Source organism: Burkholderia sp. LFS061, from assembly GCF_047978125.1.
Lineage (GTDB): Bacteria > Pseudomonadota > Gammaproteobacteria > Burkholderiales > Burkholderiaceae > Burkholderia > Burkholderia pyrrocinia_C.
Genome location: NZ_JBFPFS010000022.1, coordinates 1 through 55,915 on the forward strand (window position 1 = coordinate 1; position 55,915 = coordinate 55,915).

Annotated in this window: 55 protein-coding genes and 3 pseudogenes (1 of these 58 cut by a window edge); 20 read left to right on the top strand and 38 right to left on the bottom strand. The window is 64.3% G+C overall.

What is annotated here, in order from left to right:
* Positions 1-87 precede the first annotated feature (87 nt).
* From ACNQQL_RS19850 to ACNQQL_RS19880, 7 genes are all read right to left on the bottom strand, one after another.
* Positions 88-1,311, bottom strand: a complete 1,224-nt coding sequence (locus ACNQQL_RS19850) for an AAA family ATPase (RefSeq protein WP_347065184.1) — start codon at positions 1,309-1,311, stop codon at positions 88-90.
* A 22-nt stretch (positions 1,312-1,333) separates the two neighbouring features.
* Complete coding sequence (locus ACNQQL_RS19855) at positions 1,334-1,717, bottom strand: CpaD family pilus assembly lipoprotein (RefSeq protein ID WP_347065185.1); 384 nt, start codon at positions 1,715-1,717, stop codon at positions 1,334-1,336.
* A gap of 15 nt (positions 1,718-1,732) precedes the next feature.
* Positions 1,733-3,112 (bottom strand): type II and III secretion system protein family protein, encoded by a 1,380-nt coding sequence (locus ACNQQL_RS19860; RefSeq protein ID WP_347065186.1) that lies wholly within the window; start codon positions 3,110-3,112, stop codon positions 1,733-1,735.
* A gap of 62 nt (positions 3,113-3,174) precedes the next feature.
* A complete protein-coding gene (gene cpaB / locus ACNQQL_RS19865; protein WP_347065187.1) occupies positions 3,175-4,194 on the bottom strand; it encodes a Flp pilus assembly protein CpaB in 1,020 nt (339 codons plus the stop codon).
* 19 nt (positions 4,195-4,213) lie between these two features.
* Positions 4,214-4,693, bottom strand: coding sequence for a prepilin peptidase (locus ACNQQL_RS19870; protein ID WP_347065188.1), 480 nt, complete (start codon positions 4,691-4,693; stop codon positions 4,214-4,216).
* A gap of 90 nt (positions 4,694-4,783) precedes the next feature.
* Positions 4,784-4,966 (bottom strand): Flp family type IVb pilin, encoded by a 183-nt coding sequence (locus ACNQQL_RS19875; protein WP_072436472.1) that lies wholly within the window; start codon positions 4,964-4,966, stop codon positions 4,784-4,786.
* Positions 4,967-5,391: 425 nt separating this feature from the next.
* Positions 5,392-5,868: a hypothetical protein gene (locus tag ACNQQL_RS19880; protein WP_347065189.1), complete on the bottom strand. Its 477-nt coding sequence runs from the start codon at positions 5,866-5,868 to the stop codon at positions 5,392-5,394.
* Positions 5,869-5,883: 15 nt separating this feature from the next.
* On the opposite strand from ACNQQL_RS19880, the gene ACNQQL_RS19885 reads away from it, so the two are divergent.
* The 6 genes from ACNQQL_RS19885 to ACNQQL_RS19910 all read left to right on the top strand — a co-directional run bounded on the left by ACNQQL_RS19885 (position 5,884) and on the right by ACNQQL_RS19910 (position 11,786).
* Positions 5,884-6,966 carry an ABC transporter substrate-binding protein gene (locus tag ACNQQL_RS19885; RefSeq protein WP_072436471.1) on the top strand — a complete coding sequence of 361 codons (1,083 nt, stop codon included), beginning with the start codon at positions 5,884-5,886 and terminating at the stop codon, positions 6,964-6,966.
* Between the two features lie 15 nt (positions 6,967-6,981).
* Complete coding sequence (locus ACNQQL_RS19890; RefSeq protein WP_347065190.1) at positions 6,982-7,824, top strand: ABC transporter permease; 843 nt, start codon at positions 6,982-6,984, stop codon at positions 7,822-7,824.
* A 36-nt stretch (positions 7,825-7,860) separates the two neighbouring features.
* On the top strand, positions 7,861-8,691 hold the full coding sequence (locus ACNQQL_RS19895) for an ABC transporter permease (protein ID WP_347065191.1): 831 nt from the start codon (positions 7,861-7,863) through the stop codon (positions 8,689-8,691).
* A 40-nt stretch (positions 8,692-8,731) separates the two neighbouring features.
* Positions 8,732-9,577 carry an ABC transporter ATP-binding protein gene (locus ACNQQL_RS19900; RefSeq protein ID WP_347065192.1) on the top strand — a complete coding sequence of 282 codons (846 nt, stop codon included), beginning with the start codon at positions 8,732-8,734 and terminating at the stop codon, positions 9,575-9,577.
* A 148-nt stretch (positions 9,578-9,725) separates the two neighbouring features.
* Positions 9,726-10,679: a TauD/TfdA family dioxygenase gene (locus ACNQQL_RS19905; protein WP_347065193.1), complete on the top strand. Its 954-nt coding sequence runs from the start codon at positions 9,726-9,728 to the stop codon at positions 10,677-10,679.
* Positions 10,680-10,838: 159 nt separating this feature from the next.
* Positions 10,839-11,786 carry a TauD/TfdA dioxygenase family protein gene (locus ACNQQL_RS19910; RefSeq protein ID WP_072436466.1) on the top strand — a complete coding sequence of 316 codons (948 nt, stop codon included), beginning with the start codon at positions 10,839-10,841 and terminating at the stop codon, positions 11,784-11,786.
* Between the two features lie 55 nt (positions 11,787-11,841).
* Here the strand turns inward: ACNQQL_RS19910 and ACNQQL_RS19915 are convergent, their stop codons facing one another.
* Entirely contained in the window at positions 11,842-13,503 is a 1,662-nt protein-coding gene (locus ACNQQL_RS19915; protein ID WP_347065194.1) for an ABC transporter substrate-binding protein, read from the bottom strand.
* 298 nt (positions 13,504-13,801) lie between these two features.
* On the opposite strand from ACNQQL_RS19915, the gene ACNQQL_RS19920 reads away from it, so the two are divergent.
* Both ACNQQL_RS19920 and ACNQQL_RS19925 read left to right on the top strand, forming a co-directional pair.
* Positions 13,802-14,209 carry a DUF427 domain-containing protein gene (locus ACNQQL_RS19920; RefSeq protein ID WP_347065195.1) on the top strand — a complete coding sequence of 136 codons (408 nt, stop codon included), beginning with the start codon at positions 13,802-13,804 and terminating at the stop codon, positions 14,207-14,209.
* Between the two features lie 174 nt (positions 14,210-14,383).
* Positions 14,384-15,376, top strand: a complete 993-nt coding sequence (locus ACNQQL_RS19925; protein WP_347065196.1) for a sulfonate ABC transporter substrate-binding protein — start codon at positions 14,384-14,386, stop codon at positions 15,374-15,376.
* Positions 15,377-15,408: 32 nt separating this feature from the next.
* On the opposite strand, the gene ACNQQL_RS19930 is transcribed toward ACNQQL_RS19925, so the two are convergent.
* The 4 genes from ACNQQL_RS19930 to ACNQQL_RS19945 form a co-directional block, all read right to left on the bottom strand.
* Positions 15,409-15,993, bottom strand: coding sequence for a putative glycolipid-binding domain-containing protein (locus ACNQQL_RS19930; RefSeq protein WP_347065197.1), 585 nt, complete (start codon positions 15,991-15,993; stop codon positions 15,409-15,411).
* 106 nt (positions 15,994-16,099) lie between these two features.
* Positions 16,100-17,485, bottom strand: coding sequence for a putrescine-ornithine antiporter (potE, locus tag ACNQQL_RS19935; RefSeq protein WP_347065198.1), 1,386 nt, complete (start codon positions 17,483-17,485; stop codon positions 16,100-16,102).
* A 62-nt stretch (positions 17,486-17,547) separates the two neighbouring features.
* A complete protein-coding gene (locus ACNQQL_RS19940) occupies positions 17,548-19,848 on the bottom strand; it encodes an Orn/Lys/Arg decarboxylase N-terminal domain-containing protein (protein ID WP_347065199.1) in 2,301 nt (766 codons plus the stop codon).
* Positions 19,849-20,049: 201 nt separating this feature from the next.
* A complete protein-coding gene (locus ACNQQL_RS19945; protein ID WP_347065200.1) occupies positions 20,050-20,253 on the bottom strand; it encodes a hypothetical protein in 204 nt (67 codons plus the stop codon).
* 93 nt (positions 20,254-20,346) lie between these two features.
* Between ACNQQL_RS19945 and ACNQQL_RS19950 the strand changes: the two genes are divergently transcribed.
* The gene (locus ACNQQL_RS19950; RefSeq protein WP_347065201.1) at positions 20,347-22,527 is read left to right on the top strand and encodes an ornithine decarboxylase; all 2,181 of its coding nucleotides are present in this window, start codon (positions 20,347-20,349) and stop codon (positions 22,525-22,527) included.
* Between the two features lie 21 nt (positions 22,528-22,548).
* Here ACNQQL_RS19950 and ACNQQL_RS19955 read toward each other — a convergent pair whose 3' ends face one another.
* The 3 genes from ACNQQL_RS19955 to ACNQQL_RS19965 form a co-directional block, all read right to left on the bottom strand.
* The gene (locus ACNQQL_RS19955; protein WP_347065202.1) at positions 22,549-23,706 is read right to left on the bottom strand and encodes an iron-containing alcohol dehydrogenase; all 1,158 of its coding nucleotides are present in this window, start codon (positions 23,704-23,706) and stop codon (positions 22,549-22,551) included.
* Positions 23,703-24,038 carry a putative quinol monooxygenase gene (locus ACNQQL_RS19960; protein WP_072436456.1) on the bottom strand — a complete coding sequence of 112 codons (336 nt, stop codon included), beginning with the start codon at positions 24,036-24,038 and terminating at the stop codon, positions 23,703-23,705. The genes ACNQQL_RS19955 and ACNQQL_RS19960 overlap by 4 nt, the downstream gene beginning before the upstream one ends.
* 234 nt (positions 24,039-24,272) lie before the next feature.
* The gene (locus tag ACNQQL_RS19965) at positions 24,273-24,989 is read right to left on the bottom strand and encodes an SDR family oxidoreductase (RefSeq protein ID WP_347065203.1); all 717 of its coding nucleotides are present in this window, start codon (positions 24,987-24,989) and stop codon (positions 24,273-24,275) included.
* 133 nt (positions 24,990-25,122) lie between these two features.
* On the opposite strand from ACNQQL_RS19965, the gene ACNQQL_RS19970 reads away from it, so the two are divergent.
* From ACNQQL_RS19970 to ACNQQL_RS19985, 4 genes are all read left to right on the top strand, one after another.
* Complete coding sequence (locus ACNQQL_RS19970; RefSeq protein WP_347065255.1) at positions 25,123-26,100, top strand: LysR substrate-binding domain-containing protein; 978 nt, start codon at positions 25,123-25,125, stop codon at positions 26,098-26,100.
* A 91-nt stretch (positions 26,101-26,191) separates the two neighbouring features.
* Positions 26,192-27,580 carry a nucleobase:cation symporter-2 family protein gene (locus ACNQQL_RS19975; protein ID WP_347065204.1) on the top strand — a complete coding sequence of 463 codons (1,389 nt, stop codon included), beginning with the start codon at positions 26,192-26,194 and terminating at the stop codon, positions 27,578-27,580.
* A 464-nt stretch (positions 27,581-28,044) separates the two neighbouring features.
* Positions 28,045-28,401: a hypothetical protein gene (locus tag ACNQQL_RS19980; RefSeq protein WP_371287030.1), complete on the top strand. Its 357-nt coding sequence runs from the start codon at positions 28,045-28,047 to the stop codon at positions 28,399-28,401.
* Positions 28,402-28,641: 240 nt separating this feature from the next.
* The gene (locus ACNQQL_RS19985; protein WP_347065205.1) at positions 28,642-28,959 is read left to right on the top strand and encodes a hypothetical protein; all 318 of its coding nucleotides are present in this window, start codon (positions 28,642-28,644) and stop codon (positions 28,957-28,959) included.
* Positions 28,960-29,439: 480 nt separating this feature from the next.
* On the opposite strand, the gene ACNQQL_RS19990 is transcribed toward ACNQQL_RS19985, so the two are convergent.
* Positions 29,440-29,679, bottom strand: coding sequence for a hypothetical protein (locus ACNQQL_RS19990; RefSeq protein WP_204422641.1), 240 nt, complete (start codon positions 29,677-29,679; stop codon positions 29,440-29,442).
* Positions 29,680-29,996: 317 nt separating this feature from the next.
* Between ACNQQL_RS19990 and ACNQQL_RS19995 the strand changes: the two genes are divergently transcribed.
* On the top strand, positions 29,997-30,401 hold the full coding sequence (locus ACNQQL_RS19995; RefSeq protein WP_072436451.1) for an NUDIX hydrolase: 405 nt from the start codon (positions 29,997-29,999) through the stop codon (positions 30,399-30,401).
* 104 nt (positions 30,402-30,505) lie between these two features.
* On the opposite strand, the gene ACNQQL_RS20000 is transcribed toward ACNQQL_RS19995, so the two are convergent.
* Entirely contained in the window at positions 30,506-30,718 is a 213-nt protein-coding gene (locus tag ACNQQL_RS20000) for a hypothetical protein (protein ID WP_347065206.1), read from the bottom strand.
* 628 nt (positions 30,719-31,346) lie between these two features.
* Here ACNQQL_RS20000 and ACNQQL_RS20005 point away from each other — a divergent pair.
* Together ACNQQL_RS20005 and ACNQQL_RS20010 are read left to right on the top strand one after the other, a co-directional pair.
* Complete coding sequence (locus tag ACNQQL_RS20005) at positions 31,347-31,643, top strand: H-NS histone family protein (protein WP_347065207.1); 297 nt, start codon at positions 31,347-31,349, stop codon at positions 31,641-31,643.
* Between the two features lie 386 nt (positions 31,644-32,029).
* Positions 32,030-32,304, top strand: a pseudogene (locus tag ACNQQL_RS20010) (kinase); the annotation flags it as partial.
* A 129-nt stretch (positions 32,305-32,433) separates the two neighbouring features.
* Here the strand turns inward: ACNQQL_RS20010 and ACNQQL_RS20015 are convergent.
* Entirely contained in the window at positions 32,434-34,281 is a 1,848-nt protein-coding gene (locus tag ACNQQL_RS20015; protein WP_347065208.1) for a PAS domain S-box protein, read from the bottom strand.
* Positions 34,282-34,291: 10 nt separating this feature from the next.
* Positions 34,292-34,504 carry a hypothetical protein gene (locus ACNQQL_RS20020; RefSeq protein ID WP_347065209.1) on the bottom strand — a complete coding sequence of 71 codons (213 nt, stop codon included), beginning with the start codon at positions 34,502-34,504 and terminating at the stop codon, positions 34,292-34,294.
* A 428-nt stretch (positions 34,505-34,932) separates the two neighbouring features.
* Between ACNQQL_RS20020 and ACNQQL_RS20025 the strand changes: the two genes are divergently transcribed.
* Positions 34,933-35,574 carry a response regulator transcription factor gene (locus ACNQQL_RS20025; RefSeq protein ID WP_347065210.1) on the top strand — a complete coding sequence of 214 codons (642 nt, stop codon included), beginning with the start codon at positions 34,933-34,935 and terminating at the stop codon, positions 35,572-35,574.
* An 80-nt stretch (positions 35,575-35,654) separates the two neighbouring features.
* On the opposite strand, the gene ACNQQL_RS20030 is transcribed toward ACNQQL_RS20025, so the two are convergent.
* From ACNQQL_RS20030 to ACNQQL_RS20070, 9 genes and pseudogenes are all read right to left on the bottom strand, one after another.
* The gene (locus ACNQQL_RS20030; RefSeq protein ID WP_347065211.1) at positions 35,655-36,263 is read right to left on the bottom strand and encodes a recombinase family protein; all 609 of its coding nucleotides are present in this window, start codon (positions 36,261-36,263) and stop codon (positions 35,655-35,657) included.
* Positions 36,264-36,734: 471 nt separating this feature from the next.
* Positions 36,735-37,241, bottom strand: coding sequence for a hypothetical protein (locus ACNQQL_RS20035; RefSeq protein WP_347065212.1), 507 nt, complete (start codon positions 37,239-37,241; stop codon positions 36,735-36,737).
* A 158-nt stretch (positions 37,242-37,399) separates the two neighbouring features.
* On the bottom strand, positions 37,400-38,218 hold the full coding sequence (locus tag ACNQQL_RS20040) for an FkbM family methyltransferase (RefSeq protein ID WP_347065213.1): 819 nt from the start codon (positions 38,216-38,218) through the stop codon (positions 37,400-37,402).
* Between the two features lie 445 nt (positions 38,219-38,663).
* A complete protein-coding gene (locus ACNQQL_RS20045; protein WP_072444825.1) occupies positions 38,664-39,071 on the bottom strand; it encodes a hypothetical protein in 408 nt (135 codons plus the stop codon).
* Complete coding sequence (locus ACNQQL_RS20050; RefSeq protein ID WP_347065214.1) at positions 39,068-40,804, bottom strand: tetratricopeptide repeat protein; 1,737 nt, start codon at positions 40,802-40,804, stop codon at positions 39,068-39,070. Before ACNQQL_RS20050 ends, ACNQQL_RS20045 begins: the two co-directional genes overlap by 4 nt.
* Positions 40,788-41,066 carry a hypothetical protein gene (locus tag ACNQQL_RS20055; RefSeq protein ID WP_347065215.1) on the bottom strand — a complete coding sequence of 93 codons (279 nt, stop codon included), beginning with the start codon at positions 41,064-41,066 and terminating at the stop codon, positions 40,788-40,790. Before ACNQQL_RS20055 ends, ACNQQL_RS20050 begins: the two co-directional genes overlap by 17 nt.
* Positions 41,067-41,268: 202 nt before the next feature.
* Positions 41,269-41,427: pseudogene (locus ACNQQL_RS20060) on the bottom strand (DUF2827 family protein); the annotation flags it as partial.
* A gap of 76 nt (positions 41,428-41,503) precedes the next feature.
* Complete coding sequence (locus tag ACNQQL_RS20065) at positions 41,504-42,400, bottom strand: DUF2827 family protein (protein WP_347065216.1); 897 nt, start codon at positions 42,398-42,400, stop codon at positions 41,504-41,506.
* A 71-nt stretch (positions 42,401-42,471) separates the two neighbouring features.
* Complete coding sequence (locus tag ACNQQL_RS20070) at positions 42,472-43,101, bottom strand: YadA family autotransporter adhesin (protein ID WP_143156754.1); 630 nt, start codon at positions 43,099-43,101, stop codon at positions 42,472-42,474.
* Between the two features lie 28 nt (positions 43,102-43,129).
* Here ACNQQL_RS20070 and ACNQQL_RS20075 point away from each other — a divergent pair, with 28 nt between their 5' ends.
* Complete coding sequence (locus tag ACNQQL_RS20075) at positions 43,130-43,753, top strand: hypothetical protein (protein ID WP_347065258.1); 624 nt, start codon at positions 43,130-43,132, stop codon at positions 43,751-43,753.
* A 5-nt stretch (positions 43,754-43,758) separates the two neighbouring features.
* Here ACNQQL_RS20075 and ACNQQL_RS20080 read toward each other — a convergent pair.
* Positions 43,759-45,951: pseudogene (locus ACNQQL_RS20080) on the bottom strand (YadA family autotransporter adhesin); the annotation flags it as partial.
* On the opposite strand from ACNQQL_RS20080, the gene ACNQQL_RS20085 reads away from it, so the two are divergent.
* On the top strand, positions 45,884-46,270 hold the full coding sequence (locus ACNQQL_RS20085) for a hypothetical protein (RefSeq protein WP_347065259.1): 387 nt from the start codon (positions 45,884-45,886) through the stop codon (positions 46,268-46,270). The pseudogene ACNQQL_RS20080 and the gene ACNQQL_RS20085 overlap by 68 nt on opposite strands.
* A 379-nt stretch (positions 46,271-46,649) precedes the next feature.
* Here ACNQQL_RS20085 and ACNQQL_RS20090 read toward each other — a convergent pair whose 3' ends face one another.
* The 3 genes from ACNQQL_RS20090 to ACNQQL_RS20100 all read right to left on the bottom strand — a co-directional run bounded on the left by ACNQQL_RS20090 (position 46,650) and on the right by ACNQQL_RS20100 (position 50,237).
* Positions 46,650-47,774, bottom strand: coding sequence for a hypothetical protein (locus ACNQQL_RS20090; RefSeq protein ID WP_347065217.1), 1,125 nt, complete (start codon positions 47,772-47,774; stop codon positions 46,650-46,652).
* A gap of 80 nt (positions 47,775-47,854) precedes the next feature.
* Positions 47,855-48,997: a polysaccharide biosynthesis/export family protein gene (locus ACNQQL_RS20095; RefSeq protein WP_347065218.1), complete on the bottom strand. Its 1,143-nt coding sequence runs from the start codon at positions 48,995-48,997 to the stop codon at positions 47,855-47,857.
* A 16-nt stretch (positions 48,998-49,013) separates the two neighbouring features.
* The gene (locus tag ACNQQL_RS20100; protein WP_347065219.1) at positions 49,014-50,237 is read right to left on the bottom strand and encodes a DUF937 domain-containing protein; all 1,224 of its coding nucleotides are present in this window, start codon (positions 50,235-50,237) and stop codon (positions 49,014-49,016) included.
* A gap of 336 nt (positions 50,238-50,573) precedes the next feature.
* On the opposite strand from ACNQQL_RS20100, the gene ACNQQL_RS20105 reads away from it, so the two are divergent.
* Complete coding sequence (locus ACNQQL_RS20105; protein WP_347065220.1) at positions 50,574-50,939, top strand: hypothetical protein; 366 nt, start codon at positions 50,574-50,576, stop codon at positions 50,937-50,939.
* 98 nt (positions 50,940-51,037) lie between these two features.
* Here ACNQQL_RS20105 and ACNQQL_RS20110 read toward each other — a convergent pair whose 3' ends face one another.
* The 6 genes from ACNQQL_RS20110 to ACNQQL_RS20135 all read right to left on the bottom strand — a co-directional run.
* On the bottom strand, positions 51,038-51,187 hold the full coding sequence (locus tag ACNQQL_RS20110; RefSeq protein ID WP_347065221.1) for an IS1096 element passenger TnpR family protein: 150 nt from the start codon (positions 51,185-51,187) through the stop codon (positions 51,038-51,040).
* 159 nt (positions 51,188-51,346) lie between these two features.
* Positions 51,347-52,549, bottom strand: coding sequence for an OmpA family protein (locus ACNQQL_RS20115; RefSeq protein ID WP_347065222.1), 1,203 nt, complete (start codon positions 52,547-52,549; stop codon positions 51,347-51,349).
* A 640-nt stretch (positions 52,550-53,189) separates the two neighbouring features.
* Positions 53,190-53,909 carry a response regulator transcription factor gene (locus ACNQQL_RS20120; protein ID WP_347065223.1) on the bottom strand — a complete coding sequence of 240 codons (720 nt, stop codon included), beginning with the start codon at positions 53,907-53,909 and terminating at the stop codon, positions 53,190-53,192.
* A 148-nt stretch (positions 53,910-54,057) separates the two neighbouring features.
* The gene (locus tag ACNQQL_RS20125; RefSeq protein ID WP_416392672.1) at positions 54,058-54,390 is read right to left on the bottom strand and encodes an H-NS family nucleoid-associated regulatory protein; all 333 of its coding nucleotides are present in this window, start codon (positions 54,388-54,390) and stop codon (positions 54,058-54,060) included.
* A 147-nt stretch (positions 54,391-54,537) separates the two neighbouring features.
* Positions 54,538-55,242: a DUF2968 domain-containing protein gene (locus ACNQQL_RS20130; protein ID WP_347065224.1), complete on the bottom strand. Its 705-nt coding sequence runs from the start codon at positions 55,240-55,242 to the stop codon at positions 54,538-54,540.
* Positions 55,243-55,723: 481 nt separating this feature from the next.
* Positions 55,724-55,915: the 3' portion of a hypothetical protein gene (locus ACNQQL_RS20135; protein ID WP_347065225.1), read on the bottom strand. 135 nt of this gene lie beyond the right edge of the window; only the last 192 of its 327 coding nucleotides appear in the window; its start codon lies off the right edge, out of view — the gene reads right to left on this strand; the stop codon is at positions 55,724-55,726.

Here is a 55,915-nt window from a genome sequence, read left to right on the forward strand (position 1 = left end):
GCGCCGGCGCGCGCGGCACCGCGGGCGAGGCGGCCGGTGCGGGGTCCGGCGCGGGGTCCGGCGGCGGCCGGTTGCGGTTACCGAACGTCACGATCCTTTCCTCCATTTGACGAAGCGCGCGTACCACGGCTCGGCGACGGCCATCGGTTCGCCGGTGATGCCGTTCGCAAGCAGCCGGATCCCGTCCAGGAAGCCGTGGCGCTTCGCAACTTCGATCGGCTCGCCGAGGTTCTCGGCAACCGCCAGCGTCTGCGGCTCGTGCGGCAACTCGCGCAGCGACGCGCCGCCGAATGCCTCCGCGAAATCGGCCGGCTCGACGCGGCCCGCGACCGGCGCGAGCGGGTTGTTCAGCGCAATCGACAGCAGCCGCTCGCCCGGCAGCTCCTGCACGAAGCGCGCGAGCCGCGCGGATTCGTACGCGGCGTGCACCGAGCGGTCGGCGACGATGTAGACGAGATCGGACGCCTCGAGCGCATCCTCGAACAGCTTGCCGGCGCCGCTGCCGACGTCGAACAGCACGTAGTGGAAGCGGTCCTTCAGCATGTCGACCAGGCGCGCGACCACCCCGTCGCTCAGCGGCACGTCGGCGCCGTACGCAAGCTCGGCCGACAGCACGTGCAGGCGGTCGCCCTTCGTGACGAACATGCGGTCGAACAGCGCGTCGTCGGGACGCTGCTCCATGTTCAGCAATTCGACCAGCCCGTTGTTGCTGGACAGCCCGAGCATCGAGTTCGCGCCGCCGCCATGCAGGTTCAGGTCGATATACGCGACGCGGCGGCGCTTCTCTCCCGCCAGGCAGCGCGCGAGGCTCACCGCGATGGTCGTCGTGCCGACGCCGCCGCGTGCGCCGACGAAGCTGACGATCTTGCCGGTGCGCACCTGCACGACCGATTCCGTCGCCGTCAGCGCGCGCCGCATCAACTCGACGGTCAGCGGCTTGACGATGTAGTCCTGCACGCCGATGCCGAGCAGGTTGCGAAACAGCCCGACGTCGTTCTGCGTGCCGATCGCGACGACCCGCACCGACGGATCGCACACGTCGGCGAGCCGCATCAGGTCCGACACCGGCAGCACCGAATCCGACACGTCGATGACCAGCTGGCGCGGCGAACGCTCGTGCTGCTGCAGCAGCCGGATCGCGTCGTCGCAGGTGCCCGTCTGCAGGTGTGCACGCGTGATCGACAAATCGTGCGCGACGCGCCGGATCACGTCCTCGCTGCCCGGATCGGACACGACCGCGACGAGATCCGTCGCTCCGGCTGACGCGGCGCGCTTGGCGTTCTGGCGATCGAGGACGTTCATGGGCGACATCGCGATGGCCTCGGGAATCGGTTCAATGGCCGGGCGAGCCGGTCGTCGTCTGCGTCCTGCCGGGCGTCGGCTGCTTCACGCGATCCTCGACGTAGCGGCGCACCGCACCGGCCGCGACTTCCGCGTCGGCGCCGCCGTACGGCATGGGCGCGACGAGATCCTGCGGTCGCGCGAGCATGGCCGCGAGGTTCGTGTAGGTCGCGCAGCCAAACGGCACGCCCGGCCGCCCGAAGCCCGCATCGACGAGATGCGACGGCTGCATCAGCTTCGCGCAGTCGGGCGCCACCGCCTGCACGCCGTCGAAGCCGATCGACCGCGCGTCGGGCAGGTTCAGCGGCGGCGGCGCCGACATGCAGCCCGCCAGCGCCAGCGGCAGCAGTGCGGAGACGGTGGTTCGAGTTCGCATGGGCGCTCCTCCGGTTCAGTACACGAAGCCCGCGGCGCCGACGAGGCGCGGCGTGTCGCCCGACAGCAGGTCGAGCCCGAGGTTGCGCTGCACCGCGAACTCCAGATCGCTGCTCGGCCGCGCGACGGTGTCGATCGCCTGCTCGAGCTGGCCGGGCCCGGTCGGCTGCACGATGTACGGCGTAACGATCACGACCACCTCGGTCTTGTTGTCCTGGAAATTCTTCGACGAAAACAGCCGGCCGATGATCGGCAGCCGGCCGAGCCCCGGGATCTGCGACACGGTGTCGGCCGTCTGGCTCTGCAGCAGCCCGCCGATCGCGAAGCTCTGCCCGCTCGACAGCTCGACCGTCGTCTCGACGCGTCGCACGGTGAGCGCCGGCACCCTGATGCTGCCCGTCGTCACGCTGTTGCTCGCGTCGACCTCGCTCACTTCCGGCCGCACCTTCAGGCTGATGCGGTTGTCGGAGAGCACGGTCGGCGTGAAGTCGAGCGATACGCCGAACGGCTTGTACTCGACCGTGATCACCCCCGTGTTGCCGCTCTGCGCAACCGGGATCGGAATCTCGCCGCCCGCGAGGAAGCTCGCCGTCTCGCCCGACATCGCGGTCAGATTCGGCTCCGCGAGCATCGTGATCAGCCCTTCCTGATCGAGCGCGTCGAGCACGACGTCGATCGACCAGCGCCCCGCGCGGAAACCGCCGAGCACCGAGAATGCGCCGGTCGGCGACAGGTTGAACAGGCCGTTCGTCGGGTCGAACAGCGTGCGCCCGTTGAACAGCCCGCCGACGAAGTTGCCGGCGGCGCCGAGCGAGCTCCAGTTGATGCCGAGCTGCTGCGTGACGTTGCGACTCACCTCGGTCACCCGCACGCGCAGGTTCACCTGGATCGGGCGCGACAGCGTCAGCCGGTTGACGATCCTTTCCTTGTCGTGCAGGTACGGCCCGAGCGACTGCATCACGGCGTCCGCGTCGGCCGCGCCCGGCACCTTGCCCGACACCATCAGCGAGCCCGGCGCGCCGGACACCGACAGCTTCAGTTGCGGAAAGCGGCTGTCGAGCACCGCCTGCAGCGACGCCGTGTCGACCTGCACGATCACCGTCCTGCGCAGGATCGGCCGATGGTTCGCGCCGAGCGCGATCAGCGTGGTCGTGCCGGCCTTCTTGCCGAACACGAACACGGTGCGCGGCGACGGCACCTGGATGTCGGCGACGGTCGGATCGGCAACGAACATCGCGACCGCCGGCTCCGGCAGCGACAACAGCTCGCCCTTGCCGGTCGCGATCGACAGCGGCGCGCCGGCGTCCGGCGCGCGCGTGCCCTGCGCGAACGCGACGCCGGGCGCGACGAGGCCGGCCAGGCACCAGAGAGCGATCCAACGAACGATGCGCACCATGCGTGTTCCCGTCATCCCGTCAAATGCCGGCCGCCGCGCGGCCGGCCCGCTCCGTCGATCCGTCATTGCGGCACCGCCGCCCGCGGCGGCTGCGCCGTCCCGTCCGCCGCCGCGACATTGCCGCCGCCCGGCAGCGCCGGCATTCCCTGCAGGCCGGACGGCAGCGGCGGCAGGCCCGGCGTGCCGGTGCCGCCGCCGCGCGACCCGTCGTCGATCGAGGAACCGCGATAGATCACGACCGTGTTGTTCTGTCCCGTCGGCCGTGCGCCGCCGGCCACCGGCCCGGCGGACGGCGCGCGCGCGGCCTCGCGGGCCGCACGCGACACGTCGCCCGCCCACACCGGCTGCGTATCCGGCTCCTGCTCGTCGCCGCCCGCCGGTTGCCGCCGGTCGCTGGTCGCGAAGCTGCGCAGCGCGAGCGACAGCGAGCCGAGGCGCGTCGCGACCAGCACGACCTGCGCGGTGCGCGGCGCGACCTCGAGCGTGACCGTACGCGCTCGCGCCGTCGCGTCCGGCGCACTCGCGGGCGTCTTCGCCCGCTGAAATTCCGAGCCGACCGCAAGCACGCGCGCGCGCCGCACGACCGTCTCCGCTTCGAAGGTGCCGGGCGACGTCGCCGAGCCGCCGATCTGCTGCGTGAGCACCACGTCGACAAAGTCGCCCGGCTGGATCAGCCCCGCGTTGCCCGACACGTCGTCGACCGGCACCGAGATCGCGCGCATGCCGGGCTGCAGCGCGGCCGCGAGAAAATCCGGCGCGTCGGCCGGAATCACGTTGTCCGTGCGAATCGGCGTGCCGGCGCCGACGCGGTTGCGCAGCAGCGCGCCCTTCAGATCGGCGCCTGGCTGCGACTCGACGAATGCGCCCGGCGGCACCTGTGCGCGCGGCATGCGCTTCCATGCGAGATCGTTGTCGCGCAGCAGCAGCCCTTCCGGCAGATCGGCGGCCGCGACACGCACGCGCGCCTGATCCGGTGCGCCGGGTGCCGACGGCGTCGACGCGGCAACGTACAGTTCGCGCAGGATGAATGCGCCGATGCCGGCAGCGATGATCAGCACGGCCATTCTCAGAGGTTTGGGCATGGCGGCGCGCGTCCCCCGGCTAGGTAAGCGAGACCGCGTGCGGAAACGGCGCCCAGACGGCCAGCGCACCGCCGAGCGCGAGCGCGAGCCCGTACGGCACGCCGCGCGCGGCGACCGCGCGGGCGGGCGTGGCGCGCCGCTGCCAGGCGACGGCCGCGAGCGCGGCGAGACCGCATAACGCGCCACCCGCGCCGACGATCGTCAACACGGGGAACGCCAGCGTCGGGCCGGCCCACAGGAATACCGCCGCCGCCAGCTTGACGTCGCCGCCGCCGATCCAGCCCGCGTGGCGCAAGCCGCCGAACAGCAGCAGCATCGCGGCGGCGGTCGCGAGGTGGCCGGCCAGCGGCGCGAGCCCTTCGCGCACGAGCGCCGCCGCGACGAAATACAGCATCGCGAACGCCAGCACCGCGCGATTGGACAAGCGCCGGTCGCGCAGGTCCTGCGCCGCGAGCGACGCCAGCACGACCGTGGCCACCGACTGCACGAGAGTGAGCATGGGAGAGCCGTCCATCGGCGCACCCCCGGGTTGGATACGTTCTACCGCTGCGGATCCGTGTGTTCGTCGGCGGCGCGCGGGTTCAGGGGATCAGATCAGGCCCGTCACCTTCGTGATCAGCGCCGTGAACACGCTCGGCAAGCCGCCGGAAGTGCTGCTGAGGATCACGCCGACCGCTGCCAGCGCGACCACGACGATGCCGGCCAGCACCGCATATTCGAGCGAGCTGACGCCACGTTCATCACGCAGCAGGGACTTGACGTATTGCAGCATGGCAACCTCCGTGTGACGGGGTCGATGATCGACCGTTGAACGTAAAGACGCTGCATGGGTCCGGCGGCTGCATATGGCGTTCGCCCATTCGCGACTCATGCGGACGGCCCACGCATGAGGCCGTTCGCATTCCCCGAAGTCCACTCGATCACTGCGACGCGCAGCATGCAACGACGGCATCGATCGTTTCATTCGCACATCTGTTGTGCAGCCTCGCCGGTACGACGCCGACCGCACTGATTCGTCTAGGGTATAGACAATTTTTGAGACGATTTCAAATAATTTGGCGTCGGAATGTATTTATGGATAGCACCCTGCAATGATGAAATTCATGCAGGGGGTCTATCGAAATTCTTTGTCGCGGCATTCCGTATGGTTCAGATTGGATCAGACGTCGATGTAAGCATGTTAACTGCCGCGATGCGTCATTTCCCGTCTGGCGGAATAACCCGTTTCCATTCGATTTTTCGGGATGCCGGATGGGCCGTGCGCACCGTTTCACGCGAGGTGGTTCGCTTATGCCGGCCGGAAATCCGTTCACGCTCCGCCCGGCCAATTCGGCAAATATGACTGGTCCGGATCGGTTTTTTGAACCGACTGATGCCGATTTCACCGCCCTGATTCGCACGCCGATCGGCCGGCGAATCCGCAAATCCGCGATTTAGCCATTTCAGGAATTTTCCAGCCGGCGCTTGCCTGATCAGCAGGCGACACCAATCAACATGATCGGAATCCTGAACGATTCCGCGATACATGCGAATCCGCTTTTCGTTCGCGGAAACGGCACGCCCGGCCCCGCAACCCGCCAGGCGGCGATAAGCATAGTTCAAATCGTTGTTTGTCCCGCGCCGGAAGCGTCCACCAGAATGGCTCGACGCCTCCCTGTCCGATTTCATTTTCACGCTACCCGACGCACCATGACCGATCGATTCCCGTTTCCGCTGCGCCTGCTGCGATCACTGCTGGCGGCCACGCTGATGACGCTGGCGGCCGCCGCCGCGCACGCCGACAAGCCCGCCACCATCCGCATCGGCGTCGCCCAGCAGGGCGCCGGCGATCCGCCGACCTTCGGCGGCTCGAGCGCCGCCACCGCGCAATTGCAGCAACTGGTCGAAAAGGAATTCGCGGCCGACGGCATCAACGTGCAGTGGCTGTTCTTCAAGGGCGCGGGGCCGGCCGTCAACGAGGCGATCGCCAACAAGGCACTCGACTTCGCGTACCAGGGCGACCTGCCGGCCGTGCTCGCACGTTCGAACGGGATCAAGACGCACCTGCTGCTTGCCGCGAGCGTGCGCTCGGGCGTGAAGATCGCAGTCCCGCCCGACTCCGGCATCCGTTCGATCACCGATCTGAAGGACCGCCGCGTGTCGATCTTCCGCGGCACGAACCTGCAGCTCGTCGCCGACAACGCGCTCGCGAAAAACGGCCTCGGCGAACGCGACCTGCGCGTGATCAACCTCGACGCCGCGAGCTCGCTCGCCGCGCTCGCGTCGAAAGGCATCGACGCGTCGGTGGGCGACTACCAGCTATACAAGCTGCGCGACGCGGGGCTCGCGAAGATCATCTACGAATCGCAGAACGACGGCCCGCAGTACACGCGCCAGACCCACCTGCTCGTGCTGGACGATTTCGAACGCGCGCATCCGGACATCGTGCAGCGCGTCGTCAACGCGCTGGTCAAGGGCGCGCAATGGTCGTCCGACGAGGCGAACCGCGATGCGCTGTTCAAGCTGTGGGCGAAGAGCGGCGTCCCGTATTCGTCGTGGCAGGCGGACTATGCGAACCAGCGCCTGAAGGATCGCCTGTCGCCGCTGATCGATCCGTTCCTCGTCGCGCGCTACAAGGCCGTCGCGCAGGATGCACTGAAGCTGAAGCTGATCCGCCAGCCGGTCGACGTCGACGGCTGGTTCGAGCCGAAGTATCTCGACAACGCGCTGCGCACGCTGAAGCTCGAAAACTACTGGCCGCGCTACGACGCGGCCGGCAAGCCCCTTTCCTGACCCGGACCCGCCCCGATGAGCGACACCGCGATCCCGATTCCGTCGTCCGAGCCGCGTGCACTCGCCGCGCCGCCGCGCCGCGCGGCGGGCGTGAAGCGGCTCGCGTGGCAGCTCGCGCCGTGGGTACTGCCCGCGCTGCTGTTCGCGCTGTGGAGCGTCGGCAGCGCGCGCGGCTGGATCGCACCGCAGATCCTGCCGCCGCCCGAACGCGTGTACGACGCGCTCGCCGATCTCGCGACGAGCGGCGATCTCGCGCGCCACACGCTGGTCAGCCTGCAGCGCGTGCTGGTCGACTTCGCGGCCGGCTCGCTGCTCGGTTTCGCGATCGGCGTCGCGCTCGGCCTGTCGCGCACGCTGGAAGCCTATGTGCTGCCGAGCTTCAACGCGCTCGTGCAGATCCCGGTGCTCGGCTGGCTGCCGTTCCTGCTGCTGCTCGTCGGCGTCGGCGAACCGCTCAAGTACCTGCTGATCGCGCATGCAGCGCTCGTCCCCGTCACGATGAGCACGTTGCAGGGGTTTCGCCAGACGCCGCCTGCGCTCGGCGAAGTCGCGCGCGGGTTCGGCTACACGCGCCGGCAACGCATCGTCCACGTCGTGCTGCCGGCCGCGATCCCGACGCTCGCGACCGGCGTGCGGCTCGCGTTCACGAAGTCGTGGCTCGCGCTCGTCGTCGTCGAGCTCGTCGCGTCCTCCGAAGGGCTCGGCTACCTGATCGTGTACGGGCGGCAACTGTTCCAGCTCGATCTCGTGATGGCGGCCGTGGTCGTGGTCGGCGCGGTCGGCCTGCTGATCAACCGGCTGCTCGACGCACTCGAAGCGCGCCTGCGCCGCGGCGTGCCGTCCGCGTTCCGCGGCTGAACCGGCCTGCCCGCACCAACCGAAGGAAACCACCCGATGCCGCACTCCGCCACGTCGACGCTCGCGCCGGCTGCCACGCCGTCGCCCGTCACAGCCGCCCGCCGCCTGCATGCGCCCGACTGGCGCGGCTTCGTGCTGCCGCTCGTCGCGTTCGCGCTCTGGTGGGCGATCGCTTCCGCGCACGTCGTGAAAAGCGGGCTGCTCGTCGGCCCAGCCGACGTCCTGCACACCGCGTGGTCGCAGGTCACGAGCGGCGCGCTCGGCCGCGCACTGTCCGCGTCGCTCGCGCGCGAAGCCTGCGGTTTCGCGATCGGTGCGACGGGCGGGCTGCTGCTCGGCACCGCGCTCGGGCTGTCGCGCATCGCCGCGCGCATCGTCGGCCCGAGCTTCGACACGTTCAAGCAGATCTCGCTGTTCGCGTGGATTCCGCTGATCTCCGTGTGGTTCGGCCTCGGCGACGTCGCCAAGGTCGTGTTCCTGTCGCTCGCCGCGCTGTTGCCCGTCGCCGCGCACACGTGCGACGGCATTCACGCGGTGCCGCGCGCGTATGTCGACGTCGCCCGCGCGCTGCGCTATTCGCGGCTCCAGCTCGTCCGCTACGTGATCCTGCCGGCCGCACTGCCGTCGATCTTCACCGGGCTGTATCTCGGCCTGATCTATTCGTGGCTCGCGACGCTCGGCGCCGAATACCTGCTCGTTGCCGGCAGCGGGATCGGCAACACGCTGATCGACGGCAGCGAGCAGTTCCGGATGGATCTCGTGCTGTTCGGGATCATCGTCGTCGGCGTGACCGGCTGGGCACTGAACGCGATCGCGCGTGCGATCGAACGCAAGGTGCTGGCCCGGCGCGGCGACCTGTCGCGCTGATCTGACGCTCCTTCCCTGTCGCATCCTTCTTCGCTCCGCCATGACGACCCTCGCCTCCGACTCGCTCGACATCCTCCATGTAAGCAAGCACTACGCACAACGCGGTGCGGCGCTCGCCGTGCTCGACGACGTGTCGCTGCACGTGCGCGCCGGCGAATTCGTCACGATCGTCGGCGCGAGCGGCTGCGGCAAGTCCACGCTGCTGCGGCTGGTCGCGGGGCTCGATACCGACTACTCGGGCGAGATCCGCGCCGGCGACGAACGCGTGCGCGACACGTCGCTGCAGCGCGGGATCGTGTTCCAGGATCACCGGCTGTTCCCATGGCTCACCGTCGAGCAGAACATCGGCGCCGCGCTGCGCAACGCGCCGCTCGACGCCGTCGCGAAGCGGCGAGCGGTAGCCGACCACATCGCGCTCGTCGGGCTGAACGGCTTCGAGCACGCGTTTCCGAACCAGTTGTCGGGCGGGATGGCGCAGCGCGTCGCGATCGCGCGCGGCCTCGTGAACCGCCCGCGCGTGCTGCTGCTCGACGAGCCGTTCGGCGCGCTCGACGCGCAGACGCGCGCGCGGATGCAGAACGAATTGCTGCGCATCTGGGAACAGGAGCGCATCACGATGATGCTCGTCACGCACGACGTCGACGAAGCCGTCTACCTCGGCGACCGCGTCGTCACGATGGCGCCGCGCCCGGGCCGCATCGAACGCATCGTCGATGTCGCGCTGACGCGGCCGCGCCGGCGCGATTCGCCGGAATTCGCGCGGTTGCGCGATACGGTGCTCGCCGATTTCGACGATGGCGACCCGCCGCGCGACGACGGCGCGGGCGGCAAGCGCATCGACACGCCGCACGCGCACCGGATCGGTGAATTCCGGCTTGCGTGGTAGACACGTGTCGCGACCGCATTGCTCAGCATGACGACACATATCGATCATCGCAGCACGCACGCTAAGGTTGTGACGATTCATCGGTTCCGGTTCCGCGCGCTCCCTGCTTGAATGGAGACTCGACCGACCCGACTCCAGGAGACTCCCGATGTCCGAAGTCCAGCACGCCGCCCACCCGTCTTCGCATGCTTCGCACGCCGCGCCGCGCACGGCCGCCGCCCCGCTCCAGCTTCGCCAGGTTGCCGGCCGGATCGGCGCCGAGATCGCCGGCGTCCGGCTGTCGGCCACGCTCGACGACGCGACGTTCGACGCGATCCAGGTCGCGCTGCTGCGCCACAAGGTGCTGTTCTTCCGTGGCCAGCACCCTCTCGACGACACCGCGCAGGAAGCGTTCGCGCGCCGCTTCGGCGACACGGTCGCGCACCCGACCGTGCCGTCCGTCGACGGCAGCGCGCATCTGCTCGAACTCGATTCCGCGCACGGCGCCCGGGCGAATTCGTGGCACACCGACATCACGTTCGTCGATGCGTACCCGAAGATCTCGATCCTGCGCGCGGTCGTGATTCCGCCGTTCGGCGGCGATACGGTATGGGCCAACACGGCCGCCGCGTACGCGCATCTTCCCGACCCGCTGCGCGCGCTCGCCGACACGCTGTGGGCGATCCATACGAACGCATACGACTACGCGTCGACGCACGTGCATGCCGACGACACGCAGCTGAAGCGCTACCGCGAAGTGTTCACGTCGACCGTCTACGAAACCGAGCATCCGGTCGTGCGCGTGCATCCGGAAACCGGCGAACGCACGCTCGTGCTCGGGCACTTCGTGCAGCGGCTCAAGGGGCTGTCGGCGCAGGACTCCGCGCACCTGCTGCAGGTCTTCCACGAGCACGTGACGCGCCTCGAGAACACCGTGCGCTGGAACTGGCAGGAAGGCGACGTCGCGATCTGGGACAACCGCGCGACGCAGCACTACGCGATCAACGACTACGGCGCTGCGCGCCGCGTCGTGCGCCGAGCGACCGTTCACGGCGACGTGCCGGTCGGCATCGACGGCCGCCGGAGCGTCGTGCTGAAGGGGCCGGGCGCGACGCTGCAATAACGTCCGCGTACCGCGGCGGCGCCGTTCCGTGCGCGCCGCCGCGCGTTCCGCTCCATTCGCCACCGGACATTCCACCATGAACCTCCCGCCACCGCATCGACGCTTGCACGCGCAACGATGTCGGCCATCCGCCCCGTTCACTTCCGCCAGGAGCGTCGCATGAGCGCCCTACCCGAACCCGCCGCCCAGCCGGTCGACGTGATCCCGCTGTCCGCCCATATCGGCGCGGAAATACGCGGCGTCGACCTCACGCAACCGTTGACCACACCGCAGATCGCGGCCATCCGCACCGCGCTGCTGAAATGGCGCGTCATTTTCTTCCGCGAACAATTCCTCACGCACGACCAGCACGTCGCGTTCTCCGCGCAGTTCGGCGAGCCGACGGTCGGCCATCCGGTGTTCGGGCACGTCGATGGTCACCCGGCCGTCTATTCGATCGCGAAGCACCGCAAGGCGACGCGCTTCGAAGGCGAACCGGTGCGCCGGCCGTGGACGGGCTGGCACACCGACGTGACGGCCGCCGTGAACCCGCCGTGGGCGTCGATCCTGCGCGGCGTGACGATCCCGCCGTACGGCGGCGACACGCACTGGACCAATCTCGTACGCGCGTATGAAACGCTGTCCGAGCCGCTGCGCGGTTTCGTCGACGGCTTGCGCGGCATCCACCGCTTCACGCCGCCGGCCGGTGCGCGCGCCACCGGCGCGTTCGACGACGCGGTCGAACGCCGCCCGCTCGTGACCGAACATCCGCTCGTGCGCGTGCATCCGGAGACCGGCGAACGTGCGCTGTACGTGAGTCCGAGCTTCCTGAAATCGATCGTCGGGCTGACGCCGCGCGAGAGCCAGGCGCTGCTCGAACTGCTGTGGGAACATGTGACGCGGCCGGAATTCACGATCCGCTTCAAATGGGAACCGCGCAGCATCGCGTTCTGGGACAACCGCGCGACCGCGCACCTCGCGCCGGTCGACATCTTCGATCTCGACTTCGACCGCCAGCTCTACCGTACGACGCTCACCGGCGACGTTCCGGTCGGCCCCGACGGCCGGCCATCGGTCGCACTCGAAGGCTCGCCGGTCGAAACGGCGGCGGCCGTCGCGCTCAACTGATCGCAACCGACACCGGCGCGCGCAAGCGCGCCGGCCCTTCGTCCATCGATCTCCGTCAATCCAGCCACACGCCGTCGAACCGGTGCCCGCCGAGCGGCGAGAACGTCAGCCCGTGCACACGTTTCGACACCGGCAGCGACACGATCGACGTCGCGATCGGCGTGAACGGCACCTGGTCCTTGAACACCACCTGCGCCTGTTCGTACAGCGCCGTGCGCTTCGCGACGTCCGCATTCGAGCGCGCCGCGCTCACCAGCTTTTCGAAATCCTGATTGCACCACTTCGCGAGGTTGCTGCCGTGCACCGCGTCGCAGCCGAGCAGCGTGCCGAGCCAGTTGTCGGGGTCGCCGTTGTCGCCCGACCAGCCGTACAGGATCGCATCGTGCTGCCCGTCGTGCTTCGCGCGGCGGTTGTATTCGCCCCACTCGTAGCTGACGATCTTCGCGCGCACGCCGATCTTCGCCCAGTCCTGCTGGATCAGTTGCGCCATCAACTGCGCATTCGGGTTGTACGGGCGCTGCACCGGCATCGCCCACAGCGTCAGGTCGAAGCCGTTCGGGAAACCGGCCTGCGCGAGCAGCGCCTTCGCGGCGGCCGGATCGCGCGGCGCATCCTTCAGACGCGGGTTGTACGACCATTGTGCGGGCGGCATCGGGTTCGTCGCGATCTTCGCGTCGCCGTTGAAGACGGTCTTCACGATCGCCGTCTTGTCGATCGCGATGTCGAGCGCGCGCCGCACGTCGACGCGATCGAGCGGCGCATGCTGCGTGTTGTACGCGACGAAACCGACGTTGAAACCCGTTCCCGAGAACAGCTCCAGCTTCGGGTCGCGCCGCACCGTGTCGAGATCGGCCGGCCGCGGGAACGCCGATACCTGGCACTCGCCGGCCACCAGCTTCTGCAGGCGCGCGGCCGGGTCGGGCGTGATCGCGAACACGAGGCGCGCAAGCTTCACGTCGTCCGGCTTCCAGTAGTCGGGGTTCGCTTCGTAGCGGATCAGCGCATCTTTCTGATACGTGCGCAGCAGGAACGGCCCGGTGCCGACCGGGAACTGGTTGATGTCGGCCTCGCGATGGCGCGCCGCGAGCTGCGACGCATATTCGGCCGACAGCACCGACGCGAACGCCATCGCGAGGTTGCGCACGAACACGACGTCGGGCGTCTTCAGCACGAAGCGCACCGTGTAGTCGTCGACCTTCTCGATGCGCTCGACGTTGCGGTCGAAGCCGAGATCGCTGAAGTACGGGAAGCTGACCGGGTAAGCCTTGCGGAATGGATCGTCGGGATCGAGCATCCGGCGGAACGTAAACACGACGTCGTCGGCCTGGAACGGCCGCGTCGGCTTGAACCATGCAGTCGTCTGGAATTTCACGCCATGCCGCAGGTGGAACGTAATCGTGCGCTGATCGGGCGACACGTCCCAGCTCGTCGCGAGCGACGGTTCGAGATCGAGCGTGCCGCGCCTGAACTGCACGAGCCCGTTGTAGATCGTGTACGTGCTCGCGTCGAAATCGGTGCTCGTCGTGTGCTGGCCCGGATCGAAGCCGGCCGGGCTGCCTTCGCTGCAGTACACGAGCGTCTTGCCGGCCGGCGCGGCGAGCGCCTGCATGGCCGCGCCGGCGAGCAGCAGCGACGCGGCCATGCAACGGAGTGCGACAACGGCATGCGGTGCGCGACGTGCGCGGCGCACGGCTGACGAAACGAAAGAATGCTTCATGGTGGCGGAAAGGAGGAATGAGTCATGCGAATGACGACGGCCGATCTTCGCGCGCCTCCCGCCGATCGCTTACCAATTAATTCGGCGTTGCTTATCGCCGCGGGTGCATCCCGCTGCCAGTGCATGAATATGTCCGCGCAAGCGCCGGGATATCGCCCGGCAGCCTTGCCTCGCCACCGCCTTCCGGCCCCCTGCAGATTCTCCGGAATTGGCGCATCGTATCGGCTGGCAAACGCCGGCAGAGGCGCGCCGGGATCCGCCCGGCGACGCCACGCCGCCAGTTCCTGGAGGACCCACGATGTCGATCAGCTCCGATACGCCCTCTCGTCCCGTGAAGTCGCCGGGGCCCGATCATCCGATCGCGATCGAGCCGCATCCGTGGCGCGTGGTGGTCACGGTGGCCGGCAAGGTCGTCGCCGATACGCGCCGCGCGCTGGCGCTGCGCGAGGCCAGCTATCCGGCCGTTCTCTACATCCCGCGCGAAGACGCCGACATGTCGCTGCTGCGACGCACCGACCACGCGACATACTGCCCGTACAAGGGCGACTGCGCGTACTACTCGATCCCGGCCGGCGGCGCACGCGCGACCAACGCGGTGTGGACCTACGAGCATCCGTACCCGGCCGTCGAAGCGATTCGCGGGCACCTCGCGTTCTATCCGGACCGCGTCGATTCGATCGAGGAAAGCGCCGCCGACGCAGCCTGAGCGCCGCTGATTTGCATATGCGCATTCATTGGTTGGCCGCCGGCCCGCGCGGCCGTATCGTCCTGAATCCGGCGCGGGCCGGCCCGTTGCGAGCATCGCCCGCATCCGACCCCGTCCTGCGCCGGCCGCGTCGCCTTTGCGCGCGCCCCGTGAACCCGCACGCAGGACACCCCGATGAGCGACACACCGCACGCAGACGTTGAAACGACCCCGGCGAACCCGCGCCGCCGCCAATGGCTGCACGGCGCGGCCGCCGGGCTTGCCGGACTCGCGCTCGGGCCGCTCGCGACCCTGCCCGCACGGGCCCAGGACAACGGCACGCGGCTGCGCATCGGGTTCCAGAAATACGGCAACTTCGTCGTGCTGAAGGCCCGCGGCACGCTCGAGAAGCGCCTCGCGAGCCAGGGCGTCGCGGTGCAATGGCTCGAATTCCCGGCCGGCCCGCAACTGCTCGAAGGGCTGAACGCCGGCGCGATCGACGTCGGCACGGTCGGCGAAACGCCGCCGATCTTCGCGCAGGCGGCCGGTGTCGATTTCGTCTATATCGGCAACGAGCCGCCCGCGCCGCAGGGCGAAGCGATCGTCGTGCTGCCCGATTCGCCGATCCGCAGCGTCGCGCAGTTGCGCGGCAAGAAGGTCGCGTTCAACAAGGGCTCGAACGTCCACTACCTGCTCGTGAAGGCGCTCGAACACGCGGGCCTCGCGTATGCGGACATCCAGCCGATCTACCTGACGCCCGCCGACGCGCGCGCCGCGTTCGTGCAGCGCAGCGTCGATGCGTGGGTGATCTGGGATCCGTATCTGGCGGCCGCCGAACGGCAGCTCGGCGCGCGCGTGATCGCGAACGGCGAAGGGCTCGTGCGCAACACGCAGTACTACCTCGCCGCGCGCAAGTACGCGGCCGCTCACCCGCAGGTGCTGCGCGCGCTGCTCGACGAAGTCGACGCGGTCGATCGCTGGGCCCGCGACCACACGCCCGACGTCGCCGCGCAACTGTCACCGCTCGTCGGCCTCGACGCGCCGACGCTCGAAGTCGCGCTCAAGCGCGCCGGCTACGGCGTGCAGTCCGTCACCGACGCGACGGTCGCGTATCAGCAGAACATCGCCGACACGTTCAGCACGCTGAAGCTGATTCCGGGCAAGCTGACGGTCGCCAACGCGCGCTGATGCGCTGCCGAAGCACGACGCGACGCGACTCGTTATGGGGCAAGCGCCGCGCCGATGCGCCGCCATTCGTCGTAGTCGATGACGAGGCCGGCTTCGTCGATCGCGATATCGGCCGCATAGGTGCCGCTCTCGTAGCGATACGCGTGTGGCGCCGTATGCGTATAACGCTGCTCGCCGCGCACGATGGCGAAATCCGGAAAGCGCAGCCATGCGGTATGGATCGTCGCGGCGTCGCCGACGGCCAGCGCCAGCCGCCGGATCGGCAGCGTATTGGTCGACGGGCTGAAACCGAGGTCGATGTCGGTCGCGCCCGCGAGCAGCGGCGCGTCGACGCCGTCGATCGTCCAACGCCCGTCGTCGCATCCGAGGTCCAACCGTTGCGGCGGCAACGTGCCGAGCCAGCGTGTCACGCGCGCCGAGCGCGTGAGCCAGTCGGCACCGCAAGCGATCGCATAGTCGATGCGAAACGGCGTGCCGTCGATCGCGCCCGATACCGAACCCGACAGATCGATTCCCGTTCGCGTCTCCGCGAGCCGGCACCATTCGGCCGCCTGCCACGCCTGCACGATCTGCCATGCGACGCATCGCGTGCGCACCGCTTCATCCTGTTGCGTCATGTCGCCGTCTCCTGTCGGTCGCGCGAAAGCCGATTTTCGCTCATCGCGTCGATGAACACACGCGGCTTCGGCAACCGACCTCCGGCGATACGGATTGCGCCCGCCCTCACGCCTGCAGCGACTTCCCCGGCTCCTTCACGTGCGCGTCGACTTCCATCTGATAGAAGCGCGCGCTGACGAAGCCGAACAGCGTCCAGCCCAGGAACACGCACAGGCCGCCGAGCATCAGCGCCTGCTCGCCCGAGCTGACGAGCGCATAGAAGCTGTACGCGGTGGCGACCATCGCAATCACGTTCGTCAGCAGCGCCTTGGCCGGCGGCACCTTCGCGACCTTCTGGATCGTGATCAGCGCGGCCATCGACATCACGTACGGCACGAGGTTCGTGACGACCGCGAGATCGACGATCTTCTGGAACTGGCTGCTCAGCTCCGGGCTGATCGTCATCAGCGCCAGCGCGACCTGCGCGACGAGCAGGATCACCATGCCGACGATCGGCGTGCCGGTGCGCGTCGCACGCGCGAACACCGGCAGGAAGTAGCCGACGTCCGCCGAACTCTTGAACACCTGCGCGACCGTGAACTGCCAGCCGAGCAGCGAGCCGATGCACGCGATCACCATCAGCGCGGTGACGATCGTGCCGACCGTCGGCGTGAACATCGTCGCGAACGCGATGCCGAACGGCGCGTTCGACTTCGCGAGGATCGCATTCGGCACGATCCCCGCGATCACGTTGGTCGATACGATGTAGAAGATCGCCGAGGCGATCGTGCCGCCGAGCACGGCGATCGGCACGTTGCGCTCCGGGTTCTCCACCGCATCCGAGTTCGCGCACGCCGATTCGAGCCCGAGGAACGCCCACAGCGTCACCGCGATCGAACTGCCGACGGCCGGCCCGAACGGCATGTCGTGCGGATTCCACGCAGCGCCCCAGGTTGCGCCGCTGAACCAGAACCAGCCGATCAGCGACACGATGACGACCGGAATGATCACGCCCCACACGGTCACCGCGCCGATCCGGCCGGTGATGCGCGAGCCGCCGAAATTCGCGACCGTCGTGAGCACGAGCAGGAAGATCGTCCACAGACCCGTCTGCAGCGGCGACAGCGTCGCGCCGAACAGCACGGTGCCGTAGCCGACCGCCGTGACGCCGATCGCGACGTTGGCGATCACGAGCGACAGCCCGTACGTGTAGTTCGCCATGTAGTTGCCGGCCTTGCCGAACGCGTATTCCGCGTAGCCGCCCATCCCGCCCGGCTTGCGGCTCAACATCCCGCAGCGCGCGAACGCATAGGCCAGCGCGAGCGAGCCGCCGGCCGTGACGATCCACGACAGCAGCGAGATCGTGCCGACTTGCGCGAGCTTCGACGGCAGCAGGATGATGCCGGAGCCCATCATGTTGACCGCCGTGAGGATGGTGAGCTGCCAGACGTTCATCCGGTTCTTCGCCGCGGCCGCCGGGGCCGCGGCGGACATGCGCGCTGCGTTTTCCATGATCTCGATCCTTCGATGTGATGCCGCCGCGCGGCCGGTCGCTCGTGCGTCCGGCCTCTCGTTCAGGCCGTCAGGCAGTACACGCGGTACGTGCCGTCCTCGACTTCCACCCCGTGCGTATCGTGCGCGAAGCCCGGAAAGCGACGGTCGTACGCTTCGAGCGCCTTCAGGTAGCCGAGCACCGGGCCGCCGGCCGGCCCCGCGTTCTCGCCCGGCATCAGCAGCGGAATGCCCGGCGGATACGGCACGACGCCGGTGGCGACCGTGCGCCCGGCCAGCTCGTCGAGCGTGACCTGCTCGACGCGGCCCTGCACGAGATGCTCGTACGCGCGCACCGGGCTCATCTCCGGCTTCGGCAGGATCGAAAACGCCTCCGACATCAGCCGCGTCGTGCCGAGCTGCTCCATCGCTGCGAACATCGTGTCGGCCAGGTCCTTCAGCCCCATGCCCGCATAGCGCGCGCCGTGTTCCTTCGCGAGCGACGGAATCGCCATGTCGAGCGGCAGGTTCGCGTCGTAGTCGCGCTTGAAGTCGCACAGCGCGCTGACGAGCGAGCCCCACTTGCCCTTCGTGATGCCGATCGAGAACAGGAACAGGATCGTGAAGTCGGTCGTCTTCTCGACGACGATCCCGCGCGCATCGAGATAGGCGGTGACGACGCTCGCCGGAATGCCGACCGGCATCAGGCCGCCGGCCGGTGCGACGCCCGGCGTGACGATCGATACCTTGATCGGATCGAGCATGCAGTAGCCGTCCTCGATATTGCCGAAGCCGTGCCATTGCGCGCCGGGGCGCAGCACCCAGCACGACGGATCGCTCGCGAGCAGCTCGGGCGGCGCTTCGTGGAACGGCAGCGTGCGGCCCGTGCGTGCCTCGAGCACGGTGTCGGGCTGCCAGCATTCGAAGAACCAGTCGCCCTTCGCGTCGAACTCGTTGTTCATCCGCGCGATCATCTGCCGGAATGCGACGGCCTCCTCGATCGACTCGTGCGTCAGCGCTTCGCCGCCGGGGCCGTCCATCATCGCGGCCGCGACGTCGTTCGACGCGATGATCGCGTAGTTCGGCGACGTCGACGCGTGCATCATGAACGTTTCGTTAAACTGACCATGCGGAATCGGGCTGCGGCCGTCGCGCACGTGGATGTACGACGCTTGCGACAGCGCGGTCAGCAGCTTGTGCGTCGACTGCGTCGCGAACACCGTGGGCCGGTCCGCACGATGGTCGCGCGGATCGCCGTGCATCGCATGGCGGTCGCGGTAGATCGGATTGAAGCGCGCGTAGCCGTACCACGCTTCGTCGAAGTGCAGGCGGTCGACGCTCGCGCCGAGCAGCTCCTCGACACGGGCGACGTTGTAGCAGAGGCCGTCGTAAGTCGAGTTCGTGACGATCGCATGCTTCGGCTGGCGGTCGGCAAGCCCAGCCGCGAGCGGGTTCGATGCGATCGCCTCGCGGATCGCCGCCTGCGTGAGACGCTCGGACGCGATCGGCCCGATGATCCCGTAGCGGTTGCGCGTCGGTACCAGGTAAGTCGGAATCGCGCCCGACATCGTCATCGCATGCTCGGCCGACTTGTGGCAGTTGCGGTCGCACAGCGCGATCTGGTCGCGGCTCACGCTCGCCATCAGGATGATGCGGTTCGACGTCGACGAACCGTTCGTCACATGATACGTGCGATGCGCGCCGAACACGCGTGCCGCGTAGCGCTCGCTTTCGCCGATCGGGCCCGAGTGGTCGAGCAGCGAGCCGAGTTCGCCGACCGAGATCGACAGGTCGGAGCGGAACAGCGATTCGCCGAAGTATTCGAAGAACGCGCGGCCGACCGGCGACTTCAGGAAGCCCGTGCCGCCCGTGTGGCCGGGCGTATGCCACGAGTATTCGTAGACGCGAGAGAACTTCGCGAGCGCGCCGAACATCGGCGGCAGCACGGTCGAGCGATAGCGTTCGATCGCCGCGTGGATGCGCCCGCCGATGAAATCGGCCGTATCCTCGAGCAGCCACACGAAATCGTCGACCTGGCCCATGACCGCGGACGGCACCGACGACGCGACGCTGCGGTCGGCCAGCAGGAAGATCGGCACGTTGGCATTGCGATGCCGGATCGCTTCGACCACCGCCTCGGACGGCCCGTGGCCGTCCACGCCGAGATCCCAGTCGAGCAGCACGCACTGGATCGACGGATCGGAACGGATCAGCATGATCGCATCGTCGGCGGATGTCGCCGTGAGCACGTCGATGTCGCGTTGCGCGAGTTCCGCGCTCAGTGTGCGGACCGCGCGTCCGGTCGCCGTTTCCTGCGTGATTTCGTCGTCGACCAGCAGCGCACGCATGCCGAGACGACGAATGCCGCCGGCGGATGTATTCATGATGTTGCCCTCGCTGTTCCGATGCTTCGTTGGTGTTGTTCGTCTCACGAGCACGCGGACAGCAGGCCACGGTTGGCGACATGAGACGCTCGTCATTCCGGTTTGATTCGCCATCCGATTCGGATGCCGACTATGCCATGGATGCCTTTCGATGAAAAGCCGACGATTCGGCGAAACCGTCGATCCCTTTCAAATCGGATTTCATAATTGGATCATTTTTATGTGCACCGCAGCACGCCAATTCCCGCTTGTTTGATCCTTCTCATCTTTCAATGAAATTGCCGTTTCCGGTCGATTGAATTCGCCGGATTTTGTTGCTACGATCGGCTGCGTCGCGCACTGACCGGCGGCAGCCGTGCCTCGCTGCGCAAAGCTGCTTCCGCGGCGCGCATCGGCATTCAGCATTCGCGGAAGCGTTTCAATCGGCTGCAGCGCGTGTCGAATTACGTATCGGCACGAATTCGGCTCCCGTTTCCGCACATTTACCGGAGAGTTCGCGTGAGCCTGTTGAAAATCGCAGTCGAGCCGGCGCTGATTGGCGCCTTTCTCACCACGCACGAACAGGTCGACGTATTTCAGACCGATTTCACGAATATCGCGGCAATCGTCGTCGGAATCGATGCGGCGCAGAAAATCCTGAAAACGGTCGAAAGAACCGGCTTCGCGATTCCGTTCTTCGTCGCGGTCGAGCCCGACCAGGAAGTGCCGCCGTCGGTCCTGCCGAGCGCGAGCGGCGTGATCCAGCTCGGGCGCGGCAGCCGCCACTATTACGGCCGGCAGATTTCAGCCGCCGCCGATATCTACAGCGAGAACCTGCTGCCGCCGTTCTTCAAGGTCATGCGCGAATACGTGCAGCGCGGCTACGTCGAGTTCGACTGCCCCGGCCACCAGGGCGGCCAGTTCTTCTCGAATCATCCGCTCGGCCGGATGTTCGTCGACTTCTTCGGCGAGACGCTGTTTCGCGCCGACCTCTGCAACGCGGACGTCCGGCTCGGCGACCTGCTGATCCACGAAGGCCCCGCGCTGGAAGCGCAGCGCAACGCCGCGCGAATCTACAACGCCGACAAGACCTGGTTCGTGCTGAACGGCACGTCGACGTCGAACAAGGTCGTCACGAGCGCGCTGCTCGCGCCCGACGATCTCGTGCTGTTCGATCGCAACAACCACAAGTCGGTGCACCTCGGCGCGCTCGTGGTGTCCGGCGCGCGGCCCGTCTACCTCGAAACCGCGCGCAACGCGTGGGGCCTCATCGGCGGCGTCGACAGCGCGGCGCTCGGCGAAGCGCGCATTCGCGACGCGATCCGCGACGTCGCACCCGAGCGCGCCGACCTGCCGCGCCCGTTCCGGCTCGCGGTGATCCAGCTCGGCACCTACGACGGCACGATCTACAACGCACGCGAGATCGTCGACCGGATCGGGCATCTGTGCGACTACATCCTGTTCGACTCTGCGTGGGTCGGCTACGAACAGTTCATCCCGATGATGCAGGACTGCTCGCCGCTGATGCTGACGCTCGGCCCCGACGATCCCGGCATCTTCGTCACGCAGTCGGTGCACAAGCAGCAGGCCGGCTTCTCGCAGACGTCGCAGATTCACAAGAAGGACAGCCACATCGAAGGCCAGAAGCGTTTCTGCGATCATCGGCGCTTCAACAACGCGTACATGATCCATGCGTCGACGAGCCCGTTCTACCCGATGTTCGCGGCACTCGACGTCAACGCGCAGATGCATGCGGGCCCGGCCGGCAAACGACTGTGGCGCGACTGCGTCGCGCACGGCGTCGATGCACGCAAGCTGCTGCTGAAGACCTGCCGCCAGATCCGCCCGTTCGTTCCGCAGCAGGTCGACGGGCGCCCGTGGGCCGACTACCCGACCGAGCAGATCGTCGACGACCTGCGCTTCTTCCGCTTCCATCCGGCCGACACGTGGCACGGCTTCGAAGGCTATGCGAACGACCAGTACTTCGTCGATCCGTGCAAGCTGCTGCTGACGACGCCCGGCATCGATCGCGACACGCACGAGTACGCGCCGTTCGGCGCGCCGGCGCCGATCCTCGCGCGCTACCTGCGCGAGCACGGCGTCGTGCCCGAGAAGGCCGACCTGTACACGATCCTGTTCCTGCTCACGCCATCGGAAAGCTTCGGCAAGCTGCAGCATCTGGTCGCGCACCTCGCGCAGTTCGAACGCCATCTCGACCAGGACACGCCGCTGCGCGAAGCGATCCCGTCGTTGTGCGAAGCGTATCCGGAGCTGTACGGCAGCATGCGCCTGCGGCAGTTGTGCCAGCGCATGCACGATTTCTACCGCAGCCACGACATGAAGCATCTGCAGAAGCAGATGTTTCGGCGCGCGCAGTTCCCGAAGCAGGCGATGCTGCCGCAGGCCGCGAATGCCGAGCTGATCCGCAACAACGTCGAGCTCGTCACGCTCGATCGCATCGAAGGCCGGATCGCGACCGAAGGTGCGCTGCCCTATCCGCCCGGCATCTTCTGCGTGGTGCCCGGCGAAGCGTGGGGCGGCCCGGCGCTCGACTACTTCCGCGCGCTCGAAGCCGGGATCAACGCGCTGCCGGGTTTCGAACCGGAGATTCAGGGCGTCTACCTGCAGACGAAACCGGACGGCACGAAGCAGGCATCGGCATACGTGGTGGCCGACCACCCGCGCGCGTCGCTGATCTGACCGCGCAGCCCGCCTGCCGCGTCACCACGCCTGCCGATAGATCGCCAGCGCGTCGGCCTCGGTCACCTCGCGCGGATTGTTCACGAGCAGGCGCGTCTGCAGCATCGCGTCCGACGCCATCCTCGGCAGGTCGCCCTCGCCGATACCGACTTCGCGCAGCGTGCGCGGGATGCCCGTCGCGACGATCAGCCGGTCGATCTCCGCGATCAGCGCATGCGTTCTCGCTTCGTCGCTGCCCGTCGCCGACGGCGCGACGATCGCCGCGAGTTCCGCATACAGCGGCGCGGCGGTCGGCGCGTTGAAGCGCAGCACGTGCGGCAGCACGAGCGCATTCGACAGCCCGTGCGGCACGTGGAAGATCCCGCCGACCGGATAGGCCAGCGCATGCACGGCCGCGACCGGCGCGTTCGCGAATGCCTGCCCGGCGAACATCGCACCGACCAGCATCGACTCGCGTGCGTGCCGGTTGCGGCCGTCGTCGCAGGCCGCGAGCAGGTTGCGCGACAGCAGCGTCAGCGCGTGCACGGCCAGCATGTCGGACACCGGATTCTTCAGCCGCGCGGACGTATAGGCTTCGATCGCATGCACCATCGCGTCGATGCCCGTCGCGGCCGTCGCCGCACGCGGCAGGCCGAGCGTCAGCTCGGCATCGAGGATCGCGACGTCCGCGAACAGGTGCGGCGACACGACGCCCATCTTGCGCGCCTCGCCGACCGTGACGATCGATACGGCCGTCACTTCGGAGCCCGTGCCGGCCGTCGTCGGCATCTGCACGAGCGGCAGCCGCGCGCTCGCGACCTTGTCGACGCCGTACATGTCGGCCAGCACCTGCTGCCCCGGTGCAAGCACCGCGATCAGCTTCGCGACGTCCATCGACGATCCGCCGCCCAGGCCAAGCACGATCTCGGCCTCGGCCGAGACGGCCCGACTGGTCGCTTCGAGCACCACGTGCTCGGGCGGATCGGCGATCACGTCGTCGATCACGGTGACCTGCCAGCCGTGCGCGGCAAGGCTCTCCAGCGCGGGCGCAAGCACGCCACTGCGATGCAGGAACGCATCGGTGACGACGCACAGCCGCACGAGCGCCGGAAAGCGTTCGTGCAACAACGCGCCGAGCCGGCGCGCGGCGCCGAATTCGACGATCTGCGTCGGAACGGTACGGAATTGAAACGGGTTCATCGAATGCCTCCCGGTGGCGTCGCCGTGCCGGTGTCCGGCTGCACCATGTAGCGCGACACGTCGCGGCGATCGAGCAACGGAATGATCGCCCCGACACCGATGCGCTGGAAATGCGGCGTTTCCCGATGCACGTCGAGCCCGTCCGCGTCGCGGTAACGCTCGAGGATCACGATGTGGTCGGGATCTTCCGGTGACCGGAAATACGCATAGTCGAGATTCTTCGGCTCGGCGCGCGTCGCGGGCGCGAGCTCCGCGAGCAGCTCGATCACGCGGTCGCCGTTGCCCGGCTTCGCGTAAAAATGTGCGATGACCTGCAGGTAAGGTTCATTCATGCGGGGCTCCGTGTTCGACAAACACCTGTCGCGACGGGGGCGCACGCAATCCGCTGCGAACCGGAGGGATTCAAACGCGATGGCGCGACACCGTGTCACTGACTCGTCGTCGCATTGTATTGAATCGGCAATACCTTCGCAGCGCCGTGGCCGAACTGCGAAAAACATGTCGAATCTCGCTGCATATTCACGAAGCGTCGGTTCGTAACCATCCGCCCACCGACACGCCGGCGACTACCACGGCACCGTCCGCCCCAGATAGTCGAGGTATTCGAGCCCGGGGCGCCCCCGCTTCGCGATCAGCACGTCGACGAGGCTCGGCACGCTCTCGTCGATGGTCAGGCGTGCATCGGGCCCGCCCAGCTCCGTACGGACCCAGCCGGGCGCCATCAGCGCCAGCGCGCGCGGCGTGTCGGCCTGGCGCGCCGCGAAGCTGCGCATGAACTGGTTCAGCGCGGCCTTGCTGCCGCGATAGACCTCGCGCATCCCGCTGACGTTGTTCGCAACGCTGCCCTGCCCCGACGACATCGCGCCGATCAGGCCATGCGCGGTCACGAGATCCTGCAACGCCTCGATCACGCGCATCGGTGCAAGCGCATTCGTAATCATCACGCGCACGAATTCGTCGGTCGTCACTTCGCCGATCGTTTCGTTCGGGTCGTTGGTCGTCCCCGCATTCACGAACAGCACGTCGAAGCGCCTGCCCGACAGGCGCTCGCGCAGCGCCGCCAGTTGCGCCGGCTCGCAGATGTCGAGCGTATCGATCCCGAGCCGGCCGTCGAAGCGGTCCGCTAGGTCGTGCAGCTTCGTGCGTCCCGATCCTTCACGCACGGTGCCCGTTACGTTCCAGCCCTTGTTCAGGAATTGCTCCGCCATCGCAAGCCCGAGGCCGCGCGAAGCCGCGACGAGCAGGATCGAGGGTGCGTTCGGGTTCGATACGGTCGATTGCATGGTTGCCGCCTTTGCCGGGTTTCACGATGCGCCTACTATAGGCGCGCACCGGACCATGCACCAGACGCACCGAATGCAATCAATAGTTGCATCGAACGCCATGCCAGACCACGCAGTGGCGTATCCTGTCCGCATGGAAGACATCGACCTGAATCTCGTTACGGCGCTCGACGCGCTGCTGTCGGAAAGCAGCGTGACGGGCGCGGCGCGCCGGCTTGGCCTGAGCACGTCCGCCATGAGCCGCACGCTCACACGGCTGCGGCTCTCCACCGGCGACCCGTTGCTCGTGCGCGCCGGGCGCAAGCTCGTGCCGACGCCGCACGCGGCCGCATTGCGCGACCGCGTGCATGCGATTGCGAGCGACGCGCGCGCCGTGCTGCGGCCGGCGACGGCCGACGTGGACATGGCGACGCTCGCATCCACGTTCACCATTCGCGCGTCGGCGTCGTTCATGGAAATGCTGTCCGGCCCGGTGGTCGCCGCGATCGGCGAAGTCGCGCCGCACGTGCGCATCCGCTTCGTGCCCAAGCCCGACCGCGATCCGCAAGCGCTGCGCGACGGCACCGTCGATCTGGAAATCGGCAAGCGCGGCGACGACGCGCCCGAGCTGCACACACGCATGCTCGGTCACGACTGGCACGTCGCGGTGGCGCGCGCCGGACATCCGCTGTTCGCGTCGGCCAGGATCACGCCCGCACGCTATGCGGCCTGCCGTCACGTGATCGCATCGCAGCTCGGCGATTTCGACGGACCGGCCGACGACTCGACCGACCGATCCGGGCCGGGCCATACCGTGCACGTCGTCGTCCCCGGCTACCCCGATGCGATGCGTGTTGCGGCCAGCACCGACCTGATCGCGCTGGTGCCGCGCTCGAGCCTCGGCAACGCGTTCTCGCCGGGGCTCGCGGAAGCCCTCGGGCTACGCAGCTTCGAGATCCCGGTCCGCCTGCCCGCGATCCTCGTCGCCGCGCTATGGCATCCGCGCAATCACGGCGATCCCGTCCATCGTCGCCTGCGCGACGCGGTGATTGCGGTCTGCCAGCGCGCGTATCCGGATTCCCGCGCGCCACGCACACCGGCACGCGGCGCGGGAACACGCACGGCCGGCTGACGCCGAGCGCGTACCCGACGCCCGCCCCGGCGGCGCCGGCGGGCCCTTCGGCTAAAATGCCGCACTTTCCACCTTGTCCGGCCCGCTCGCCATGCAACCCGCCTCCCACGCCCAACCCGCCTCCCACGGCACAGACGCCGCAGAATCGGCCCGCGACCTCGTCTACGGCCCGAACGACCGGCCGGCGCCGATGGTCGCCTTCGTCGCCGCGCTGCAGCACCTGCTGGCGATCATCGTGCCGATCGTCACGCCCGGCTTGTTGATCTGCCAGGCGCTCGGCGTATCCAGCCGCGATACGACCCTGATCGTATCGATGTCGCTGGTGATTTCCGGCATCGCCACCTTCGTCCAGTGCAAGCGCTTCGGCCCGCTGGGCGCCGGCCTGCTGATCGTCCAGGGCACCAGCTTCAACTTCGTCGGCCCGCTGATCGCGGGCGGCAGCCTGATGGTCAAGCAGGGCACGCCGGTCGAGACCGTGATGGCCGCGATCTTCGGCGTCGTGATGGCCGGTTCGTTCGTCGAGATGAGCGTGTCGCGCATCCTGCCGTTCGTGAAGCGCCTGATCACGCCGCTCGTCACCGGCATCGTCGTGCTGCTGATCGGCCTCACGCTGATCAAGGTCGGCCTCGTCAGCATGGGCGGCGGCTTTGGCGCGATGGCAAAGGGCACGTTCGCGAGCGCGGAGAACCTGACGCTGTCCGGCCTCGTGCTCGGCACGATCATCCTGCTGAACCGCGTGCCGATCGTCTGGGTGCGCAGCACCGCGCTCGTCATCGCGCTCGCGATCGGCTACCTCGCGGCTGCGTTCCTCGGCCGCCTCGACTTCACCGGCATGCAGCAGGCCGCGCTGTTCCAGGTTCCGACGCCGCTGCACTTCGGCATCGGCTTCTCGTGGTCGCTGTTCGTGCCGATGCTGATCATCTACCTCGTCACGTCGCTCGAAGCGATCGGCGACGTCACGGCCACCAGCAAGATCTCGAACGAGCCGGTCGAGGGGCCGGTGTGGATGCAACGAATCAAGGGCGGCGTGCTCGTCAACGGCGCGAACTCGCTGCTGGCCGGCGTGTTCAATACGTTCCCGAGCTCCGTGTTCGCGCAGAACAACGGCGTGATCCAGATCACCGGCGTCGCGAGCCGCCATGTCGGCATCTGGATCGCGGGCATGCTGGTGGTGCTCGGCCTGTTCCCGGTCGTCGCCGGCGTGCTGCAGGCCGTGCCGGAGCCCGTGCTCGGCGGCGCGGCGATGGTGATGTTCGGCGCGGTGGCCGCATCGGGCATCAACATTCTCGCGGGCGTCCAGCTCGACCGCCGCGCGCTGCTGATCATCGCGGTGTCGCTGGCGCTCGGCCTCGGCGTGTCGCAGGTGCCGGACATTCTGAACAGCCTGCCGCACGCGCTGAAGAACGTGCTGGAATCGGGCGTCGCAACGGGCGGCATCTGCGCGCTCGTGATGAACTGGTTCCTGCCGGAAAAGAAGTAAGGACGGAATGCGCGGCAACCGCGCGGTGTTTCAGGCACCGCGTCGGCCGGCCCGCACGCCGGTTCAACCCGACCGCGCCAGACAGCCGCGGCCTCGCACCAGAGGCAATCCGCGTCGCCCGAAATAAGATGGCCACCCGAAGGGCGACGCGCGTATGATGAACTCATCCGGGCATTCTTGAGCCGTTCGACTGCTCGCCCTCCATCTCCCCTCTTGCTGCATCGCGCTCACGTTCGCACGCAGCGTTACGCCTTTCGCCCCACCCCGTCGCGCCACACTGGCGATACTGGCCGGACGCGTTCGTCCCCGCGATTCGTCGCGACCGAACGTTCAGAAGCTCGTCATGAGCGTGCGTCTTTATCGTGGGTTCGAATTTTGCCCGCTCATTTGTCCCCATGTGTCGGCGCAGAACGGCCGCCCGCATGATGACGACGCCGGCTTCGTCACAGTGGTCGAGATTTTACGTGCGGGCACTGACGACAACATCGCTCGAAACTGGCCCGCACGGCGGCTTTTCGAGTGAAATCAAACGCGCTCGCCGTGCAGCAAGCCAAGAAGTGAACCATAACCGGGAGTCGAAAAACATGAGCTGGTACTGCGATGTGGAGCGCGAACTGGCTCATATCAGGGGAGCGATCGGACTGCTCGAGCAAACACACGACGCCTTCACCAACCGATCGCCAGTGAGCGATCCGGCGTATTGGCGAGTCAAGCTCGACACACTCCGGACACGATTTGAGCGCAATAAGGTACTTGAATACCAGATCACCGAGCTTTCCGCTCGCCTCGATCGAATCCGGGATCCGAACTTCCGCAAATAAGAATTTGCCACGCACGTCCGAGAATTCGGTTGCACATCAATTCGGGACCCAACACATCTTGAATGCCGGATTGCAGGCTGCAGAACAGCTCGGCGAACGCAGTATCCGCGGCGGCGGTCGTCGCGCGAGTCGCCTTGACCCGGCCTCACTCGCGAGTCGGTTCGTCATCCATATCGTTTTTCCGGCATGCATCCCGGGAAGCAGCCAAACCGGGCTCATGCCGGACTTCGGAGCAACATCATGACTGACGCCAACCCAAACAGCACCTTCCGGCACCTTCCACTGACACCCGAACAGGATGCGGAAATCCGGCACTACATCAGGAAGAAAGAACAACGGGGCGAACCATGGGACACCCTGGAACTGGCGACGATGCTCAAGGACATGCTCGATCCTCCCGTCAATGACGACGAGGAGCCCGACGCCGACGTCGAGGAAACGAAGCTGGCCTGCGAGTATGCATTGGCCTCGATCGACGAGGCCATGGAACCTGTTTCCGCGAGTGAGGAACGAAACGCGGCAATGGAAGCCGAGGAGATGAAACACCCCAGGCGGTAGCGCGCCTCCAGATCCGAAACTCGAACCGAAGCTGCGCCGTCGTCCCGATCTTCATCGCCTTTGTGTCGCCCTTCCGTATCGTTGCCGCTTGCAAAAGCTGGAACGAATGCGTCGGGCACGATCCTGACGCCGCAAGCTGCATCGACACCGGGCCCGAAGACGGGCGATGTCGCGCAAAGCCCGGTCGAAGCGAGCGAACTCCGTGGACTCGCCCCAGGCAAGCTTTGCCTTCAACCTGGACCGGCCGGCCATCCTTCCACCCGCTTTGTCGCGTATGCAACCGCATCGTCACGCGCCTCGAAGCCGGCCAGATCGCCGCTGGCGTGCGCTTGTCCCTGACGGCGGATGCGATCGCGGATTGCTTCCGATCCGATCGCAGGCATGACACCTGCATCGAGTGCGTTTCGCCATCCTGACCGAATCCCTTCCGAGCAAACCACGGCAGTGCACGACCTGTGCAGACGACCGTTCAGAAGAAGTTCAGTGCGCCCATAGCTGGCCACGCCGCTCGATCGAGGCCACAACGATATTCAATACATGACGGACGACGTCCTCATCCGTCATACCCGCATCAAGGTACTGGCGGACCTTCATGATCTGCGGCTGATGAGAACCGTCATCGTTGTCCATCACGAAAATACTGGCCGTCGCGGTGTCGGTCATCAGGGCTACCTGAATGGTCTTGCCGAAAACGATCGTTTGCATGCTTAGGGTAGTCATCGCCGTGTCCGGTCTGGTTATTGGGGGCTCAAGTATGCGCCCCTATACCCGGGCGAATCCTCCTGTAAGCGCTCCATTTCCAGCCGATTCACGGGTTATTCGCTCGCTGCGAGCAGCTTCGACTTATCGGTGCAATTTCGGTGCCGATCGCTCGGGTTTATTTTGCATCTCGGATTCAACCCGTCGGTTCCCGGTGCTCGCACAAGTCACTCTGGACATAACCGGTTTCCGTATGATCGAGCGGTTCCGGCAGATGCCGCCTTGGCACCGTGATCAACGCTGGCTAGAATCTCGCCAGTGTCCATGCACCCGAGCCCATGAGTTCTCCCCAACCGACCGAAGTACCCGTTAAAGAACGGGCGACGATCGTCTGCTACCGCGACGGCCAAGTCTTGCTCGTCGCGCGCGCGTCGTCGCGCTGGGCCCTTCCGGGCGGCACGATCAAGCGTGGGGAAACGCCGCTCGAAGCCGCGCATCGCGAGTTATGCGAAGAAACCGGCATAACCGGCCAGCATCTCGTTTACTCGATGCAGTTCACCGGACTCGCGAAGGCACATCACGTGTTCTTCACCGAAGTCGGCCCGAACCAGACGCCGCAAGCGAACAACGAGATCGAGAAATGCAGGTGGTTTCCCGTCGACGGCGTCGACGACCTACGCGCGAGCATCCCGACGAAGCGAATCGTCGAACTCGTCTATAACCACGAAATCCGCAAGTCGTAGCCCGCACGAATCCCGTGCGGCTCGTGCGCATAGAGGACAAGCGCATTCCCGAGCCGTCTCCGGCCCGAGTCGTTTTCCGTGGATCACTGCGGCCGCGCGGCCGCTCAGTGCGCGCGCTTTCTTCGTAACTCGTGCGTGGAATAAACGACGAGGAAGATGCCCAGCATCGCGGCACCGGACGCCATGAAGTCGTTTGCGGTTCCCGAGCTGTGCAGGGACGTCGGGAAGATGCCGAGACTCAGTCCTGCGGCGGCAAGAAGCAATCCTGCAGCCACACCCCAGATCGGTCCGGCGGTCTTGTCGATTTTATTTTTCATGCAGCACCCGTCTACAGTCATTACCTGGCCGGTATCGGCAAAAGGCGCCGCGCCTACCTCCAGTGGTTCCACTATAGCCGGGAAATAATTCGCAAACTTTCAGTGCTTTTCCCGATCAAGTTTGTTCGGTTACGGCCGCTGTGCAGTGCCGGCCCGCGGCGCAAGTACGCGCCGTCAAGCACGCCGATTCGCAGGAAAACGGGATGGCGGAAGGCAGCAGACTCCAACCATCGGCCGCGGAGACCCGCCAGGTAAGACTCCCGCAATTGCAGATGGCCTCCTACCTACGATCCTACCCATATCGGGTTCGGTGGCAATCCTATATCGGCCGCAACGCCCTGATGGCAATGGGACGCCGAGCAGTTTTCCGCCAAAATGCCCCAAAAGCTGCCCTCACGGCGTCGGTTGCGTTCAGGACGCGCCCTACAGGCCGCTACGATGCTGGCATGTGGTCCGACGAGAGAGTTATGTAAATCAATCACAGTCAGAATTATCCTGCAAACCTGCGTGATGGATTTCGGTCGGATGACGTCACTTTCGCACGGATTCTCGTTCCCCCGTCGATGGGCAGCACCCCGATGAAGTCGTCGATTGACTAATTTTTCCACAAGGAGATACCTTCAGACTCATGGCTACTTATCTCGAACTCAAAGCGCAGGCAGAAGCTCTGGCACAGCAAGCGGAGGAAGCCCGGCTCGCCGAACTGGACAGCATCATCGCGACGATGCGTGAACAGATCGCCGAGTATGGCATCACGCCCGAGCAGATTTTTGGGCGACGTCGTGCAGTTTCCACCAGCACGCGGGCGCAGATTGCCCCGAAATACCGAGATCCTAAGACCGGGGCAACCTGGAGCGGCCGCGGCAAAGCACCTCAATGGATTGCGAACGCAAAGAACCGCGATCGGTTTTTGATCGAACAGTAAGCCCGACAAGCGGTTGAGCACGATGCCGTTCTCGTTCCCCACAGGAAATACTGGGCGACGTGTCGTGAGCCGACATCTTTGTTGCCGCGGCAAACAGGCATGGCGACATATTTCCGCGTGCAGCGGTGGCCGTAAAAGATGGATGTGCTACGTTGACCCGTGATGGCGCCGAAGTCTGGAACTGCAGCGCGCGCTACGCTGCTGCGCACTTCAACGTTCAGTCCGCTTGGATGGATCTGCCGATGAGCCAGCGTGTTCAGATTACGCCGGGCGTCGTGTTCTCCGCCGATGTACTTGGTGCCGAGTGGGCACGCAAGTATCAACAGTTCGCCGGGGGAGAAGTGCTAAGCGGGAATGCCCCGTCCGCGGTTCGGCGGGGACGCCCTCAGCGGCGTCGCTGCGCGCTCGCGAAGCGCACGCTCAATCGCCCGTTCGCCGGCCCGCTGTATCTGGGCGTCTGGCCGCTCGTCGCACGCGGCCGGCGATGCGCGTTCGGTGCGCCGGCGCGGACCGGCGGGCACCGGCATCGGCAGCAGACGGCACCCGGCGAGTATCGCTGCGTGCGGATCGGCATGCGCACGGTTTAGTGCGCGCATGCCACGGGTATCTGCATCTCGATAACATCGTCCGCTGGCGCAACCGGATCCTGATGTTGAACTGCAAGACTGAATCCCGTCAGCGAGAAAGGCCGAGGGGAACAAGACATTGCGGCGCCGGGCCGACGAGATCCTCGCTCGGCTCGAACGGCTTTGAGCGCGGCATCGCGTGACGTCTGCTGCACATCCCCGCATTACCATGCGAAGTCCGCTCGCTGCGACACATTCAGCGCCTTCGGCAAAACAACACGCACGACGGTCCCCGTCCCGGCGGCACTATCGATTTCAATCTCCGCCCCAAGCGCTCTCGCTCGCTCTTGCATTCCGAGCAAACCATAGGTAGTTCGCTGAGATTGGGTCTTCATTTCGAAACCTTGGCCATTGTCCGCAATCGACAGTTCGTATGCGGCGCCAAGATCAGCCATTCGCAGTTCGACGTGGGTGGCATTGGCGTGGCGCATGATGTTGGTCAGGGCCTCCTGGGCCACTCGAAACACCGCGGTCGCACGCGGCTCGTCGAGCGCCGGCTCTTCGCCGATGAGCAGAAAGCGGCACGTCATCAGTTCGTGACGCGAGAACTCCGCAGCGAGCCACTCGAGCGCGGATGCCAGACCGTAATTGAGTGCTGCCGGCCGAAGATGGCTCGCAACATCGCGCACAATCCGTACAGTCTTGTCGACGAGGCTAGCCATCTCGACAATCTTCTGTGCTTGCTGCTCCGAAACAGGCGCAATTCTCCCGAGCAGGCCGAGGTTGATTTTCAGTATGGTCAGCATCTGGCCCAACTCGTCGTGAATCGTCAATGCAATCTGCTTGCGCTCTTCTTCCCGAATCGATTCCATGTACTCCGCCAATTCCCGCAGTCGCTTTTTCGAAGCCCGGAGGTTGGCTTCGGCTCGCCGTCGCTCGGACACTTCGCCGGCCAGGCGCTCGCGATGCATTAGCAGCCGCTGATGCGCACGTCGCCGCTCGGTAATGTTCGAGATCATGCCTTCCAGAAATTCGACGGATCCCGACGAGTTCACGATTGCTCGTGCATTCAGTTCTACCCATATCCGCTCGCCATGCAGCTTGCGTAGTTCCATCTCGCATGCGACGACGCCATTATGCGCACTCGCATTCGCAAAAAGTTCGCTAATTTGCTCCGCGGAAAACAAGCGTCTCTGTGCGTATCCTCCCAGGCTTGCTTGCTTCAGTTGATCTGCGGACGGGTAATCGAACAAACGGACCATTGCGGGATTCACGTCCAGGAGCTGGCCGTTGCGATCCAGCCGGAATATCCCTTCGCTTGAGTTCTCGAAAATGCGCCGATACTTTGTTTCACTCGCACGTAACGAGCTTATCGTCGCACCTACGTTGCGAACCATGATATCCACACGCGCCGCAAACATGGCGAGTTGCCCCCTTGTCCCGACGGAGCCCGTGACACTCAGATCACCCAATGCAATCCGGTCCACCTTGCGGGACAATGGGTCGATGGGCCTCCGCACCATCCATTTCAGCAGATACAGTGTGACGATATGCAACCCGGCGAGCAGGACGAAAAAGGTTGTAAGCAGTATCGTCTGAGCGTGCCGAATCTCGGCTCTCACGATGTCGGTCGACATCACGACTTTGATAGAGCCCAGGCGCTCACGATCCGCGCCGTCCGGACCTGCATGATATATCCCGGTAACCCGGACGATCTCGCCCATCGGATGAGTGGACGGATGTGGCTTTACCGATGAGATGACGCCACCCTGGACCGTCGTGACCGTGAACTCGTCGACTTCGGGATTGCCAGCAAGAGAATTGATCAGCGCGTCGATGGACGGCTTGTCGCCGTTACGTAGCAAGGGGGCGATTGCCAGACTCAGGAAATCGCTGATACGTGCCGTCCTGCTCTCCAGCTCGGCAAAGTGAATTTCCTCTTCGTGCCGCGTCAGTGCGTATCCACCGATTCCGCCGACAACAAGCATCATCGCAAACAGCCCCAACATCAGCCGGCCATGCAATCCGAGCCGCCGAAGCGGGTATACCAGCCATTTGATGCAAGACGTCATGCCAACTTCTTCACGTGGTCCAGTAGACGGTCGATGCCAAACTCGTCGGGGGTGCGACGAACATCGCGGTACCAGAAAAAAGGCCGAAATCCGAATCGGCCGGGCCATTGAACAGCAGCTCGCAAAAGTGCGCCGCGCGCCCGAAAGAGATCAGCGTCGACGTGTTGCAGATAACGCTCCCGACGCTGCGATGCACCACCCCTTGTCCGTCATCGTACAACAATTCAAGGCTCCTCTGAACCGCTTCTACGTCCTCTGCCCTGAATCGCGGTAGCAATGGTCGCGGCCGTGCTGCCGCGCGGCGGGGCTGCGCTGCAATTGAGCAGCGAAACGCGGCGACCGCGAAATCCAACCGGCTGAGCGTGCCGTTCGTCTCAACGTAGATACCGATGGACCGAGGGGATTTGCCCCCAATTCATAGAACCGTGAAACGACTAGCTCCGACACGAGCTGCCGCACTGGCAACCCGCCTTCGTGGCCGAGGCAAAATCGCCACATGCCAATACCTGAGGCCTTGCTGCCAATTTTTTCTCAAACAATTATAATCGCGCCAATTTTTCAATATTACGAAGTAGATGCGTCGTAACGCACCCGATTGGTGCGAGACGCCACGTATGTCTGCAGCCACTTACCTCCGAGTGGGTACGCCTTATGATCCGCACCTTTATCGTCGACGACCATACCCTCGTCCGCGCCGGCATCACGCAAATCCTTTCCACGACGCCTGACATCGCTGTGGTGGGGGAAGCAGGAGATGGCGACGAGGCGCTCGCACTGCTGCGGACTCAGCCATTTGACATGTTGCTACTCGACATGATGTTGCCCGGAGCGTCAGGCGTCGAATTGATCCTGTCGATCCGTCACGAATATCCTGCACTGCCGATCCTGGTGCTGAGCGTTCATGACGACAGCCAGACAGTCACTCGTGCATTGCGCGCCGGTGCGTCTGGCTACTTGGCAAAGACCAGCGAGCCTCACATACTGATTTCAGCAATTCGCCGGCTCGCCAGCGGCGGACGCTTCATCGACCCGCAGCTCGTCGAAACACTTATCTTTGACGCGCCTCAAGCGCTACCGGCTGGCAGGGAATTGCTATCGGCTCGCGAACAGCAAGTGCTGGAGCGTCTTGCCGCAGGCTGCACCATAAACGAAATTGCCGCCGAGTTTTCCCTCAGCGCTAAAACCATCAGCACACATAAAATGAGACTCATGCAGAAGCTTGGCATCGACAATAATGCCGACCTGATTCGATATGCGATAGAAAACAATGTTCGCGCCAGCCAATTTATCTGACTTGGAAATATATTTTAAATTGATATATTCCAATACAAAATAAACTAAATTTCGGTCGAAGGACGAGGTTCGGTCACGCTTTAATTAATTTCGGTATCAGCAACATACATATGTTCGGCTTCAGCCCGATACGATTTGATATGTCGCATCAAGGTCGCACGGTGCACGTTGAAACGTTTTGCAACCTGTGACAGGGAGTAGTGTCTCAACAAGTCGCGCGCCTCGATACATTGGGCGTCGCTCAGTACCTTCGGGCGCCCGATCTGGCTGCCCCGATCGCGGGCGGCCTCCATCCCGGCACGCGTCCGCTCACTAATTAGGCCTCGCTCGAACTCGGCAATGGCCGCGAGCATATGGAAAGTAAAGCGCCCGCTCGACGAACGCGTATCAATATATTCCGTCAGCGATACGACGCGGATCTTACGCTTGTCGAGCTGAGCCATGATGTTCGCTAGATGACTGAGCGAGCGTCCGAGCCGATCGAGCTTCCAGACGACGAGCGTATCGCCGGTTGCCGTCACCTCCAGTACGCTGCTCAAGCCCGGCCGCTCGAACTTTGCGCCCGAAATTCCCTTGTCGAAATAGATCCCGTCGCATCCGAAGGTCTCGAGTGCCTTGATCTGCATATCGAGATGCTGTTCGTCGGTCGACACGCGCGCATATCCGACTTTTCTCCCCGTTTCGTACATGCCAATCCCTCAGATTATTTCCATGTCTGAAAATGTATTTCGATATGCGTGGCCGGAGCCACCCTGGAATTTTAATCTTCAGCCTTCTCGGCTCTCGACTTGCAGGAGTGTATCCTCACGAAATTGTTAATAATGTTAAACATTGAAAATGATGCGCACGATTATTTAGGCTTATCCGTAATTCCTATAACCCCATCGGATCACTCTCAATTCATCGATAAGGATTTCCCTACACGGATCACCAAAATCCTCAAACCTGGTCACCGGAAAATTTTTGCGAAATCTGCGCTACATCGATCGCACGGCAACTTGTCAACGAGACGTTTTATTGGCCCGAATTAAATAATTTATAGATTATTTCTTTGAATCGACCAATGATAATCCCTCTCTTCGCGCAGGGAACGCGGTGATTACCTTCCAAGGAACATGCAACGCGCGTGGCGCACTTGTCCCTGCTCGCGGCGCTCCGGCCTACGATGCCGCGATCTGTCGCCGCGCAAATGCTTCACGGCGCACATGCGCGGTGGGCAGCGAGATCAATCGGCCCACGTTGACGGGAAACGGAGGACCGGATGCCAGGGCTGCCGCCTCATCTCGCGAGAAACGAGATGTCGAACAACACCCCGAACGCGACATCACGAGCCGCCCCTGAAGGATTGCCTGCAACCGGCATGCGTCGTAGGCCTTCATCGGCGAACACTTCGCCTTGCCCAGCGCGATGACGGGCGGCACAATCAGCACCGAGGTCACCAACGCAACCCCGACGACGACAGGCCGCCACCCGTCGGCAGGCAACCTCGTAAGGGATTCGATCGCGTAACCCGCGAAGGGCACGGCAGCAGCGCCGCAGACGAGGAACAGCGCATCGATTTCGCAAGAAGTATCCATGGCGTGCAGATCCTGATGGACCCGACGCGCAACGCCAACGGCTGTACTGCAGGCAGCGCGCACCCAGTGAGCGTGGAGAAAGATTTTCATGCCGCAGTTGCCGTTGCAGGACGATGCGCACGCGTTCGATCACGCGGGCCCAGTCCCTGAGCGTCCCCTACCCCAAGAACGTCTGGGCGGCGATCGATGCACGGGTCGGTCGCAACCAAGTCGTCGCTAGGTTAAAGCCTTCGCAGACCACATCCGCCTCAATTGAGATAGGTCACTCCATCTTGATGGCTCAGGTGTTGCAGCACGGGATCACCCGAGTGAGCAGCGATGAGATTCATCCCAGCGGGGAAATAGCGGTATCCGAATTCGTCGAGCATACCTTTGATTGCTGCCTGATCGGACTTGATAATTTCGATCGCCAGTATCGGCTTGAGCGTCTGCAGCATGTGTCGGGCTCCGCGCAGCACGTCGACTTCCATCCCTTCGACGTCGAGCTTGAAGAAATCGACGCGTTCGAGTCCAAGCGAATCGATGCTGATCATCGGCACGCGCGTTCCGTTTGACGGGTCGTACGAAATGCGCTGCCCGATATCTTCGGTGTTCCCTTGCTGGCGCAATTCGAGACTGCCGAAGCTGGCGTGCGCGAAATAGTCCGGTTGTGGAACGATCAATTCGCCGTTGTGCTCGCCCAGAGCGGCAAGCTTCGCGCGTGCATTCAGGCAGTTGTTGAGAGCGATGTTGCCCGCCAGCGCATAGTAGATGACCTCCTGCGCTTCAAAACTGAGCACGCGTCCCCAGCCGTGCATGTGACGAGCCCATTCGATCGTATGCACGCCAATGTTGGCTCCGCCATCGATCGCCACGACACCATCGCCGAAATACTGCTGCCGGCGGCTAAGCAGGGCAAGCACGAAGGCGACTTCACTCACGTCATAGCTCGACTGTTGCAGGATCTGCTGTCCGACACCGTAGACGCCTCCGGAGGCGGCGACGTTGTAGTCGTTGCGATTGACGATCATCGTGCCATGATTCGAGGCTGCGAGTATGAAGGCAATGGGGCGATGGGGGAATGACATGCGACGGTGAGCCTTTCCAGGAAATTGTTCCGGTTGTCCGGTTCATCAAAATGTTCGCTTTATCGAACGCTCGTATAGAACCCGCCAGCGGGCATGAAAGGCGTCCGTTTTTGACTGGGCTTCATCGTCGACTCATTGAACCACAAGGGATTGAAGATCACGGCCCAAGAACCGCCATTCCGATAGGTAAAGCGTAATTTTCGATCTCGTACCATCAATATCAAATTTTTTGGTGAGATCTGCGGAGATATATCGATGAATGATTTTTTCGCGTCCGGATAAAGAATGTATCCACACGCCCTCTTCCAACTCCACCCAACATCAATTGATCTATTTTCGATAGTTTCATATTGGTGCTGACTTACTTGGCACAAACGATGACTTCCCTGCTCCGACATCTCCTGCAAAGCTGACGGGAAACGGAGGACTGAGTGCCACGGCCGCCTCATCTCGCGAGAAACGAGATGCCAAACAACACCCCGAGCGCGACACCCACGAGCCGCCCCTGAAGGACTGCCTGCAACCGGCGTGCGTCGTAGGCCCTCATGGGCGAGCGCTTCGCCCTGATCAGCGCGATGACGGGCGGCACAATCAGCGCCGAGGTCACCAAGGCAACCCCGCCGACGACAGGCCGCCACCCGTCGGCAGGTAACCTCGTAAGTGATTCGATCGCGTAACCCGCGAAGGGCACGGCAGCAGCGCCGCAGACGAGTCCGAGCAGTGCGCCGCGGAATAGCGCATCGGTTTCGTAAGAAATATCCATGGCATGCAGATCCTGATGGACCGGGTGCGCGACGCCAACGTCGGTGCTACAGGCAGCACGCAGCCGGTGAGCGTAGAGAAAGGGTTTCATGCCGGCACCTTCCGTTGCAGGGCGGTGCGCACGCGTTCGATCACGCGGGCCCAGTCCCCTGGCGTCTCCTGACGGAAGAGCCGCGCCGACGGGTACCACGGTGAATCGTCGCGACCGTCGAGCCATCGCCAGCAACCATCGAAGCGGCAGAGAATCCAGACGGGCTTCCCCAACGCGCCGGCGACATGAACGACGGACGTGTCGGCGGTGATGATGACGTCGAGCGTAGAAATGATCGCCGCAGTGTCGGCAAAGTCGTCCACCTCCGGCATGGGATCGAGCGGGCGCAACCCGGCTGGAATGCCGGCCATCTGACTGCGCGCCGCCTCCCCCTTCTGGAGACTCACGAAGGTCGCACCGCGCACGGTCAGCAACGGCAGCAGGGCTGTGGCGTCGAGCGAACGCCGGCGATCGATCGCGCTGGCGCCCGGCATGTCCGGCCGAGGATCGCCCGCCCAGACGAGGCCCACCCGGAATCCGTCCGCTGAAATGCGACGACGCCACCGTGCCGCTTGAGCATACGATACGCGCAGATAAGGCACGTCTGCCGGCAGCGTCGCGAGCGTCGTCCCCGTGTGCAGCGGCAAGCTCATCAGCATGCAGGCATAGTCGTGTTCGGTCAGATGCGACGCGTCATCGTCCGGCACGCATTCGTCGACGCCCTCGAGCGTTTGCAACAATCGACACAGGGTGCGCGGGCAGACGAGCGTCAGTCTCGATGCCCCTTTCGCCTTCAAAACGGGAAGGTACCGAGCAAACTGCACGCAATCGCCCAGCCCCTGCTCGGCCCACACCACCATCGATTTGCCCGCCAGCGGCTGGCCCCGCCATTCCGGGAACCGCAGTGCGGGCCGCACGTGACAGTGCGCATCATCACCCCAGTGCGCCGATTCGCCGTATCGCGCCTCATACAGCGCCCAGCCCTCTTCATAGCGGCCCATCGCAAGCAGCACGAGGCTCAGATTGAACGCGGTGGGGGTGCGTTCCGGCGCGGCGGCCAGCGCTTCCCGCAAGTACCGTTCGGCTTCGGTCAGGCGCCCCGCGTCGTGTAGCAGCCGGCCGAGGTTATTCAACACCTCGACAGACCCCGGATCGCGTTCGAGCACGTGCCTGTAGCACGCTTCAGCTTCGGTATAGCGCTGCTGGCGATGCAGCAGCGCGCCCAATGCACCGCATGCGTCTTTCAGGTCCGGGGCGAGGCGCAATGCGTCGCGAAGGCAGGCCTCGCCCTCCGAGGCCCGACCGGTCGCTACGAAAAGCAGCCCGAGACCAAGATGCGCGACCGCGTCGTCGGGGTCGAGCGACATCGCGTGCCGGTAAGACCATTCGGCATCGGCCGCACGATCCGTTTCCTGCATCAGACCGGCGAGATAGACGTGGGCCGCTGCATGACGGGGCACCGCCGCGATCACGCGCCGGTAGCAATCCTCGGCCTCCGCGAACTGCCGGTTTCCGTGCAGAAGCAGACCCAGGTTGTAACGCGCGTCGACGTAGTCCGGCGCTCGTTGCAGCGCGGTACGGTAGCAGCGTTCGGCTTCAGTCGCGTCGCCCGCACGTTCGCGCAGCGCACCGAGATTGTTCAGGGCTTCCGGATGACCTGGGGCGAGCCGCAGCACCATCCGGTACAGTCGTTCCGCGTCGGACAACGACATGCGGCCATGCGCCGCGACCGCTTCCTCGAAGAGCCGGTTCGCGACGCCTGCCTGCCCGGGTACATCAGACGTGCGTGTCATCGCGCAATCCATCGTGAACGTCTCGAACATAACGCGGCCTGAATTGACTGCCCAGCCTGAAGGCAGGAATACGCCGGGCCGGCAGGCGGGGCCGCGAGCGCTGCAGGGCGCCGAGGCCCACGAGTTCATCGACCGCATCGGTCCATCGTCTGACCGTGAAGCCGCAAACCGCGCGCAAGTCGATGTCGGGAATGGGCCGCCGCTGACCGAAATCGAGCAATGGCACGACCAGCAACGCGACCAGGAAGGCATCGTCACTCAATGCATGCTCGACGAACCGACTCTACGCGGCACAGCATCTGCAACTGCAGCCCGTTACCGATGCCCAGGTGCGCGAACGCTATGAGGCCATCGCGAGGGAGGCCGGAACGGACGAATACCAGGTCAGCGTGATGACGCTCGCGGACGAACCCGCGGCGCGGTTCGCGCTGATGCGCGTTCGCGCGGGCGAGCCGTTTGCGAAGGTTGACCAGCGTCACCCGGTGCCGCAGCGGCGAGTGCTGGAACAACTTGCACAGGTACAGCGCGTTCTGTTTGATGCCGTTGATCCACAGGCTTTCGGCGGCATCCCGCAGGCCGATCGTGATGCCGATGCGCAGCCCGCGCGGGCATGGACCGTTCATGTTTTCTCCCGAATGTCAGGCGCGATACAGGCGGGGCAGGCAAAGCCAGGCCATGTATGCGCAGGTGTTGGTGTCTTCATGGCCAGAGGGCCGCGATGGCGGCGCCGTAGTGCTCGACGTTCGACGGTGCCAGCGGGTCGAGCGTCGCGAGAAAAGTGCGAGCTGCACTGCGGTAGTCGGCAAGCTGCGCGTCGTGGACGGCGAAAGCCTCGCGCAATGCAAGCGCCGCCCCTTCGCAATCGAAATCCTCATAGCGGTATCCGCATCCGCCCAACAGCGCCGAGTTGTGCACGAGCGGATAGCCGCCGTGCAGCGCCTCGTAGTACAGGTAGTTCTGCGCGTTCTCCCAGTGGTGCGAGACGATCGCTTCGGCCTGCCGCGTGAGAATTTCGTAGACCGGCACGCGCGGCTCGAACGTGGCCCGCTCCGACAACCCCAGGTTGTGAGCTGCCGACCCTCGCGAATCCGTGTAGCCGTTCACCGTGACCGTGTTGAACGTCATGCCGCGCGCCTGGTCGATCAGCGCATCGAGCTTGGCGCGCGCGTCGGGACGCAGCGTCGCCTTGTCGGTGTCGAACGTCGCATCGCCGGCCAGCGTGACGTGCTTCGGCGCAGGCGGCGCAGGCGGCGCAGGCGGCGCAGGCGGAGGCACCGGAACGGGCTGCGGCGCCGGCTGCGCGGGTTGCGGAACCGGCCCGCACTGGAACGTCAGGACGCGCACGTCACGCGTGGTATCGGCATCCGCGAGCGGAGCCACCTGCTCGATCGGACGCACCTGCTGCGTACCGCATATCTCCGCGGCCTTCGAATAACAGGTGCCCTGCCCCTCGAAGATGCCGTGACAGTCGATCCGGAACGCGCGCTGCCCGTTGGGCAGCCCCACCGAATACCCGTTCCACGTCGGCCCCTGCGATGTCGAGCACGCCGCGAGCACCATCGTCGCAACGAGCGTTGCCGCCACTTTTTTTGCCATCTCTCTTGCTCCCGCTGTCATCGTTGTTTGCCGGCGGCGACACGTCAGCCGTGTCGCCGCCGGACCTCGGGTTACCACTGGTAGCTGATACCGCCGCCGAACGAATACCCGGCACTGCTCGCTCCCACCCCGCCGCGCAGCTTCAGGTTGTTCGTGATGCGAGCGGTGAAGCCAATCGCCGTTGCCCCATAACCCTGGAAGCTCGCTCCGCCGATACCCACCGCCAACGACTTGCCGGCATCGACATCCGGGATCATCGACAGCGCGGTGGCCGCCGCCACGCCGCCATACGCCTTGCGGGCGATACTCGTGATGCTTTGCTGCACGCCCTGCAACTGCGACACGTTGACGGCATCGGTCGGATTCACGCCAGGCGCGACGTTGGTGATGCGCCGCTCGCTACCCTGCGAGCCGACCGATACCGTGTTGGCCTCGTTCGCGATCGAACCCGCACCAAGCGCTATCGAGTTCGGTGCGCTGGCCGACGCGCCCAGGCCCAGCGCCACCGCACCGCTGCCGGACGCGACCGATTTCGCGCCCAGAGCCGTCGCGCCATTGCCCGCGGCCGTGGCCCCGTCGCCCAGCGCCGAGCTGCTCGTGCCGCTCGCCATCGCGCCGGTGCCGATGGCCACAGCGTTCACGCCGCTGGCGCCGTCGTTGTTGTAGTTGCCCTGCTGCGTGCCGTTGTCGTTGATGCTCACGTAGTGAGGCTTCGAGTTGGTGATCGCCGTGGACAGCGAAATCACCGCGGTCGAAGTCGACGTGGACAACGACGACACATTGCTGTTGGTGGTGGACAACCCTGTCGAGAGCGAACTCGCCGTCGTCGATGTCGAGGTGGACAGCGACGAGACCGTGCTGTTGGTGCTCGACAAGCCCGTCGAGAGCGAACTGGCGGTGGTCGACGTCGAGGTGGACAGCGATGCCGTGCCGGTCCCGATGGTGCTGATCGAGGTCGACAGCGACGTCAGGCTGCTGTTGGTGCTCGACAAGCCGGTCGACAGCGAGCTGATGCCCGTTGAAGTCGACGTCGAGAGCGACGTCACCGAACTGTTGGTGCTCGACAGGCCGGTGGAGAGCGAACTGATCCCGGTGGACAGCGAACTGACGCCGGTGGACAGTGAGCTGATGCCGGTAGACGTCGACGTCGACAGCGACACGACCGAACTGTTGGTGCTCGACAGGCCGGTCGACAGCGAACTTACGGCGGTCGACGTCGAAGTCGACAGCGACGTCACCGTGCTGTTGGTGCTCGACAGGCCGGTGGAGAGCGAGCTCACCGCCGTGGACGTTGAGGTCGACAGCGAGCTGATACCGGTCGAGGTCGACGTCGAGAGCGAAGTCACGGCCTGATTCGTGGCGAAGAGCTGCGAACCGTTGATCGCATCGGTGCTCGTCGCATCAACGCGCCCTGCTGCCACGTTCGTGATCTGACGCTCCGCTCCCGGCGCACCTACGCTCACCACGCTCGCCGGCGTCGTGCCTGCGTAGCTGTAGGTCGTGCCACCGATCGTGCCGGTGGCCGTCGGGTTGGCCGCAGCCGTCACCGAACCGCTGCCCAGCGCGACAGCGCCCGCATTGGCGGCCGTTGCGCCCGAGCCGATTGCAATGGCATCCGCGCCCGCCGCGTTCGCGTTGTTGCCCACGGCCACGCCCGCCGCACCCGCGGCCGTCGCACCCGTACCCGCAGCCAGCGCGTTCACGCCCGTGGCGCCGTCGTTGTTGTAGTTCGCCTGCTGCGTGCCGTTGTCGTTCACGCTGTAGTAGTGCGTCTTGCTCGCCGAGATCGCCGTCGACAACGAACTCGTTGCCGTCGAGCTCGACGTCGACAGCGACGTCACCGAACTGTTCGTGCTCGACAGGCCCGTGGAGAGCGAGCTTGCCGTGGTCGACGTCGAAGTGGACAGCGAAGCGATGTTGCTCGTCGCAGTCGACAGCCCCGTGGACAACGAACTGACACCGGTCGACAGCGAACTCACGCCCGTCGAGAGCGAACTCACGCCGGTGGAGAGCGAACTCGCCGTGGTCGACGTCGAGGTGGACAGCGAAGCGATGTTGCTCGTCGCAGTCGACAGCCCCGTGGACAACGAACTGACACCGGTCGACAGCGAGCTGACGCCCGTGGACAACGAACTCACGCCGGTCGACAACGAACTAGCCGTCGTCGAAGTCGACGTCGAGAGCGACGTCACGCTGCTGTTCGTGCTCGACAGGCCGGTTGAGAGCGAGCTCACGCCCGTGGACAACGAACTCACGCCGGTCGACAACGAACTGGCCGTCGTCGAAGTCGACGTCGAGAGCGACGTCACGCTGCTGTTCGTGCTCGACAGGCCGGTGGAGAGCGAGCTGACGCCCGTGGACAACGAACTCACACCGGTCGACAACGAACTGGCCGTCGTCGAAGTCGACGTCGACAGCGACGTCACGCTGCTGTTCGTGCTCGACAGGCCGGTTGAGAGCGAGCTCACGCCCGTGGACAACGAACTCACACCGGTCGACAACGAACTGGCCGTCGTCGAGGTCGACGTCGAGAGTGAGCTCACGCCCGTCGAGAGCGACGCGATACTGCTCGTGGTCGACGAAACGGAGCTGGACAACGATCCAATCCCCGTGGACAGCGATGCGACCGTGCTGTTGGTGCTCGACAATCCGGTGGACAACGAACTTGCTGTCGTCGACGTGGAAGTCGAGAGCGAGCTGATGCCGGTCGAGGTCGACGTCGACGTCGACAGCGAATTTACTGCCTGGTTGGTCGCGAAAAGTTGCGAGCCATTGACTGCGTCGGTACTCGTCGCGCCCACCTGACCCGCAGCCACGTTCGTGATCTGCCGCTCGGCGCCCGGTGCGCCGACGCTCACCACGCTCGTCGGACTCGCGCCCGCGAAGCTGTAAGTCGTGCCGCCGATCGTGCCAGTGGGCGTCGGGTTCGCTGCGGCCGTGACCGAACCGCTGCCCAGCGCGACAGCGCCCGCATTGGCCGCCGTCGCGCCAGCACCCAGCGCCATCGCGTTTGTACCTGAGGCAAGCGAGCCCGTACCAAACGCTGCGCTCGCCGTTCCCGATCCCGTGGCGTTGTAGCCGATAGCAGTGGCATCGGTGCCGAGCGCAGACGCTCCCGAACCGATTGCGGTGCCAGGGTCACCAGCCATCGCTCCCGCGCCGATTGCGACGCCGCCCGCACCTCCGCTCGGCCCATTCGCCACCACGGCAGCGCTGGTGCCGATCGCAATGCTGTCGGTGCCGGTAGTGGGCGTCGTTGCGCCAAAGCCTTCCGCAATGCTACCGGCCCCAGCAGCTGTCGAACCCGAGCCCAATGCAAGTGCGTTGGCTCCCGCAACATTCGTGTTGTGACCAACCGCCGTAGCACTTACACCCGCCGCGGTTGCGGCAACCCCTGCAGCCATCGCGTTGACACCCGTGGCGCCGTCGTTGTTGTAGTTCGCCTGCTGCGTGCCGCCGTCGTTGACGCTGTAGTAATGCGTCTTGCTCGCCGAGATCGCCGTCGACAACGAACTCGTTGCCGTCGAACTCGATGTCGACAGCGACGTCACCGAACTCGTCGTACTCGACAGGCCCGTCGACAACGAGCTGACGCCGGTGGACAGCGAGCTCGCCGTGGTCGACGTCGAGGTCGACAACGACGTGATGTTGCTCGTCGCAGTCGACAGCCCCGTGGACAACGAACTGACACCGGTCGACAGCGAACTCACGCCCGTGGACAACGAACTCACGCCGGTCGACAACGAACTGGCCGTCGTCGAAGTCGACGTCGAGAGCGACGTCACGCTGCTGTTCGTGCTCGACAGGCCGGTGGAGAGCGAGCTCAACTCCGAAAGCCCCGTCACATGGAACACGATTGCGAGAAGATAGAAAGAACAGGTCGCGCCCGCCACTTCGAGCAGGATGCGGGCAAGGAAGACGTCGATCGGCTTCACGTTGCGATGGAACAGCAAGCTGAGGTTGGGCGTGAGACCGCCCACGCAGCGCGTTGCGCAGTTGCGCCACAGCAGGACGGTCGAATAGCCGGTCAGCGCGAATTCCACGATGGGAACGTGATGACCGTGCGTGGACCGCGTGATGTACCACAGGCCCGCAATGCCGAGCGTGAACGTCATGGGTTCGACGAACAACCACAGAAAGCCGATGTTGTGCCTTCCGAAGCGCGTGATGATCTCGCGCATGAACAACGCCGCAATGACGCGCGTTTGAATGGCCAGGGAGTCGCGGAACGGAGTGGCGAACATGGGTGTTACTCGAGCGTGTGTTCACGGATATCGGAAAGCAGCAGCGAGAGCAGCCCCCATGTCACGAGCCCCATCGTCAGCACGATGAGAATGGCGCGCAGGCGTTTCGGCTCTTCGGCGGCATCGGGCAGACGCGGTTGCACGACGCGTGCGATATAGAGCTGCTTTTTCACCACCTCGCTGCGGGCCTGCTCCTGCAATGCGAGCGCGCTTGCGAGCTGCCGCTCGGCAAACTGCTTCTCGATGCTCAGGCGCTCGAACTCGCGGCTCCTTGCCGCGAAGCTGCCGTCGCCCCTACCCATCACCTGGGTGGAGACTGCCGCCATCTCGTATCCGATTGCCGCGATGCGGGTTTTCAGCGGCCGTATCTGCGGATTGTCGGGAGACAGCGATTCAACCTCGGCAAGCCTCGCACGGGTAGCCAGCATCTCGTCCTGCAGCTTGCCGACCAGTTGCAGCTGCAGGGCGGACTGCCGGTCCGGATCGAATACGGCGTAGCTCATGCGGTATTCGCTCAATGCAAGTGCCGCCGACTTCACGCGGTCCTGGGCCTCCTGGACCATCGCGGACGCGTACTGCATCTCGTCCTGGCGCGCACGCCGGTTGAGTTCGTTGACGAGCGCCTCGCTCATCGTCAGCAGGCGCTCGTTGATATCGCGGGCCGAACGCGGATCGAAGGCCGAGGTCCTGAGTGTCGTGATACTGGTCGTGCTGTCGTGGACCACGGCAACGATACGATCCCGATAGTAGTCGAGGAATTTCTCGTACGTCGCATCCGCGCCGCCGAACTGCGGAAAGCGGCTGACGATGTCTCCGTGGGGATCGCCAACCCGTTTGCGAAGCTGGATTTCGTGGTCGAGGGCCTTGAGCGCATCCATCGAGAGGACGTAGTCGTTCACGATCCAGGCATCGTCCTGCGCGCGGCCCAGACTGCTCTCCGCGAGGAAGGAACCGAGCAGCGAACCGCCCGGCTGGCGTTGCTCGCTACGCACGACAAAGCGGCTTTCCGACACGTACACGTCGGCTGCGATGAAGCCGTAGTAGACGACCGCGACCGTCACCGGAATGACGACCGTGAGCACGAACAGCAGCTTTGCAGGCGTGAGCTTGTAAGAAGTCGAACGCGGCATCTTGCTGGGATTCCACCTGTATGTTCTTTGGGAGCCTTGCGCGGGAAAACCGACCGGTATGTCCATGCCGTTGCCTCCGCCTAACGGAACTGCGTGCCGACGCTGACCGCAGGAAATACGACCGTATAGAACAGGTTGGCCAGTTTCTGTATGTCGGCCACGGGCGCATTCGATACGTACAGCATGTCCTTGTCGCGCATGGAAAACTGCTGCGCGATGAACATGCTGGCCGGATCTTTCATGTCGATGCGGTACACCACCGGCACACGCCCATCGGCGGTGACCGGCATGGCTTCGTCTCGCGCAACGGCCAGTGACGCCGCGTCTTCGAGACGAAACACGAACACACCGCGCGCATCGGCTCTCGAATCGAGCAGGCCACCCGAGCGCGCCAAGGCTTGCGCGAGCGAGATGCCCTGCCCCTCGAAGCCGATTTCCTCGTTCTTGCCTGTCGCGCCGAACGCCATGAAGCTGACCGGCTGGTAGAGCGCCGTGACCACATCACCCGCCTGCAGCGCGATGTTCTGGCGCGGATCGCGGATGACCGCATCGAGCGGCATCGAAAACACCTGGTCGCCCCGCGTAATCTGCACCGTTATCTTGGTTACCGATTGCCGCACACCACCGGCTGCCGCAAGGGCGTCGAGCAAACGCTCGCCCTTGGGCGTCAATGGCACGCGCATGCTGCTGCCCACGTCGCCCACCACCGTCACGTCCGCCGTCGTGTTGCGTACGATTCGGACCAGCACCTGCGGTTCGTTCGCCTTCGATTTCAGCCGGCTCACAATCGTCGATTCGAGTTCAGGGATGGTCATGCCGGCCGCGCCGATGCTGCCGGCGAACGGCACGATCAACCTGCCGTTCGAATCGATCGTCTGCTCCGGCAACGCGGTGGCCTTCGCCGCAGCCGGTGCCATCGAACCGGTCGTGTCCATGCTGCCGAACAGCGTCGCCGGTGGAGCCTCCCAGATCGTGATGGCCACGATGTCGCCGCGTCCCAGCACGTCGGTCCGTGACCGGGCGGGCTCGAAGTGGTCGGCGAAGGTGCGACGTGTGTCGCGCATGCGCATCCGCCCGACGGCGTCCGGCGTCAGGTCGACCACCTTGATGCGCGCCTGCGACTGCTGCTCGGCGACGATGTCGCGTGTTGCCGGGCCATCGGTGGGCGCCAGTGCGCACGCTCCGCAGGCCAACGACCAGGCAAGCACGCCGGTTCGAAACATGGATCGGATATGCATATCACGGTTTCGGTCGTACCTCGGCGCGCCGGGCCGCGGCTGCGTCGGCGGTCTCGCTCACGACTTGAGACGCCCCTTTGGTCAGTTGCGCCGTGCCGGCTCCCGCCGCAACCAGTGCCGCCATGACGGCCTCCGCACGACGGTCCGCCAGCCGCTCGTTCAAAGCCGGTTCGCCGGTGTTGTCTGCGAACCCGGACACCTCGAACGTGGCATTCGCGTGATCTTTCGCGTAAGCGATCCATGCCGAGGCCGCCTGCACGAAATCGACAGGTAACGCGGCACTGGCGTACCCGAAGCGAACTTCGAGCAACGGCGCCGCAGCAGCAGGACCCAGCTTCGGGGCCGCGGCGAGGCTCGACGCGGGTTCGGATGCAGCGCCGGCCGCAGAAGCGGCCGACGCAGGCGCGGATGAAGCCGGTTCTGGCGACGATGCCGGCGTCACCAACACCACCGGCTCCGTTGTAGCCGCTGTCTTGTCCGCTGCACCCGGGAAGCGATGCGTGCAATAGGCAAGGGTCAGCAAGGATGCGAGCACGAGCAACAACAGCAGGATCGCCCACCACGCGCGATGCCGGTGCCTGCCTTCCTCGTCGCCCCGCGCGGGCGCCGCTGTAACGGGGCGCGTCGCTGCCGCCTGTGACTCCAGGGTCGAGTCGAGCCAGACCACGGCAGACGGAATGCCCAGCGCCAACAGGAATCGGTCCTGCAGCCTCGGGTGAATTGCCTGCCGCTGTGCGCGCAGAAGGCCAATGAGGGAAGCGCGGCTCGCACCGTCAGGACCCGCTACCCACGCATGCCGAAGAACGGCGAACGTAAACGGCGCGATCATGGCAAGCAGCGCGTGACCGCTTTCCACCTTGAGATGGCCCATGCTCGCCGCGGCATGGCCCATGGCGGGGAGACGGTCGCCGAACAATTCGGTGAGCAATGCCGAGCCGGCCTTCATGTTGGTTTCCGTTACCGCGCCACCTGAAAAGAAATTGTCCGGATTCGTACGCACCAGCGACCGGTCCAACCGTGGCGAATCGAGCACGGCCGTGAGCGCATCGGCACCCGAGAGGGTGGCCAGCCCCCGTTGGACGATTGCCGCAAGAAGATTCGGCAGAAGCAAATCGACTGCATCCTTCACATCGCTCTTCGCCTCTCCGAGAAACAGAGGGGCCTGTTCACTGATCTGCGTCGCAATCAGGCTATGCAATGTCCGAAGAATGTCGGGATACGTCATACACAGTTTCTCCTTGCGGTGGCGTATAAATTTCTTTTTTATTGCTCTTCCATTCGAATCCAAACTTCAAAACGAATAAATCGATTACCGGCGTGCAACATCCGGAAATAAATCCATTGAACAGACGACAGCCGGCCACCACACGCACGAATCTGCGTATGGACGAGCGAAACGCGACCGACGGAGATCGGTCACATCAAGGGCTTTAACGGGATGAGTCGTCGAATCGTGCCGCGAGACGGCACATGACGATATCGAGGTGGATTCCCTGCTCCGCTATGCTGCGGATCATAATGGGCACACACGAGACGCTGTGATGCGTGATTCAAGTATAGAGTGTCTTTCCAATGGAATGCAACAAAAAGCGACGGGGCAGCAGCACATTCGGACACCTCATTACGCACGAACAGAGGCGGTGCTTCAATCAATGCCCCGTCCGGGTCGGTCCCGCCCACGGAAGTTATTCGCGCTCGACCTGGTTCTTTTCCCGAGCAGCCGCCATTCGTTTTCCTCGACGCAATGCGCGAACACGACCTGCTGCACGAAACGCTGATTGACGGCCACTGCCTGTTCGGCACGCCATGGTTCGTGTGCGGCCCCGACAGTTTCATCGTTCATTACTTCAGCCCGTTCACCGTAGTCGCCCAGGCCTTCAATGTCCATAAGCGAACGCTACAGCGTCATTTAAGAAAATCCGATTGAAGGTGGATTGCGAACCTTGCACCAGACCTTGACGCTTTCGATGGCTTTGAATTTTTTATATCTTCATGACAAGCGTCCGTCCGAGGCCGTCGTGACGATCAGAACTTGACCTCTGAGAGCCGCTGATTCGCGAGCACGAGATCGAAGGCGGCAAGATCGAAGCTACCGCCACACCACTCGAGGAACTGGTCCTGCTCCTCGTGCGTCGGATCGGTGATCGCTTCGAGGAAGTCGGCATATCCCGGCACTCCACCGACGTCTTCCGGTGGACAGAAGTTATCTGGCTCGCCATAGTGGGTTTCGCCGAAACGAACTCGTACAGTTGCCCGCCTTCCCAGCCCATGGCCGGTCGCAGCACGACATGCAGCTTGCCCGGTCTGATCGAACCGGGAAGGCCGGCATACATGTCACGGTTTCGGTCGGACCTCGGCGTGCCGGGCCGCCGCGGCATCGGTGGCCTGGCTCACGATCCGGGACACAGCTTTCGAGAGCCGCGACGTATCGACCCCGGCCGCCACCAGCGCCGCCGTGACCGCTTCCGCGCGACGGTCCGCGAGGCGCTCGTTCAAGGCTCGCCCGCCCGTGTCATCGGCGAACCCCGTCACCTCGAACAGGGCATCCGGGTGATCCTTCGCGTAAGCCACCCATTCCGAAGCGGCCTGCTTGAAATCGTCGGGCAGCGCGGCACTGGCATAACCGAAGCGAACGTCGAGCAAAGGCGGCGCCGTGCCGGCCTGTGGCTTCACGCTTTCAGGCGAACTCGCCGCGGATTCGGAGGCCTTGTCGAGTTCGGGAGCGGTCGATGTCGCAGTTGCGGACGATGCCGGTTGTGACGACGATGCGGGAACGGCCGATGCCGCCGCCTTCTCGGTTGTGTCAGGCGTGTGATGCGAGCAATAGGCAAGCAGGAGCAGTACGGCGAGCAAGAGCAGCAGGATCAACCATAACGCACGACGCCGTCGCTCGCTTTCGTCCAGGCGCGTTTGTGCGGTCGCACTGAGCGGTCGTGTCAGAGCCGCGTCGGGATCGGCGGTCGATTCGAGCCAGGTCGCCGCGGACGGCATGCCGAGCGCCGACAAAAAGCGCTCCTGCAGGGCCGGATGAACGGCGTGCCGCTGAGCGTGCAGAAGGCGGACAAGAGACCCGCGGTCGGCCCCCTCTTCACTGGTCATCCACGCATGTCGGAGAACGGCGAAAGCGAACGGTGCGACCATCGCAAGCAGTGCCCTGCCGCTTCCGAGCTTGAGGTTCGCCAAGCTTGCCGTGGCACGCTCCATGTCGTGGATGCGATCCCCGAAAAGTTCGGCGAGTAGCGCGGTTCCTGTCGTCATGTGCGATTCAGTTACCGTACCGCCGGAAAAGAAATTGTCCAGATTCGCTTGCGGCAGTGCCGGATCGAGGCGAGGCGAGTCGAACACAGCCATCAATGCAGTGGCTTCCGACGGGCTCGACAGCCCCCGGTGAACGATTGCGGCGAGCAGATTCGGCAGCAACGCGTTGACGGCCTCTCTCACGTCGCATTTCGCTTCGCCGAGAAAGGACGGCGTCTGTTCGATGAGCGGCGCTGCAATCAGGCTGTGCAACGTCCGAAGAATGTCGGGATACGTCATAAACGGATTCTCCTTGCGGTTTAAAAGCTTCCCTCTTTTGATTCCCTTTTTTCGATATCGCCATTTATCACGGAATGCGAAATAAATACGCAACTTCGCGGGGCACCACGTTTCCGAATCGATGCGCAGACGACGGCCACGCGCGCGAACCGCGCGCAAGGCGAACGAAAACCGCGACCGGCGAAGGCGGGTCGCGATTATTGCTTCAAATGGGAGGAACGCCGAATCGTGCCGCGAGACGGCACACGACGATTTCGAAGTGGATTCCCTGCTCCGCTATGCTGCGGATCATGATCGTCGTCGCAACATACCGCGAAGACGGCTCCAGTATAGAGAGCCCGCGTAGCGGAATGCAACAAAAAATCAGCTTCCGGGCCCTACAGACATTGCATGACGCGCGAACAGTACGGAATCTCGTCCGACATCCCTTTTCCGTCGTAGCAATACTAGATCCGCCACCGGCATGCCCAGCTCAGCCTGCTTGAACGCGGCCACGATCTGCTCCACTGAGCATTGCTTGCGCTTTATCGCCAATCTCCCGTTCCTATTTGGAAAATTACCTCCGAAACACTAACACTCATTTGTGTCCAGGATTCCTAGAGCAGTTCACTTCTCGTTTGTCGATGCGCGCGGCGCGCAATCAGTAATTGACCGACAGAGACAACGCGCTATCACTTTTTCGTTGGCCCGCAGATACCAGCTTGTATCCTTCGCCACGCACCGATATGAGACGGTAACCGTACTCGCCATTCAACTTGAGCTTGCTGCGCAAGCGTGAGATATGAACGCAGACGTTGTGCCGTTGAGGCTTTTGCATCGAGACACCCTCCCACATCGCGCGCCACAGATCTTCAAATGTGACGACACACAAGTACTGGGAAAACAGCAAATGAGCGGCGCGATGTTCCATTCTCGTCAACAGAACCGGCTCCCGGCCGAGACAGACTCGGTCACTACCGGAAAAAAAAATGTAAGAACCATGCGACGGGTTTCTTGAATTGAGATGAGGTCTGCGGACCCGACGTAACAGAGCGCCGAGTCGGGCAATGATCAGCTCGTACGAGACGGGCCAGTTAAGATACACATCTGCTCCAGCCATCAGGGCTGCGACCATCTCACTCTCAATCCCTCTTCCGACGATGGTCAACGGCGTTCCAGCAAAAGCAGGATCGTTTCGGAATTGCTCGACCCACGGATCGATCGACTCGTCAAGCGTCGGTTCCATCACCAGAACAAGATCAACGACGGTTTCGCGCATATATTCCACTAGCGCATCTCGCGTATCTAGCTTTGCGGTCATATAACCAAACTTTGCTAGTGCATCGGCCAATTCATACCGACGAACCGAATTTCCATCCATTACCGCACACCGAACCACCGCACGACTGATCGAACAAGACGGCATTGATACCCCCTTTTCATTGTCATTGATACGATGACGGTGCCTCATCTCGTCGGATCGACATCGCCACCGCGTCGCCACTGGCTACGCGCGCGATCCACCGCGCTCATACCTCTTTCTTTTCGGCATCCCCTCCGGCTGAATCGCTATCGGGTTCGAGCCGAAAATCCTCCGGATCGCGTCCTTGCATCCAACGCGGTCGCTTCCCGCGACCTGACCACGTCGCGCCCGTATCGGGATCCCAATATCGTGGTGGAATACGCCTGCGTTGCCCAACACTCAACAGTATTTCGACCTCTCGCGCGGTGATTTCATATTCCCGCATGAGCTTGACAATCTGCTCGACAACATCGTTCCGGATTGCCGCGCGTCGCACCGCAATCCTTGCCTGGAGCGCAGATAGTTGCGCTTCAAGCGTCTGTAATGACTCACTCGACATCTGTCCTCCGTTAGCCCATTACATCTGAGTACAATTGCCGAACGACGGGTAGAATGGCAACCGACACCAAGCCGACCATGCACATCATTTGTGAGACTAGGTATCGCCCGGTTGCCGATCCGGTTGTTCAATACGTCTCCGCAATGTTCAGATATCTATTCGACGAACGGTCAAATTAGGAATGCGTTCATTGCTAGTTGTACGGAGCTGTTGAATGAGGCGAACTGCCTTGTTTATCTGCGCCTGTGACGCGAGTCTCTGTGCTTCGAGTTGAGCCACTTCCTTCCTAACTTGCTGTTGGCGGTTATTCACAATCTGTGCCTGCTCGAGATGATTGTCGAGATCGGCGCGAAGCCGCTCCGCCTGCACTTGCGACTCCTCGATCATCGCGACCAGGTGCTCGTTCTGTGCTTCCAACTGCGTGCGTCGCAACTCAATGTCTGCGAGACGTACCGCCTGCTCCTCGAAATGTCGAAAGGCCACCTCCGCTGATTCAAATTCCGCCGCATTCAACGCGCGCCAGAGCCGTCCGTCCTGGCTAAGCGTGATGTAGTACGACAGCTCCGTACGGTGCAACAGTAGCGCCACGACGTAAGAAAACGTCTGCAGCGTTCGCAGGGTGGTCAGGGCATCGCGGGTCATCATTGCGTCAACTTCTGCGATTTCCGCAGTCTGAACCACCCGAGAGCTGCCTTGGGGTAATACAGCACCCACTGGTCTAAGCGGCTGGGCAGTATGCACAGCACTCGCGAAAGCGTCCGCCGACTCCGACACTTCGATCTCCCCATACGCCGCATCGACTGCGCCAGTCTCCGCGCCCGCGGTAGGAGGTCGCCTAATATGCAACTTCATGATCAATCTCTTCAGTACAGGATGTCCGCAAGAAATCGCCTGCGGCTTAACAGTTTTTACGGTTAAGCTGAAAATTCAATTCGACGGTTCTCAAATCTCCCAATGGTCGTTAAATCGTTCGATATGGGTTTTTCCGCCCCGTATCCCCGCGGTCAGGTGTCCCGCCTGCCACAAGCCAAGCAATGCTTCTGCACGCTTACGCGCGAGCCTCATGAACACGTTTCTGTCACCCAGGCAGTCCATGCATCTCGCTATCTCGAAGTTGGCCGGGTGTCCGGCATCGGCGCAAGCCTTTAATAGCGGTGCAGATTCATCGAGATTCTCAATCGCCGATGCCGGAACATGGCCCTTAGAGCGCCCGAAATCGATATCTGTGCACTCAGCGCGTGCCTAGGTCGTTCGGCCCACACGGATGACTATCATCGATTGCCGCGACCATCGCGCGGCGAAATGCTCAGTTGCTACATCCACGCACTCGTCACTATCGAACGTCGTGATCAGTCACTGCCTCCCAAAAGCTTGTCGCAAACGAGTAGGCCATCCGCCGCTTGCGCAGCCCCGCCAACTCGATTAATAAACCACGCAGCACTAACTCGGCACCGCACACGAGTAACGTATCGACATGGTCAAACCAATCGGTACGAGCGCCGCGTACGACCGTGAAATCAGCAAC

Excerpts from the sequence above, each read along its gene's own strand:
- ACNQQL_RS19850 (WP_347065184.1), bottom strand. The coding sequence starts at position 1,311 with ATGTCGCCCATGAACGTCCTCGATCGCCAGAACGCCAAGCGCGCCGCG.
- ACNQQL_RS19855 (WP_347065185.1), bottom strand. The coding sequence starts at position 1,717 with ATGCGAACTCGAACCACCGTCTCCGCACTGCTGCCGCTGGCGCTGGCG.
- ACNQQL_RS19860 (WP_347065186.1), bottom strand. The coding sequence starts at position 3,112 with ATGGTGCGCATCGTTCGTTGGATCGCTCTCTGGTGCCTGGCCGGCCTC.
- cpaB (WP_347065187.1), bottom strand. The coding sequence starts at position 4,194 with ATGCCCAAACCTCTGAGAATGGCCGTGCTGATCATCGCTGCCGGCATC.
- ACNQQL_RS19870 (WP_347065188.1), bottom strand. The coding sequence starts at position 4,693 with ATGCTCACTCTCGTGCAGTCGGTGGCCACGGTCGTGCTGGCGTCGCTC.
- ACNQQL_RS19875 (WP_072436472.1), bottom strand. The coding sequence starts at position 4,966 with ATGCTGCAATACGTCAAGTCCCTGCTGCGTGATGAACGTGGCGTCAGC.
- ACNQQL_RS19885 (WP_072436471.1), top strand. The coding sequence starts at position 5,884 with ATGACCGATCGATTCCCGTTTCCGCTGCGCCTGCTGCGATCACTGCTG.
- ACNQQL_RS19890 (WP_347065190.1), top strand. The coding sequence starts at position 6,982 with ATGAGCGACACCGCGATCCCGATTCCGTCGTCCGAGCCGCGTGCACTC.
- ACNQQL_RS19895 (WP_347065191.1), top strand. The coding sequence starts at position 7,861 with ATGCCGCACTCCGCCACGTCGACGCTCGCGCCGGCTGCCACGCCGTCG.
- ACNQQL_RS19900 (WP_347065192.1), top strand. The coding sequence starts at position 8,732 with ATGACGACCCTCGCCTCCGACTCGCTCGACATCCTCCATGTAAGCAAG.
- ACNQQL_RS19905 (WP_347065193.1), top strand. The coding sequence starts at position 9,726 with ATGTCCGAAGTCCAGCACGCCGCCCACCCGTCTTCGCATGCTTCGCAC.
- ACNQQL_RS19910 (WP_072436466.1), top strand. The coding sequence starts at position 10,839 with ATGAGCGCCCTACCCGAACCCGCCGCCCAGCCGGTCGACGTGATCCCG.
- ACNQQL_RS19915 (WP_347065194.1), bottom strand. The coding sequence starts at position 13,503 with ATGAAGCATTCTTTCGTTTCGTCAGCCGTGCGCCGCGCACGTCGCGCA.
- ACNQQL_RS19920 (WP_347065195.1), top strand. The coding sequence starts at position 13,802 with ATGTCGATCAGCTCCGATACGCCCTCTCGTCCCGTGAAGTCGCCGGGG.
- ACNQQL_RS19925 (WP_347065196.1), top strand. The coding sequence starts at position 14,384 with ATGAGCGACACACCGCACGCAGACGTTGAAACGACCCCGGCGAACCCG.
- ACNQQL_RS19930 (WP_347065197.1), bottom strand. The coding sequence starts at position 15,993 with ATGACGCAACAGGATGAAGCGGTGCGCACGCGATGCGTCGCATGGCAG.
- potE (WP_347065198.1), bottom strand. The coding sequence starts at position 17,485 with ATGGAAAACGCAGCGCGCATGTCCGCCGCGGCCCCGGCGGCCGCGGCG.
- ACNQQL_RS19940 (WP_347065199.1), bottom strand. The coding sequence starts at position 19,848 with ATGAATACATCCGCCGGCGGCATTCGTCGTCTCGGCATGCGTGCGCTG.
- ACNQQL_RS19945 (WP_347065200.1), bottom strand. The coding sequence starts at position 20,253 with ATGCTGAATGCCGATGCGCGCCGCGGAAGCAGCTTTGCGCAGCGAGGC.
- ACNQQL_RS19955 (WP_347065202.1), bottom strand. The coding sequence starts at position 23,706 with ATGAACCCGTTTCAATTCCGTACCGTTCCGACGCAGATCGTCGAATTC.
- ACNQQL_RS19960 (WP_072436456.1), bottom strand. The coding sequence starts at position 24,038 with ATGAATGAACCTTACCTGCAGGTCATCGCACATTTTTACGCGAAGCCG.
- ACNQQL_RS19965 (WP_347065203.1), bottom strand. The coding sequence starts at position 24,989 with ATGCAATCGACCGTATCGAACCCGAACGCACCCTCGATCCTGCTCGTC.
- ACNQQL_RS19970 (WP_347065255.1), top strand. The coding sequence starts at position 25,123 with ATGGAAGACATCGACCTGAATCTCGTTACGGCGCTCGACGCGCTGCTG.
- ACNQQL_RS19975 (WP_347065204.1), top strand. The coding sequence starts at position 26,192 with ATGCAACCCGCCTCCCACGCCCAACCCGCCTCCCACGGCACAGACGCC.
- ACNQQL_RS19985 (WP_347065205.1), top strand. The coding sequence starts at position 28,642 with ATGACTGACGCCAACCCAAACAGCACCTTCCGGCACCTTCCACTGACA.
- ACNQQL_RS19990 (WP_204422641.1), bottom strand. The coding sequence starts at position 29,679 with ATGACTACCCTAAGCATGCAAACGATCGTTTTCGGCAAGACCATTCAG.
- ACNQQL_RS19995 (WP_072436451.1), top strand. The coding sequence starts at position 29,997 with ATGAGTTCTCCCCAACCGACCGAAGTACCCGTTAAAGAACGGGCGACG.
- ACNQQL_RS20000 (WP_347065206.1), bottom strand. The coding sequence starts at position 30,718 with ATGAAAAATAAAATCGACAAGACCGCCGGACCGATCTGGGGTGTGGCT.
- ACNQQL_RS20005 (WP_347065207.1), top strand. The coding sequence starts at position 31,347 with ATGGCTACTTATCTCGAACTCAAAGCGCAGGCAGAAGCTCTGGCACAG.
- ACNQQL_RS20015 (WP_347065208.1), bottom strand. The coding sequence starts at position 34,281 with ATGACGTCTTGCATCAAATGGCTGGTATACCCGCTTCGGCGGCTCGGA.
- ACNQQL_RS20025 (WP_347065210.1), top strand. The coding sequence starts at position 34,933 with ATGATCCGCACCTTTATCGTCGACGACCATACCCTCGTCCGCGCCGGC.
- ACNQQL_RS20030 (WP_347065211.1), bottom strand. The coding sequence starts at position 36,263 with ATGTACGAAACGGGGAGAAAAGTCGGATATGCGCGCGTGTCGACCGAC.
- ACNQQL_RS20035 (WP_347065212.1), bottom strand. The coding sequence starts at position 37,241 with ATGAAAATCTTTCTCCACGCTCACTGGGTGCGCGCTGCCTGCAGTACA.
- ACNQQL_RS20040 (WP_347065213.1), bottom strand. The coding sequence starts at position 38,218 with ATGTCATTCCCCCATCGCCCCATTGCCTTCATACTCGCAGCCTCGAAT.
- ACNQQL_RS20045 (WP_072444825.1), bottom strand. The coding sequence starts at position 39,071 with ATGAAACCCTTTCTCTACGCTCACCGGCTGCGTGCTGCCTGTAGCACC.
- ACNQQL_RS20050 (WP_347065214.1), bottom strand. The coding sequence starts at position 40,804 with ATGACACGCACGTCTGATGTACCCGGGCAGGCAGGCGTCGCGAACCGG.
- ACNQQL_RS20065 (WP_347065216.1), bottom strand. The coding sequence starts at position 42,400 with ATGGCAAAAAAAGTGGCGGCAACGCTCGTTGCGACGATGGTGCTCGCG.
- ACNQQL_RS20090 (WP_347065217.1), bottom strand. The coding sequence starts at position 47,774 with ATGCCGCGTTCGACTTCTTACAAGCTCACGCCTGCAAAGCTGCTGTTC.
- ACNQQL_RS20095 (WP_347065218.1), bottom strand. The coding sequence starts at position 48,997 with ATGTTTCGAACCGGCGTGCTTGCCTGGTCGTTGGCCTGCGGAGCGTGC.
- ACNQQL_RS20100 (WP_347065219.1), bottom strand. The coding sequence starts at position 50,237 with ATGACGTATCCCGACATTCTTCGGACATTGCATAGCCTGATTGCGACG.
- ACNQQL_RS20115 (WP_347065222.1), bottom strand. The coding sequence starts at position 52,549 with ATGACGTATCCCGACATTCTTCGGACGTTGCACAGCCTGATTGCAGCG.
- ACNQQL_RS20120 (WP_347065223.1), bottom strand. The coding sequence starts at position 53,909 with ATGGATGGAAATTCGGTTCGTCGGTATGAATTGGCCGATGCACTAGCA.
- ACNQQL_RS20125 (WP_416392672.1), bottom strand. The coding sequence starts at position 54,390 with ATGTCGAGTGAGTCATTACAGACGCTTGAAGCGCAACTATCTGCGCTC.
- ACNQQL_RS20130 (WP_347065224.1), bottom strand. The coding sequence starts at position 55,242 with ATGAAGTTGCATATTAGGCGACCTCCTACCGCGGGCGCGGAGACTGGC.